At 72.0% G+C, this 57,111-nt stretch carries 50 protein-coding genes and 1 tRNA gene (2 of these 51 running past the window's edge); 32 read left to right on the forward strand and 19 right to left on the reverse strand.

The genetic code is table 11. The features are described from left to right. Positions 1 to 519 carry the 5' portion of an NUDIX domain-containing protein gene (locus tag DEU32_RS04080; RefSeq protein ID WP_114849439.1) on the reverse strand. It extends 429 nt beyond the left edge of the window, so only the first 519 of its 948 coding nucleotides appear in the window; the start codon lies at positions 517 to 519; its stop codon lies off the left edge, out of view. Continuing rightward, the gene (locus DEU32_RS04085; RefSeq protein ID WP_114849440.1) at positions 516 to 2,681 is read right to left on the reverse strand and encodes an RNA degradosome polyphosphate kinase; all 2,166 of its coding nucleotides are present in this window, start codon (positions 2,679 to 2,681) and stop codon (positions 516 to 518) included. Before DEU32_RS04085 ends, DEU32_RS04080 begins: the two co-directional genes overlap by 4 nt. A gap of 263 nt (positions 2,682 to 2,944) precedes the next feature. Here DEU32_RS04085 and DEU32_RS04090 point away from each other — a divergent pair, with 263 nt between their 5' ends. The 8 genes from DEU32_RS04090 to DEU32_RS17070 all read left to right on the forward strand — a co-directional run bounded on the left by DEU32_RS04090 (position 2,945) and on the right by DEU32_RS17070 (position 11,247). Then, on the forward strand, positions 2,945 to 3,226 hold the full coding sequence (locus DEU32_RS04090; protein WP_058740961.1) for a hypothetical protein: 282 nt from the start codon (positions 2,945 to 2,947) through the stop codon (positions 3,224 to 3,226). 129 nt (positions 3,227 to 3,355) lie between these two features. Continuing rightward, positions 3,356 to 8,665 carry a DUF6531 domain-containing protein gene (locus DEU32_RS04095; protein ID WP_114849441.1) on the forward strand — a complete coding sequence of 1,770 codons (5,310 nt, stop codon included), beginning with the start codon at positions 3,356 to 3,358 and terminating at the stop codon, positions 8,663 to 8,665. A gap of 104 nt (positions 8,666 to 8,769) precedes the next feature. Beyond that, a complete protein-coding gene (locus DEU32_RS16870; protein ID WP_147281403.1) occupies positions 8,770 to 9,129 on the forward strand; it encodes a hypothetical protein in 360 nt (119 codons plus the stop codon). After that, on the forward strand, positions 9,126 to 9,587 hold the full coding sequence (locus DEU32_RS04100; RefSeq protein WP_147281404.1) for a hypothetical protein: 462 nt from the start codon (positions 9,126 to 9,128) through the stop codon (positions 9,585 to 9,587). Before DEU32_RS16870 ends, DEU32_RS04100 begins: the two co-directional genes overlap by 4 nt. Continuing rightward, positions 9,584 to 9,874 carry a hypothetical protein gene (locus DEU32_RS16875; protein WP_141863022.1) on the forward strand — a complete coding sequence of 97 codons (291 nt, stop codon included), beginning with the start codon at positions 9,584 to 9,586 and terminating at the stop codon, positions 9,872 to 9,874. The genes DEU32_RS04100 and DEU32_RS16875 overlap by 4 nt, the downstream gene beginning before the upstream one ends. A gap of 23 nt (positions 9,875 to 9,897) precedes the next feature. Beyond that, positions 9,898 to 10,329 carry a hypothetical protein gene (locus DEU32_RS04105; protein WP_141863020.1) on the forward strand — a complete coding sequence of 144 codons (432 nt, stop codon included), beginning with the start codon at positions 9,898 to 9,900 and terminating at the stop codon, positions 10,327 to 10,329. Positions 10,330 to 10,483: 154 nt separating this feature from the next. Next, on the forward strand, positions 10,484 to 10,855 hold the full coding sequence (locus DEU32_RS04110) for a hypothetical protein (RefSeq protein ID WP_147281405.1): 372 nt from the start codon (positions 10,484 to 10,486) through the stop codon (positions 10,853 to 10,855). A 14-nt stretch (positions 10,856 to 10,869) separates the two neighbouring features. Next, positions 10,870 to 11,247 (forward strand): hypothetical protein, encoded by a 378-nt coding sequence (locus DEU32_RS17070; protein WP_181819189.1) that lies wholly within the window; start codon positions 10,870 to 10,872, stop codon positions 11,245 to 11,247. Positions 11,248 to 11,782: 535 nt separating this feature from the next. Here DEU32_RS17070 and DEU32_RS04125 read toward each other — a convergent pair. Continuing rightward, positions 11,783 to 12,733 (reverse strand): hypothetical protein, encoded by a 951-nt coding sequence (locus DEU32_RS04125; RefSeq protein ID WP_114849447.1) that lies wholly within the window; start codon positions 12,731 to 12,733, stop codon positions 11,783 to 11,785. Positions 12,734 to 13,010: 277 nt separating this feature from the next. Here DEU32_RS04125 and DEU32_RS04130 point away from each other — a divergent pair, with 277 nt between their 5' ends. From DEU32_RS04130 to DEU32_RS04140, 3 genes are all read left to right on the forward strand, one after another. Further along, the gene (locus DEU32_RS04130) at positions 13,011 to 15,767 is read left to right on the forward strand and encodes a hypothetical protein (protein WP_147281406.1); all 2,757 of its coding nucleotides are present in this window, start codon (positions 13,011 to 13,013) and stop codon (positions 15,765 to 15,767) included. Then, on the forward strand, positions 15,764 to 17,218 hold the full coding sequence (locus DEU32_RS04135) for a hypothetical protein (RefSeq protein ID WP_114849449.1): 1,455 nt from the start codon (positions 15,764 to 15,766) through the stop codon (positions 17,216 to 17,218). Before DEU32_RS04130 ends, DEU32_RS04135 begins: the two co-directional genes overlap by 4 nt. Before the next feature lie 107 nt (positions 17,219 to 17,325). Continuing rightward, complete coding sequence (locus DEU32_RS04140; protein ID WP_114849450.1) at positions 17,326 to 21,606, forward strand: FtsK/SpoIIIE domain-containing protein; 4,281 nt, start codon at positions 17,326 to 17,328, stop codon at positions 21,604 to 21,606. 154 nt (positions 21,607 to 21,760) lie between these two features. On the opposite strand, the gene DEU32_RS04145 is transcribed toward DEU32_RS04140, so the two are convergent. The 3 genes from DEU32_RS04145 to DEU32_RS04155 are packed head-to-tail and all read right to left on the reverse strand — an operon-like array spanning position 21,761 to position 25,365. Further along, complete coding sequence (locus DEU32_RS04145) at positions 21,761 to 23,767, reverse strand: serine/threonine-protein kinase (RefSeq protein ID WP_114849451.1); 2,007 nt, start codon at positions 23,765 to 23,767, stop codon at positions 21,761 to 21,763. A gap of 45 nt (positions 23,768 to 23,812) precedes the next feature. Further along, positions 23,813 to 24,682, reverse strand: a complete 870-nt coding sequence (gene mshD / locus DEU32_RS04150) for a mycothiol synthase (protein ID WP_114849452.1) — start codon at positions 24,680 to 24,682, stop codon at positions 23,813 to 23,815. Next, a complete protein-coding gene (locus DEU32_RS04155) occupies positions 24,682 to 25,365 on the reverse strand; it encodes a winged helix-turn-helix domain-containing protein (protein WP_058741557.1) in 684 nt (227 codons plus the stop codon). Before DEU32_RS04155 ends, mshD begins: the two co-directional genes overlap by 1 nt. Positions 25,366 to 25,530: 165 nt before the next feature. On the opposite strand from DEU32_RS04155, the gene DEU32_RS04160 reads away from it, so the two are divergent. From DEU32_RS04160 to DEU32_RS04170, 3 genes are all read left to right on the forward strand, one after another. Further along, a complete protein-coding gene (locus tag DEU32_RS04160) occupies positions 25,531 to 25,812 on the forward strand; it encodes a hypothetical protein (protein WP_141863002.1) in 282 nt (93 codons plus the stop codon). 136 nt (positions 25,813 to 25,948) lie between these two features. Continuing rightward, complete coding sequence (locus DEU32_RS04165; protein ID WP_058741555.1) at positions 25,949 to 26,551, forward strand: FABP family protein; 603 nt, start codon at positions 25,949 to 25,951, stop codon at positions 26,549 to 26,551. Continuing rightward, positions 26,551 to 27,615, forward strand: a complete 1,065-nt coding sequence (locus DEU32_RS04170) for a folate-binding protein YgfZ (protein ID WP_114849454.1) — start codon at positions 26,551 to 26,553, stop codon at positions 27,613 to 27,615. The genes DEU32_RS04165 and DEU32_RS04170 overlap by 1 nt, the downstream gene beginning before the upstream one ends. Before the next feature lie 24 nt (positions 27,616 to 27,639). Here DEU32_RS04170 and DEU32_RS04175 read toward each other — a convergent pair whose 3' ends face one another. Next, on the reverse strand, positions 27,640 to 28,413 hold the full coding sequence (locus DEU32_RS04175; protein ID WP_114849455.1) for a class I SAM-dependent methyltransferase: 774 nt from the start codon (positions 28,411 to 28,413) through the stop codon (positions 27,640 to 27,642). Between the two features lie 44 nt (positions 28,414 to 28,457). Between DEU32_RS04175 and DEU32_RS04180 the strand changes: the two genes are divergently transcribed. Further along, positions 28,458 to 29,204 (forward strand): phosphoglyceromutase, encoded by a 747-nt coding sequence (locus tag DEU32_RS04180; RefSeq protein ID WP_058741552.1) that lies wholly within the window; start codon positions 28,458 to 28,460, stop codon positions 29,202 to 29,204. A gap of 68 nt (positions 29,205 to 29,272) precedes the next feature. Here the strand turns inward: DEU32_RS04180 and DEU32_RS04185 are convergent, their stop codons facing one another. Then, positions 29,273 to 29,818, reverse strand: coding sequence for an AAA family ATPase (locus tag DEU32_RS04185; RefSeq protein ID WP_114849456.1), 546 nt, complete (start codon positions 29,816 to 29,818; stop codon positions 29,273 to 29,275). A 127-nt stretch (positions 29,819 to 29,945) separates the two neighbouring features. Next, positions 29,946 to 30,617, reverse strand: coding sequence for a phosphate signaling complex protein PhoU (gene phoU, locus DEU32_RS04190; RefSeq protein WP_058741550.1), 672 nt, complete (start codon positions 30,615 to 30,617; stop codon positions 29,946 to 29,948). A 158-nt stretch (positions 30,618 to 30,775) separates the two neighbouring features. On the opposite strand from phoU, the gene DEU32_RS04195 reads away from it, so the two are divergent. Beyond that, positions 30,776 to 31,942, forward strand: coding sequence for a cell wall metabolism sensor histidine kinase WalK (locus tag DEU32_RS04195; RefSeq protein WP_058741549.1), 1,167 nt, complete (start codon positions 30,776 to 30,778; stop codon positions 31,940 to 31,942). Beyond that, positions 31,939 to 32,619: a response regulator transcription factor gene (locus tag DEU32_RS04200; RefSeq protein ID WP_058741548.1), complete on the forward strand. Its 681-nt coding sequence runs from the start codon at positions 31,939 to 31,941 to the stop codon at positions 32,617 to 32,619. The genes DEU32_RS04195 and DEU32_RS04200 overlap by 4 nt, the downstream gene beginning before the upstream one ends. Before the next feature lie 145 nt (positions 32,620 to 32,764). Here the strand turns inward: DEU32_RS04200 and DEU32_RS04205 are convergent, their stop codons facing one another. Continuing rightward, positions 32,765 to 33,370, reverse strand: coding sequence for a hypothetical protein (locus DEU32_RS04205; RefSeq protein WP_114849457.1), 606 nt, complete (start codon positions 33,368 to 33,370; stop codon positions 32,765 to 32,767). Positions 33,371 to 33,529: 159 nt separating this feature from the next. On the opposite strand from DEU32_RS04205, the gene DEU32_RS04210 reads away from it, so the two are divergent. Genes DEU32_RS04210 through rlmB form a run of 4 tightly spaced genes read left to right on the forward strand, consistent with a single transcriptional unit; the run spans position 33,530 to position 37,706 of the window. Further along, a complete protein-coding gene (locus DEU32_RS04210) occupies positions 33,530 to 34,012 on the forward strand; it encodes a CarD family transcriptional regulator (RefSeq protein ID WP_017888066.1) in 483 nt (160 codons plus the stop codon). A 13-nt stretch (positions 34,013 to 34,025) separates the two neighbouring features. After that, the gene (gene ispD, locus DEU32_RS04215) at positions 34,026 to 35,228 is read left to right on the forward strand and encodes a 2-C-methyl-D-erythritol 4-phosphate cytidylyltransferase (RefSeq protein WP_167510207.1); all 1,203 of its coding nucleotides are present in this window, start codon (positions 34,026 to 34,028) and stop codon (positions 35,226 to 35,228) included. Positions 35,229 to 35,257: 29 nt separating this feature from the next. Then, positions 35,258 to 36,667, forward strand: a complete 1,410-nt coding sequence (cysS, locus tag DEU32_RS04220) for a cysteine--tRNA ligase (protein WP_114849459.1) — start codon at positions 35,258 to 35,260, stop codon at positions 36,665 to 36,667. A 28-nt stretch (positions 36,668 to 36,695) separates the two neighbouring features. Further along, on the forward strand, positions 36,696 to 37,706 hold the full coding sequence (gene rlmB, locus DEU32_RS04225) for a 23S rRNA (guanosine(2251)-2'-O)-methyltransferase RlmB (RefSeq protein ID WP_058740486.1): 1,011 nt from the start codon (positions 36,696 to 36,698) through the stop codon (positions 37,704 to 37,706). Positions 37,707 to 37,964: 258 nt separating this feature from the next. On the opposite strand, the gene DEU32_RS04230 is transcribed toward rlmB, so the two are convergent. Together DEU32_RS04230 and DEU32_RS04235 are read right to left on the reverse strand one after the other, a co-directional pair. Next, on the reverse strand, positions 37,965 to 39,275 hold the full coding sequence (locus DEU32_RS04230) for a DUF4032 domain-containing protein (protein ID WP_114849460.1): 1,311 nt from the start codon (positions 39,273 to 39,275) through the stop codon (positions 37,965 to 37,967). Between the two features lie 104 nt (positions 39,276 to 39,379). Next, complete coding sequence (locus tag DEU32_RS04235) at positions 39,380 to 40,480, reverse strand: ABC transporter ATP-binding protein (protein ID WP_058740485.1); 1,101 nt, start codon at positions 40,478 to 40,480, stop codon at positions 39,380 to 39,382. 248 nt (positions 40,481 to 40,728) lie between these two features. Here DEU32_RS04235 and DEU32_RS04240 point away from each other — a divergent pair, with 248 nt between their 5' ends. Continuing rightward, entirely contained in the window at positions 40,729 to 41,658 is a 930-nt protein-coding gene (locus DEU32_RS04240; RefSeq protein ID WP_167510151.1) for a thioredoxin domain-containing protein, read from the forward strand. A 28-nt stretch (positions 41,659 to 41,686) separates the two neighbouring features. On the opposite strand, the gene DEU32_RS04245 is transcribed toward DEU32_RS04240, so the two are convergent. Then, positions 41,687 to 42,577, reverse strand: coding sequence for a neutral zinc metallopeptidase (locus DEU32_RS04245; RefSeq protein WP_114849462.1), 891 nt, complete (start codon positions 42,575 to 42,577; stop codon positions 41,687 to 41,689). 60 nt (positions 42,578 to 42,637) lie between these two features. Here DEU32_RS04245 and DEU32_RS04250 point away from each other — a divergent pair, with 60 nt between their 5' ends. Then, positions 42,638 to 43,582 (forward strand): 2-deoxy-5-keto-D-gluconate 6-phosphate aldolase domain-containing protein, encoded by a 945-nt coding sequence (locus DEU32_RS04250; RefSeq protein WP_181819190.1) that lies wholly within the window; start codon positions 42,638 to 42,640, stop codon positions 43,580 to 43,582. Positions 43,583 to 43,657: 75 nt separating this feature from the next. On the opposite strand, the gene DEU32_RS04255 is transcribed toward DEU32_RS04250, so the two are convergent. Then, positions 43,658 to 44,464 carry an NAD(P)H-hydrate epimerase gene (locus DEU32_RS04255; RefSeq protein WP_258554777.1) on the reverse strand — a complete coding sequence of 269 codons (807 nt, stop codon included), beginning with the start codon at positions 44,462 to 44,464 and terminating at the stop codon, positions 43,658 to 43,660. On the opposite strand from DEU32_RS04255, the gene DEU32_RS04260 reads away from it, so the two are divergent. After that, entirely contained in the window at positions 44,463 to 45,254 is a 792-nt protein-coding gene (locus DEU32_RS04260; RefSeq protein WP_114849465.1) for an alpha/beta fold hydrolase, read from the forward strand. The genes DEU32_RS04255 and DEU32_RS04260 overlap by 2 nt on opposite strands. A 148-nt stretch (positions 45,255 to 45,402) precedes the next feature. Further along, positions 45,403 to 46,434: an aldo/keto reductase gene (locus DEU32_RS04265; protein ID WP_114849466.1), complete on the forward strand. Its 1,032-nt coding sequence runs from the start codon at positions 45,403 to 45,405 to the stop codon at positions 46,432 to 46,434. Positions 46,435 to 46,698: 264 nt separating this feature from the next. Here the strand turns inward: DEU32_RS04265 and DEU32_RS04270 are convergent, their stop codons facing one another. From DEU32_RS04270 to msrB, 3 genes are all read right to left on the reverse strand, one after another. Beyond that, positions 46,699 to 48,228, reverse strand: coding sequence for a DUF2142 domain-containing protein (locus tag DEU32_RS04270; RefSeq protein ID WP_181819191.1), 1,530 nt, complete (start codon positions 48,226 to 48,228; stop codon positions 46,699 to 46,701). A 49-nt stretch (positions 48,229 to 48,277) separates the two neighbouring features. Further along, positions 48,278 to 48,350, reverse strand: a tRNA-Thr gene (locus DEU32_RS04275). Between the two features lie 33 nt (positions 48,351 to 48,383). Next, a complete protein-coding gene (gene msrB / locus DEU32_RS04280) occupies positions 48,384 to 48,785 on the reverse strand; it encodes a peptide-methionine (R)-S-oxide reductase MsrB (RefSeq protein WP_058740477.1) in 402 nt (133 codons plus the stop codon). Between the two features lie 62 nt (positions 48,786 to 48,847). Here msrB and DEU32_RS04285 point away from each other — a divergent pair, with 62 nt between their 5' ends. From DEU32_RS04285 to DEU32_RS04315, 7 genes are all read left to right on the forward strand, one after another. Further along, positions 48,848 to 49,315 (forward strand): GNAT family N-acetyltransferase, encoded by a 468-nt coding sequence (locus DEU32_RS04285; RefSeq protein ID WP_114849468.1) that lies wholly within the window; start codon positions 48,848 to 48,850, stop codon positions 49,313 to 49,315. Then, positions 49,312 to 50,391, forward strand: coding sequence for a DUF2332 family protein (locus tag DEU32_RS04290; RefSeq protein ID WP_114849469.1), 1,080 nt, complete (start codon positions 49,312 to 49,314; stop codon positions 50,389 to 50,391). The genes DEU32_RS04285 and DEU32_RS04290 overlap by 4 nt, the downstream gene beginning before the upstream one ends. Positions 50,392 to 50,489: 98 nt before the next feature. Continuing rightward, positions 50,490 to 50,789: a DUF3263 domain-containing protein gene (locus DEU32_RS04295; RefSeq protein WP_229666864.1), complete on the forward strand. Its 300-nt coding sequence runs from the start codon at positions 50,490 to 50,492 to the stop codon at positions 50,787 to 50,789. Then, entirely contained in the window at positions 50,786 to 51,382 is a 597-nt protein-coding gene (locus DEU32_RS04300) for a LytR C-terminal domain-containing protein (RefSeq protein ID WP_114849471.1), read from the forward strand. The genes DEU32_RS04295 and DEU32_RS04300 overlap by 4 nt, the downstream gene beginning before the upstream one ends. 192 nt (positions 51,383 to 51,574) lie before the next feature. Continuing rightward, positions 51,575 to 51,778, forward strand: coding sequence for a cold-shock protein (locus DEU32_RS04305; RefSeq protein ID WP_058740472.1), 204 nt, complete (start codon positions 51,575 to 51,577; stop codon positions 51,776 to 51,778). A gap of 265 nt (positions 51,779 to 52,043) precedes the next feature. After that, positions 52,044 to 53,663 (forward strand): chaperonin GroEL, encoded by a 1,620-nt coding sequence (gene groL / locus DEU32_RS04310; RefSeq protein ID WP_114849472.1) that lies wholly within the window; start codon positions 52,044 to 52,046, stop codon positions 53,661 to 53,663. A gap of 266 nt (positions 53,664 to 53,929) precedes the next feature. Further along, positions 53,930 to 54,835 carry a hypothetical protein gene (locus DEU32_RS04315; protein WP_147281407.1) on the forward strand — a complete coding sequence of 302 codons (906 nt, stop codon included), beginning with the start codon at positions 53,930 to 53,932 and terminating at the stop codon, positions 54,833 to 54,835. A 105-nt stretch (positions 54,836 to 54,940) separates the two neighbouring features. On the opposite strand, the gene DEU32_RS04320 is transcribed toward DEU32_RS04315, so the two are convergent. Beyond that, positions 54,941 to 56,629: a cell wall metabolism sensor histidine kinase WalK gene (locus DEU32_RS04320; protein WP_114849474.1), complete on the reverse strand. Its 1,689-nt coding sequence runs from the start codon at positions 56,627 to 56,629 to the stop codon at positions 54,941 to 54,943. Positions 56,630 to 56,690: 61 nt separating this feature from the next. Further along, positions 56,691 to 57,111: the 3' portion of a response regulator transcription factor gene (locus DEU32_RS04325; protein WP_058740468.1), read on the reverse strand. It continues 275 nt past the right edge of the window; only the last 421 of its 696 coding nucleotides appear in the window; the start codon falls outside the window, past its right edge; its stop codon occupies positions 56,691 to 56,693.

Consider the following 57,111-nt stretch of genomic DNA (forward strand, 5'->3'; position numbering starts at 1 on the left):
CCGGGTCGAGTCGGGGCCGTCCCAGTCCGAACCCGGGACGGTCTTGGCGTGCCGGAGGGCGATGAGGGCGAACGTCCGGTGCTCGCCGGCCGCCACGCGGTCGGCGAAGCGGTCGAGGATCGCGACGTCGCGTTCGTAGGTCAGCCGCGAGCGGGCCTGGTCGATCGTGACCCACTCGATCGCGGCGACCTCGTCGTTCGGGCGGAACGTGCCGGCGCGGTCGTACTCCTTGCCGGAGACCCGGGCCGACCAGTAGTGCACGACCTTGTCGCGACCGCTCGGCAGGACGTACTCCGCGGTGCCCAGGGGAGCGCCGAGGTGCACGCGGTAGCCCGTCTCCTCCTCGATCTCGCGGACGGCCGTCGTCGGGACGCTCTCGCCCGGGTCGACCTTGCCCTTGGCGAAGGAGACGTCGTGGTGGTGGTCGCGGTGCACGAGCAGCACGAGCGGGACGCCCCGGTGCTCACGCCAGACGACCGCGCCCGCCGCGACGACGGGCCCCGTGGGGCCGCCGCTCACCGAGCCGAGCGCTTCCGGGCCGAGATCTTCCGCATGAGGACATTCTGCACGTCGTCGAGTGGGCGGCCGTCCTGGTCGGTGGAGTGCCGCGTCCACTCGCCGTCGGACTCCAGGTGCCACGAGCTCGTCGTCTCGGCCATCGCCAGGTCGAACATCTCCTGCACCTCGGCCACGTGCGCCGGGTCGGACAGGCGCACCAGGGCCTCGACACGGCGGTCGAGGTTGCGGTGCATCATGTCGGCCGAGCCGATGAAGACCACCGGGTCGCCGTCGTTGTGGAACGCGAACGCCCGCGAGTGCTCGAGGTACCGCCCCACGACGCTCCGGACGCGGATCGTCTCGCTGACGCCCTCGATGCCGGGCTTGAGCGAGCAGATGCCGCGGACCCAGACGTCGATCGGGACGCCGGCCTGGCTGGCCAGGTAGAGCGCGTCGATGACCTGCTCGTCGACCATCGAGTTGACCTTGATCCGGATGCCGGAGGGCTTGCCGGCCGCGGCGTTCTCAGCCTCGGCCTGGATCCGCTTCACCAGGCCCTTCCGCAGGTGCAGCGGCGCGACGAGGAGCCGCTTGAACTTCTTCTCGATCGCGTAGCCCGACAGCTCGTTGAACAGACGCGTGAGGTCCTTGCCGACGGTGTCGTCCGCGGTGAACAGGCCCATGTCCTCGTAGATGCGCGAGGTCTTCGGGTTGTAGTTGCCCGTCCCGATGTGGCTGTAGTGGCGGAGCGTGCCGCCCTCCTGCCGGATCACGAGCACGAGCTTCGAGTGCGTCTTGAGCCCGACCAGGCCGTACACGACGTGCACGCCGGCCTTCTCGAGCTTCCGCGCCCAGCCGATGTTGTTCTGCTCGTCGAAGCGCGCCTTGATCTCGACGAGGGCGAGGACCTGCTTGCCCGCGGCGGCCGCGTCGATCAGGGCCTCGACGATGGGGCTGTCGCCGGACGTGCGGTAGAGCGTCTGCTTGATGGCGAGGACGTTCGGGTCCGCCGCGGCCTGCTCCAGGAAGGCCTGCACGCTCGTGGCGAAGGACTCGTACGGGTGGTGCACGAGCACGTCGCGGGAGCCGATCGCGCGGAACAGGTCGGGCTTGGTGTTCGGTTCGCCCGGCTGGAACTGCACCGGGGTCGTCGGCACGTGCTTGGGGTAGTGCAGGTCCGGCCGGCTGATCTTCGCGATCTCGAACAGGCCGCCGAGGTCGAGCGGAGACGGCAGTCGGTAGACCTCTTGCTCGGTGATGTCGAGCTCGCGCACGAGCAGGTCGAGGGTCACCGGGTCCATGTCCTCGGTGATCTCGAGACGGATGGGCGGACCGAAGCGGCGGCGGAGGAGCTCGCGCTCGAGTGCCTGGATGAGGTTCTCGGCCTCGTCCTCCTCGATCTCGACGTCCTCGTTCCGGGTCACGCGGAAGACGTGGTGCTCGAGGACCTCCATCCCCGGGAACAGGTCGTCGAGGTGGTTCGCGATGAGGTCCTCGAGCGGGATGAACCGCATCCGACCGCTGCCGTCGTCGGGCAGGGCGATGAAGCGCGAGAAGTTCTGCGGGACCTTGAGGCGCGCGAACTCCTGCCGCTGCGACTTCGGGTTGCGCACGCGCACCGCGAGGTTGAGCGACAGCCCGGAGATGTAGGGGAAGGGGTGCGCCGGGTCGACCGCGAGCGGCATGAGCACCGGGAAGATCTGCTCGTTGAAGTACTCGCGCATGCGGAGCCGGTCGGCCTCGTCGAGGTCGGACCAGTGCTCGACGTGGATGCCCGCGGCGTCCAGGTCCGGCTTGAGCGAGTTGATGAACGCGTCGGCGTGCCGGTCCTGCAGCTCGTGCGCCTTCTTGGCGATGTCCCGCAGCACGTCGCTCGGCGCACGCCCGACGTTCGTCGGTACGGCGATGCCGGTGTCGATGCGACGCTTCAGGCCGGCGACCCGGACCATGAAGAACTCGTCGAGGTTGGACGCGAAGATCGCCAGGAAGTTCGCCCGTTCGAGCAGGGGCTGCGTCCGGTCCTCGCCCAGCTCGAGCACGCGCTGGTTGAACCGGAGCCAGCTGAGCTCGCGATCGAAGTAGCGGTCCGACGGCAGCGACTCGTGCTCGATCTCGACGACCTCGTCGAAGTCGTCGAGGTCGGGAGCGACGGAGTCGCCGTCGAGCTGCGGTTCGGTGTCCATGTCGCCATCCTGCCACCCGGGGTCTCCGCGGGGGAGCGGGGCGGTGGACGCTGGGGAAACCAGGCGTGAACGACGGCCCTGTGGAGGAGCGTCGGGAACGCTCCAGCGAGTGAGCATCGCTCGACCCTCGAACTGGGGGAGGGAACGTCACGAAATACGAACGGTGACATTGTCGGGTGTTCGTGGGTATGGTGGGCCGCGTCAGAGCCTCCGGGGGGATTCCACTGCGCGGGGGTGCAGCTACGAAACGAAAGAGGTTCACCATGTCGCGTGTGCTCTCCACCGAGCAGGCCAAGTCCGCCATCCGCCAGATCCAGTCGATCGTGAACGGTGGGTTCACCGACCAGATCTCGCAGCTCGACGCCCAGGGCCGCATCCTGTCGGACTCGAACGTCTGGGACGGCCCGCTCGCCTCGACGTTCCGCGGTTCGACCTGGCCCGAGACGAAGGCGGCGCTGGACAAGGCCAAGACCGAGCTCGAGCAGCTCCGCACCCAGCTCGACAAGATCTCGCAGGACATCTTCACCGCGGGCGGCGGCGCGTAGCCACCACCCGACGCCCGGTCCGCCACCTCGGCGGACCGGGCGTCCGCGGTCCGGGGTGGGCCGCGGACGGAGCTCGATCTGCTCCACCAGCACAGCACGACCAGCACGATCACCATCGGGGGACGGATCATGGGCGACCTGCACGGCAACGAACCGGTCGAGTTCGACAACGGCACGGCCGACGCGCTGAGTCAGGCGCTGAACGGCGCGGCGGAGTCGATCGAGGGGCAGGCCGGCAGCCGCCAGTCGTACGTCAGCACCGCCGCCCAGGAGTTCCGCGGCCACTTCTCCGAGCTCTTCGCCGCGAACGCCCAGACCGCCAGGAGCGACGGCTCCGCCATCGCCGCGAACCTGCGCACCGTGGCCGGCTGGGTCGGCAAGATGCAGGCCGCCGCCGAGCGCGAGAACGCCCGACGCAAGACCGCCCGCGACTGGTACGAGCACCACGAGAACCGCTGGGTCGGCGAGGTCGTCGCGGACTGGGTCACCGGCAACGACCAGCCGCCGGAGGTCCACCACGAGGACCCGCCCCGGTTCGCCGACGCGACCGGCCCCGCGACCCCGCGACAGACCCCGTCGCCCGGCTCCGGTGGCGGTGGTGGCGGGGGCACGTCCTCCGCCCGACCGGCCGACCTCCGCTCGTTCGCCGACGGCAGCCGGGGACTCGACCAGGCCCTCGAGGGCAAGCCCGCGATGCTCCGCGGCAAGCTCGCCGACTTCGCGGACCGCTGCTCCTGGGGGCGGATCGACGCCACCGGGCTCGTCAGCGCGTTCGACCAGTGGTTGCAGGCGAACGGCCAGGACGTGACGTGGGCCACCACGATCGCCGACGCCTTCGCCGCTGCCGGTGGCGAAGGCGCGGTGTCGAGCGTCGCGGACTCGGCGCTCGCCGCAGCGCTGCAGGCGGCGGGCGTCTCGGCGACCCGGTCCGACGTGCAGTTCGACCCGCCCTCCGCCTACGGCGCCCAGCCGACCACCGGGTACTCGATGGATCCGGTGAACACGACGACCGGGAACTTCGTCGAACCGGAGACCGACCTCGGCTTCACCGGCGCGAGCGCGTCGCTCGCCCTCACCCGCATGTACAACTCGCTCGACGAGCACGTCGGGCTCTTCGGCCCCGGTTGGGCCTCGGTCCTCGAGACCCGACTCGAACTCGACGACGAGGGGGCGTCCTTCGTCGGCGCGGACGGGCGGCAGATCCGGTTCCCGCGGGCCTCCGACGGCTGGGAGCGCGGCGTCGGTGAGAACCGGTGGCTCGTGGCAGAGGGCGACCAGCTCGTGGTCCGCGACAACCGTGGCGGGCGGATCGACTTCACGCCGTCGGGCGTCTGGCTGGGCGAGCGCGGCGGTCCCGGGACCGGCGTCCGGGTCGAGCGGGACGCCGACGGGCTCATCAACCGACTCGTCCACGACCGCGGACGGTCGATCGACGTCGAGTACCTGGCTGGCCGAGTCGCCGTGGCGCGGAGCTCCGACGGGCGCCGGGTCGAGTACTCGTACGACGACCGCGGGCGACTCGTCGCGGTCACCGACGCGGTGGGCACACGCCGCTACGGGTGGGACGACCACGACCTCGTGCTCACCGTCACGAGTGCCGCCGGGGTCGTCGAGGTCGAGAACACCTACGACGAGCGCCGCCGCGTCGTCGAGCAGGTGAGCCCGCACGGTCGCGCCGTCCGCTTCGCCTACCTGCCCGGTCGGGTGACCGTCGTCTCCGACCACGACGGCTCGCGGTCGAACTCCTACATCGCGGACACCAGGGGTCGGCTCGTCGGTGTGGTCGACTCCGACGACCACCGGCAGTCGATGAGCTACGACCGGCACGGGAACCTCGTCTCCGTCACCGAGCGCGACGGGTCGGTCACCGTCCACGCCTACGACGAGCGTGGGCGTCGGACCCGGACGGTCACCCCGACCGGCGGCGACCTCACGTACGGCTACGACGACCAGGACCGGACCACGACCGTCGTCGCCGAGTCCGGCGGCGTCGTCACGTTCGAGTACCGCGGCGACGACCGGGACCCGTCCGTCATCACGGACCCCGTCGGGGGCCGCACCGAGCTGACCTGGTCGGACGGCGTGCTGACGCGGGTGGTCGACCCGACCGGCGTGGTCCTCGTCCTCGAGCGCGACGAGCACGGCGAACTCGTCGCCACCACGAACGCCCTCGGCGACACGGCCCGCATCGACCGCGACGCCGCCGGGCGTCCGGCCGTGGCGACCAGCCCGTCGGGGGCCCGCACCGAGTACCGCCACGACGCCGCCGGCCTGCTGGTCGAGCGCCGTGACCCGGACGGCGCGGTCTGGCGCTTCGAGCACACCACCGGTGGACGCATCTCGGCGATCACCGATCCCCTCGGCGGGCGGACCGCGTTCGGGTACGGCCCCGACGGCGAGCTCCACGCGACCACGGACCCGCTCGGTCGCCGGGTCGTCCGCTCCTTCGACGACCAGGGCAACCTGGCGACGCTCGCCGTGCCGGGTGACGCGGTCTGGACGTTCGCGCACGACGCGTTGTCGCGCCTCCAGGCCGTCACCGACCCGACGGGCGCGACGTGGCGCCACGAGTACGACGCGAACGGCGTCCTGACCGCGACCGTCGACCCGACGGGCGTCCGTCAGGACGTGAGCCGGGACCCCACCGCCGGTGTCGCGACGCTGCGCGACGCGTTCTCGACGACGACCGTGCGCTTCGACGCGTTCGGGCGCCCCGTCGAGTCGACCAGTCCGGGCGCCGGATCCGAACTCGTCACCTACGACGCGGCCGGACGCCCGGTGGAGCTCGTCGACGGAGAAGGTGGGCTGACGCGGATCGAGCGTGACCTCGCTGGCCGCGTCACCGCGGTCATCGCGCCGTCCGGCGCGCGCACGTCGTACGAGTACGACGCCTGCGGGCGGCCGTCGGCCGCCGTGGACGCCACCGGTGCGCGCACCACGCTGACCTACGACGCCGACTCCCGGGTCGTCGCGCGGACACTCCCCACCGGCGAGGTCGCCCGGACCGCGTACGACCCGGTGGGGCGCGTGGTCGAGCAGACGACACCCGGAGCGGGGACGAGCCGGTTCCGTTGGGACACGGCCGGGAGGCTCGTCTCGGCCCACGACGCACGCTTCGGTCGGCGTCGGTTCCGCTACGACGTCGCGGGGCAGGTCACCGAGGTGGTCGACGGGCTCGGCGGGATCACCCGCCACGAGTACGACGAGCGCGGTCGGGTGGTCGCGACGACCGACCCGGCCGGGGGCGTCACCCGGCGCGAGTACGACGAGGCCGACCGCCTCGTCGCGGTCACCGATCCGCTCGGCCGGCGCACCAGCGTCCGTCGTGACGCGGCGGGCCGGCGGGTCGAGCAGACCGACCCGGACGGGCGGACGACCGCCTGGACGTACGACGCAGCGGGGCGTGAGCACCAGGTACTCGTCGACGGTCAAGTGCAGACCGAGGTGGACCGTGATCCGGTCGCCCGGACCGTCGTCGTCACCGACCACACGCGGGGCGCTGGTCGCGCCGTCGACCACGAGCTCGAGTACGACCGACGCGGGCTCCTCGTCCGCCGCAGTCGCGGTGGGGCCGCGATCCGGTGGGAGTACGACGCCGACGGGCACCGGGTCGCCCGTGTCGACCCGTCCGGCCGCCGGACCACGTGGGTCCGCGACGCGGTCGGTCGGACGACCGCGCTCGAGCGCGACGGGCTCGGAGCCGCGACCTTCCGACACGACGCCGCGGGTCGGATCGTCGAGGCGGTCACCGGAGACCTCGTGCAGTCGTGGTCGTACGAGCGCGGCGTCCTCGTCGCGCACACCGCGACCTCGCCCGAGGGCATCACGACGACCCGCACCGAACGGGACGCCGACGGCCGCATCACCGCCGTCGACGGCCCGGACGGGCGGGTGGAGCACCGCTACGACGACGCCGGCCAGCTCGTCGCCGCCGGTGACGCACGCTGGGAGTACGAGGCCGGCCGCCTGGTCCGCCAGGTGATCGGCGGTGTCGAGACGCGCTTCTCGTACGACCTCGCCGGCGAGCTCGTCGCCTCCGAACAGGACGATGCCCGTACCGAGTACCGCTACGACGGGCTCGGTCGACGCATCCGGCGGACCGACCCCGACGGCTCGACGGTGGAGTACGCGTGGTCCGACCTCGGGACGCTCGCCGAGGTCGTCGAGCGCGACCCCGCCTACGCCGAGACCGGTCGGGTCGACGTCTGGACGGACGGCCTCGGCGAGCTGGCCGACGTCGGCGGTGCCGAGGCGTGGTGGGACTCCGCGGCGAGCGTGCCGGGGATCGTCTCGCTCGGCGGCACGAGCGTCCTGGACCTGCCGGGCGGGGTCGTCGCGATCGACGATGTCTGGACGACCGCGGGGTGGCGCAGCGCGCGGGCGACCGCTGCCGACGACCCGTGGGCGGTGCTCGCAGCGATCGGCGGTTCGGGGCTCCCCGCAGGCGTCGGGCTCACCGCGGACGGCGGCGTGTCCATCGCTGGACTCGAGTGGCTCGGAGCGCGGGTGTACGACCCCGTGGCGCGGGGCTTCCTGTCGACCGACCCGCTCGCGCCCGTGCTCGGGGCGGCGTGGGCGGCGAACCCGTACTCCTACGCCGGGAACGACCCTGTGCATGCGGTGGACCCGCTCGGGCTGCGGCCGGCGACGGATGCGGACCTGCAGGCGTACCGGGATGCGAACCAGGGTGCGTGGGCGACTGCGAAGCGATTCTTCGACGAGCACAAGGAAGCGATTGCGGCGACGGCGATGATCGTGGGAGGCGTTGCTCTGATGCTCGTTCCCGGTGTCAACATCGCGGTCACCGTGGCTGCCGCGGCAGGCTCCGGAGCACTTCTTGCGGGGGGATTCTCGATCATCCAGCAGGGGCCGGACAGTGGCAAGGTCGATTGGGGCAAGGTCGGCCTGCAGATGATCGTGGGGGGTGCAGCAGGCGCTGCAGGCGGCGTCGGAGGCGCAGTCGTCGGTAAGTACGGTTCGTCAGTTGCTCAAGCTGCTCTGCCTCGAATTCAGCAAATGACCAATCCCACAGTTCAAAGCGTAGCGAGAGCAGCTGTTGGCTCGGCCGGTCAGCGTGCAGCGACCGCTGGCACCCAGGGTGCAGTGTCGAACACCGTGGATCACGCCTTGAACAGTAAGGACCAGAGCATCGGGAGCTACGCTCAAGCTTTCACGAGTGGGCTCGTTACCGGCGCAGGTGGGAGCGCACTTGCATCGAAACTTGCTGTCGATCTCAGGATCCCGGCAGATCCCAACCTCGGCACAACCCCGGCTATGTCGATCATCAATGAGGCTTCGGCGTTCACCGCCGACCATGTCGTGGGAGCTGGTCAGTCCTTGACGAACGAGTTCTTGCGGCCGGATGGCGACCGTGGCTCTGATCTGGTCACGGACGCTCTGAACGGTCTCGTCGGCGGCGCTCGCGGACCGAGGGAGTAGAAAATCGAGATGGACTCCAGTGAAGCGGAGAGCCGATGAGTGCTCAAGGGGGAAAAGCAAGCCCTCCGTCGAGAGCGAAGTGGCGCTTTTACCGTGCCCTCGCCGTGCTGCTGATCATCGGCCTGGTCGCTCTCGTCTTGCCGGCGTTCCTGAATTGGTACGACGGGCAGCACCAAATCAAAGTCGAATGCTCGGTTGGGGCAGCGAGGCCCCTGAGCGGCGGTAGTGTGACGAGAACCGGGCTCGGCAGCTCGTCGGCTGAAGTCGAGATCACGACGAAGAACTGCGGCAAGCTCCTTCTCAGGGAGGGTGTGACAGATCAAAATGCTGGTTCAACAGCGCGTCAACTCGATGCTGGCGGGACCTATCGCTTCGAGGTGGGCCAAGGCTCGTACTCGGTCCGCGAACTGCTGAGGTTGATCGGAAGAGACGTTACGACTACTGGCTTCCGAAAGATCTCGTGAGCCTGCTGCGGAGTGAAGAACGACAGGCGGGGGACGAAAGCGTTGTGCGGAATCGGCTGGTCGCTGTCGGGCTGCTCGTGCTCGTCGTGCTGCTCCCGGTCCTCTTCCTGTTCGTCGGGCCGGTCACGCTGAAGGCCTATGACGCAGCGCATCAGGAGCAGGTGGCCTGCGATGTGGTCGGGGCCGCAGGTCGGACGGCGTCCTCCTACTCGCCGCGAGGCGTCGGGTCCTCGAATCAGCAGATCTACATCGAGACGACCGACTGCGGGCTCCTCGTGCTGCGGTGGGGGGTCACTCGTGACAACATCGAGCGGCTCACGAGCGATCTTGATCGGGGCGGTCCCACGAGGTTCACCGTCGGCGCGGCGTCCTACGAGTTGCGGGACACCCTGAAACTCGTCAACCAGGCAGTGTTCGTGCGCGATCCGGAACGGCTCAGTCAATCGAGCGCATCATGAACAGGGTGACGGGCGGCAGGAATGCGAACCGGGAAGCCGACCTCGCGTTCGATCGAGAGCTCCTCCTGGCTTACTTATCGGCGCTCGTACTTGCCCTCCTGGTCGAGGCATTCTGGATCTCGGTGATCGCGAGTCGCTCGGATCTCTTGGCTGGTGCAGCTGTTGCGGTTATGGCGGTCCTGGCTGGTGGGCTGAGTCGACGACGTACAGGCGCGATCGGAACGCTCGACACCGGCGCGGCGCACGGCGGCGACGGCCCTGCAGGCGGGGTTCATCGGACATGGTGAGCGCAAGGAGGAACGCTCTCGACATGACCGACGGAACACCAGTGGTGACGCTACGGAAACGCGCCGTCGCTGTCGCCATCCTGTTGCTCGTCATCGTCATCCCGGTGCTGTTGTTCTTCGTCGTCCCGCTCGGTGTGAAGGTCTACGACGACGGTCATCAGTTGTCGGTCTCGTGCGAGATCCGGAGCGCCACCACCGGTTCGGAGTCGAGCGCGTCCCTGAAGGGCGGCGGAGCGTCGGGGTCGCAAGTGGTCGTCGTGACCGATCAAGGCGGCAAGATCCTGCTCCAGGACGGAGTCAATCGATTCAACGCTGACAGGATCGCTGAAGAGCTCTCCGGTGCTGATCGCGTTCGGTTCACCGTCGGCGCCGCGTCGTGGGACTTGCGCGCGGTGACCGCAGTGTTCGGTGTGTCACCGACGGCGTACGCCTATGAGGTCGAGCCACGAGGGTGATCCCGCCGAACAAGGACGTCCCATTGGCCTTCGGCCGCCACGGGCTCGTCGATGTGCTCATCCGACGGCCCTTGACCGGCGGGGGCGAAGCAGTCACAAACTCGCAGAAGAACGGAGGTGGATGATGACCCCGCGTACCCGGCGACCCCGGCCCTTGTTCATCGATGTCCTCGCGGCTCTTTTCTGTCTCGCGATCGCGTGGTGGCGGACCTCGAGCCTGGAACACCAGCCGATGCCGTTCGGACTGGTCCTGGTGTCCGCGGCGGCGGCCCTGTACGGCGTGGGGATCGGCTGGTGGGCGCGGAGCGGTCGCCGACGGTCGTTCTCCGTCGTGGGACTGCTGGTGGTCGTCGTCGTGTTCGTGCTGCTCGTGGGTGCGCCGCCGCAACTCGCTGGCACGCGGTGGGCGTGGCTGCTCACCTCGTTCGCAGGGGTCATCATCGGGTCGGCCATCGGGGAACGGGTGGTTGCGCGAGCTTCCACGGCGGACCCGAAGCGCGGCCGCAGGCGCCCAGGAGGTCGATGATCGTGCGGAGAACCGTGGACAGGAACAGGGCGTATCAGGAACCCGATCGGGCGCTCGACCGGAAGCTCCTCCTGGGGTACTTCTCGGTGCTCATCCTCGCCCTGCTGGTCGCGGCATTCTGGGCGACCGTGATCAAGAGTCGATCGAACGCCCTCGTCGCTACTGGTGTCGCGTCAGTAGCGGTCCTGGTGGGTCTGGCCGGTGGGCGGAGTCGTCGCCGAGGCGCGCGCGGAGTCACGATGCTCGTCCTCCTCGCCGGCCTCATCACGTTCTCCGCACTGGCTGGCCGTGGGCACTCGTACCAGTTCGCCTGGCTCTTCTCGGCATTGACGGGTCTGTTGCTCGCCAGGCCCGAAGGGCCCTGGTGGCGAAGTGACCGCGGAAGAAGCTGAGGCCGCGGAGGGCTTTCGCGGCGCCGGCTGCTGATCCCGGTGGGTTCGTGGGCGGCGCTTCGAAGAACGCGACCCGACTCTCGAGCGAGTCGAGGCCAAGGTCCGAGCTCTCGACGGCCGGGACCGAACGCTCGCGATCATGCATGACGGAGCGCGGGAGCTGGATCTCTGTGGCGACGCTGCGACCGGCATCATCGTGTTCCGAACCGAGGACTCAGGTGACGAATCCCGCTGGGAAGTTCCGCTCGGCGCAGAAGTCGACGACGACGATCGGACCGAGACCGCGATGGGGAACGTCTCCGCACCGGTGGCCCGTGGCCTGCTCGTCGACGCACACCAAGCGTCGTCCATCGCTCGGGAGTTCCACGGCGGGAGGAGTGTCGCCGGGTCGGCCGGAACCTTGCGTGGGCAAGCCGTGATGTCCGTCCGCCCCTCGCTTCCATGAAGCGCGCAGCGTCGTTCGCGCGTCGCAAACGGTGCCCGCGCGGACCGCACCGTGCCTCCAGGCCGGTACTCGCTGGACAGCCTCCGATGGTCAGCGCGGAAGACCGCTGACCCACTTCCGGAACGTGCGGGCATCAGCGTCGCGAAGTACTGCTGTCGGTACCTCCTGCGCATCGCGGAGGAGGACGAGGCTCTCCGGCGGCAGACCAGCCACCTGTCGACCCTTGAGCGACGTCGGGTCGACGAGCGCGGGGCTCGCGAGGAACGCAAGCGGCTGCGAGTCGGACTCGGCCACCGCCTGCCGGCCGTCGACGAGCGCCCGGACGTCCGAGGTGTGCAGCACGACCACGTCCCCACCGATGAACAGTCGGATGACCGGACGCGGACGACCCCCTTGGCTGAGCGGGACGTTCGTCCAGTCGGCGCTGGCCGAGACGCCGCGCCACGGCGGGACCGGGAGGGTGTCCGGCCCGAACGCCGCGGGGGCGGGAGCGCTGTCGCGCACGACCCGCTCCTGCAGGTACGCGTCGAGTTCCGCGTACCCCCGCGCCAGTCCCATCACGTGGAACAGCCGTCGTCCGTCTGCCGAGCGCCCCTGGACCCCGCCGTACCGGTTCGCGAGCGGCGCCAGGGTGGCGATCTCGCGCAGGTCGACCCGGCGCTCCTCGTGCAGTCCCTGCCGGACCAACAGGTGGTCCTCCATCGCCAGGATCCGGGTCCGCCGCATCGAGCTCGCGAGCACGATGCCGCCGGTGCCGGCGAGGACGAAGACCACCGCCACGACGACCATCGAGGGCGGTGCGCCCTCGGCGGCGAGTCCGATCACCACGACGCCCAACAGCCCGCCGACGAAGAGCAGCACGATCGCGAGGACGCGGATCACCAGCCACTGCCAACGGCGCAAGCGCACGGTGACGAGCGCGCCGCCCTCGGTCGGCAGCTTCTCGCCGCGGGCTCGCCGACGCCGGTCGCTCCGACGCGTCGCGCTCGTCACGCCCCACGTGATGCCGATCGCCGCGACGAACGCGATGCCGACGGACACGACTGATATCCACATGTTCGTTCCCCCTGTGATCGGATGACCAGTCAACCGCTCGTGAGGGTGGACTGGTCATCCGATCGTGCAACTCCGAGCGCTTGGAGCACTCGGCGTTCCCCCCATCAACGAAGTGCAGAGTATCAATTCCACGGGATGCGTCAAGCTGGGGTTCGTGGCGCTGTGGCCCGAACGGGGGTGCGGTGACCTGTGGATGGACGAACCCTCACGGTATTTCAGCGACTAGCATCGGACGCGCTGTCGATTCTTGAGGGGGACGATCGTGGAACTGACGCGCGCCGGGGGAACCGGAGCACGACCGGGTGCTCGGCTGGCCGGGGTGGTCGCGGTGTCGGCCGTCGTCGCGCTGACGCTGGCCGGGTGCACCGCCGACCAACGGCAGGTCGACGATCCATCCCGGCTGCTGCAGACCGTCGACACGACGCTCACCCCGAACGGCTCGGTCCGCGCCATCTCCGACACGACGATCGCGGTCGGAGCGGACGGGTCCTCGTCGACGACCACCGACCACGACGTCGCCAAGGCGGCGGGCGACCTGCCCCTCCGCATCACGACGCAGTACACGACGACCAAGCGCTCCGGGACCGACCTGTCGGACCTCGACGGCTACTCCGGCCGGGTCGAGGTCGACCTCACGATCGAGAACCTCACGGTCCGGTCGAAGAACCTGACCTACGACGTCGCGGGGTCGTCCCGCACGACCCCCGCCCTGGTCGGGGCGCCGTTCTCCGTGGCTGCGTCGACCGTCCTGCCGGGTGTCGCGCCGGACCGCATCGTGACCCAGGGGGTCGACGGCGGTGCCGCGACCGACGGCGTGGTCAGCACGAACGCCGACGGTGACGCCGTCGTGCAGTGGGGGCGGCTCCTCGCGCCGCCGACCTCGGGTGCGAGCAGCACGCTCCACCTCGTCGCTGACGTCAAGGACTTCTCGGCCCCCGCGTTCGACGTCGCGGCCCAGCCCGGACTGACCACCGACCTGTCGACCGAGGGCGTGCTGAACGGGGCGTTCGGCTCCCAGACGGACTCGGAACTCGCGCTGCAGCGCCGGACCATCGACCTCATCGCCCAGGTGAACGAGGTCCTGGCCCGAGCCGGCGGGACCATCACCGAGGTGCGGACGAACCTCGAGTCCACCTCCCAGACGCTCGGTGTGCGCACCGCGGAACGGCTGCAGGAGAGCAGCGCGTCCCTCGCGAGCACGATGCAGTCGCTCGCGGGCGAGCTCGGCTCGCTCAACGGGGACCTGGGCGCGACGGTGCAGACGACGCAGTCGACCGTCCTGCAGCAACTCCAGCAGACGACGAGCAGCCTCGATGCGCTGCTCGGCGACACCTCCGGGACGGCGCCCGCACCGGTGCTCGACGGCCAGGGCTGCGCCGCAGCGCCGAAGACCGACGCCGTGGGTGGCAGCGTCTACGGCAACCTGTTGCGCGTCTCCTCCCAGCTCGAGGGCTACGCGCAGGCGAGCGAGCTCTGCAAGCAGCAGGTGAGCACGCAGTTGGCGGCGTCCGTCGGACCGGCCGCGCCGGATGCGATGAGCTGCGCCAGCCAGGAGGATCGTGGTTCGTTGACCTGTGCGCTCTGGGAGTCCTCGGCTGCGGTCAACAGCTCGCTGATCGGGTTGGTCAGCAAGGGGCAGGAGCTGGCGGCGCGGCTGGATCCCGACCTGTCCGACAAGGCGATCGAGCAGTCGACGGCGTTGAACGACCAGCTAGAGACCATCTCCGACAAGCTGAAGGCACTCGGGAGCGACGAGACCGGAGCCGTCGGGCAGGCACTCGACGAGCTCGATGCGCTCGTGGCGACGAGCGACCAGGCCGTGCGCCCCGTCCAGGAGTCGGTGGCGAGCATCAACGGCCGTGCCCGTGCCGCGCGCAGCGCCGTCGGAGACGCCACGGACGGCTTCCCGAGCGGGTCGATGCAGGCGCAGAACAGCGCGCTCGCCGACCGGATCTGCCAGCTCGTCGCCCTGAAGGACCTCGACCAGACCGACGCGGACGCGCTGCGCGGGTACCTGACGGCCACGCCGTGCGACGGAGCGCCCGACGGGACGACGCTCCGCCCTGGCTTCCCGTTCTCGACGCCGATGGACGAGCGGCTCACCGCCCAGTCCGAGGCCTGGGACGCGATCGTCGCCGAGACCGACCCCCGGGCCACGACCGGCCTCGGTGCCGCGGTGACCTCGCTGGCGACGGCCGTCGATGCGATCGCGCCGGGTGTGCAGAAGGTCCGCACGGCGGTCGCGCAGGACGGTGGTTCCGTCGAGGGATCGGTCCGTGAGCTGCAGGGCCTGGTGCGGAGCGCCGCCGGGTCGGGTGCGGTCGTGAACGACCAGCTCAAGCAGGTGAGCGACCAGCAGAGCGACCTCCAGGACGCCGTCCGAAAGGCGTTCAAGAAGGCGTCCGACGACTCCGGCAAGCAGGTCAAGGACCTCATCGACGAGCAGGTCCGGAACGTCAGCGGCACCGCCGGGAAGAGCCAGCAGGCCGTCGAGCAGGCGTTCGACCAGTCGATCGCCGGACTCCGCACGACCTCGAGCGAGGTCACGAGCGACTCGAAGGGCACCATCGACGAGCAGAAGGGTGCACTCGAACAGCAGAGCAGCAGCCTGGCGTCCGCGGTGGACAGCCAGACGGCCGCGAGCCTCCAACGCATCGACGCGAGCACGAGTGCCTCGGTCCGGGACGTCCAGGGCGCCAGCACCCTGCTCACCGGCGACCTCAACCGCGTGATGCTCGACCTCGGCGACCGCAAGGTCAACGGTTCCGGCATCCTCGGCGCCATGGCGACGAGCGCCGCGAAGTCCGACTCCGCCGACTACCAGCTCGCCCTGGCGTCGCAGAACGCGGCCGGCTACGCGAACGTCCGCGCCGAGGACGTCGCCGGCATCCTGCTCCAGCAGCAGCAGTTCCGGTCGTCGCTCGACGCGGCCGCCAAGCTCCCGGCGTTCCGGCTCGACGTGCCGTCGGGCGCGACCGCCACGACGCTCTACGCCTTCCGGATCGGAGCCGACCGATGAGCCGCACGACCGAGCAACCGGCACCGGGACAGCAGCCAGCACCGGAACTGCAGTCTGCCGAACCGTCCGGCGCCGAGCAGTCCGGCGCCGAACAGCCGGTGAACGACCGGACGACGCGACGCCGTCGGCGCACGATCCTCCTCGTCGTGCTCGCGGTCCTCGTCGTCGCCGCCGTGGTGATCGCCGTCGTCGCCGTGCGCTCCGCCGCTGAGACCCCGGCCGAGGCCGTCGCTGCCACCGCGCCCGTACCGGTCCGGGTCGCCCACGTCCCCGACGGCACGAAGATCGGCGTCGTCGTGACCCTCGGCGACGGCGAGGGCTCCGAGTGGGCCGATGCCGCGCAGGGTGCCCTCGTCGCCCAGCGACGGCTGCAGCTCGGTGGCACGACGGTCCAGCTCGTGGCGCAGGACGACGCCGGTTCGACCGACGGCGCACGTGCCGCGGTCGAGACGCTCGCGAAGCAGGGCGTCGCGGGCATCGTCGTCGCGTCGTCCGGTCGCCACGTGGACGGCGCGTTCGCGGCTGCGTCGTCGGCCGGGATCCCGGTCGTCGCCCCGTACGCGACCGGCTCGGACGACGCCTGGTCGACGGCGCCCTCGACGGACTCCACGGCGTCCGCGATGCGCTCGGCACTCGGCTCCGCGAAGTCCCCGCTGCTGGTCGACCTCGGGGGCGGAGCACCCTCCGGCCTGCAGGTCGCGCACGTCGTCGATGCGGTCCGCGACGCCGACACGGCCGCGCTCGCGACCACGATCGCCGAGCGCACGGGTGTCGCCGCGCAGACCGCCGACACCACGACCGGTTCCGGCGCCGACGCCCCGGTCGCCGCGGACTCCGACGCCGTCGTGCTCAGCGGCCCTGCGGCACGACAGGGTGCCCTCGTCGCGGCGCTCCAGTCCGCGGACGTCACCGCCCCGATCATCCTCACCGCGGACGCCACGAGCCCGACCTTCGCGGCCGCGCTGACCCAGGCCGGCGGCAGCCTGAGCGGCGGCTTCCGGACGGTCGGGGTCGAGACGGACGACGCCCGTGCCCTCCACCCGGACGCCACCGGTCGGTCGATGTCCGCCTTCCTCGGCGGTCTCCGGGTCCTCGCGGACGACGCCGACGCGAAGAACCTCACCGGCGACCGGCCGTTCTCGTCCGTCGCTCCCGTCGCGGACGCCCGGAGCCACGACGCCGTCATCGCCCTGGTCCGCGCGGTCGGGACGGCCCGGAGCGACGAGCCGTCCGCGGTCGCCGACGCGCTCGCGACCCTCGACCTCTCCGGCAGTGACGGGCTCGCCGGACCCGATCTGGTGTTCCGCACGCACGAGGCGATGCGCAGCCCGGCCTCGGTGCTCGCGTCGTCCGCGCAGGACCTCGGCCTCCGACCGGCGGCCTCGGACGACTCCGCGGACGCCAGCGGATCGCCGTCCCTCGTCTGGTTCGCCGACGACACGGAGCGCTGACCGCCACCGCGAAGCGCTGACCACCACCGCGAAGCGCTGACCGACCGCACGGACCGCTGACGAACCACACGAAGCGCTGACCGACGACACGAACGGAGAGGCACGGCATGCGGGTGCTCATCGAGCTCGACGACCGACGCGAGACCGTCGAGGTCGACGGATGGACGGGGGTGGCCACCCTCGGCGCGCTCGTCGCCGCGACCACCGGCACCGTCCTCGACCCTGGTACCCCGCTCGCCGTCGACGGCCACCACACCAGCTCGGACACCCCGCTCCGTGACCTCGTCCTGCTCGAGGGCTCCCGGATCGCCCGCACGGCGCAGGAACGCCCGCGCACGATCGACGGCTGGAGCGTGACCCTCGCCGGAGGGCTCGACGCCGGCCTGGTCCTCGCCGTGCCGCGGAACCGGAAGCTCGTGGTGGGACGAGCGCCGCAGGCCGACGTGGTCCTGCCGACCGAGAGCGCATCGTGGGAGCACTGCACCGTCGAGCGCGAGGGCGACGGGGTCCGGGTGCGCGACGCCGGCTCGACGAACGGGACGGTCATCGCCGGCGAACGGATCGACGACGAGGGCGTCGTGCTCACCGGTACCACGAGCGTCATCGTTGGCGGCGCCGTACTGCTGGTCCGCCCGGAGCTGCTGGAGACCACCGTGCCGCCGGCTGGATCGCTGCCGAACCTCACCCCGGCCGCGACGGCACCGTTCAACCGTCCGCCGCGGCCCGGTCGGGTCGGTGACGCCGAGACGGTCGTCCCGCCGACGCGGAAGGACGTCGCTCCCGCGTCGAAGTTCAGCTGGATCACGGTGGCGGCACCGCTCGTCCTCGCGGGCGCGATGGTCCTGCTCCTCGGGGACGCGCGCTTCGCCCTGTTCGCCCTGCTCAGCCCCGTGACGGCGATCGGCATGTGGTTCGAGCAGAAGCACCGCCGTGCCAAGAACCTCAAGGAAGAGGAGACGCGCTTCGCCGCGGCGGTCGAGACGTTCCGCGGCGAGATCACGGCCGGGGCGGCGGTCGAGGCCGCGCGCCGGCAGGAGCTCGTCCCCGATCCGGCCACCGTCGTCCGCCGTGCCGCGCTGCCGACGACCGCGCTCTGGCAGCGCCGCTCGGACGACGACGACTTCCTCAGCCTGCACGCCGGCACGGGTGACGCGCCGTGGCGACCCGAGGTCGACCAGCGCGCCGCGACCACGAAGCTCGAGGACGAGGCCAAGGCCGCGATCGCGGACAGCCGGCTCACCGCGGCGCCCGTGGTGACCGACCTGTCGGACGCCGGGGTCGTCGGGATCGTCGGCGACCGTGACGGCGCCCTCGCCCTCGCGCGCAGCCTGCTCACTCAGGCGACCGTGCACTGCGGGCCCGCGGACCTGACCGTCGGCGTCTTCTGCGACCGCGGCCGCGAGACGGACTGGTCCTGGGCCTCCTGGCTGCCGCACACCCGTGTGGCGGGCAGCAGCACCGGGGCGCGCTGGATGTCGGCGCAGCGCGACCAGAGCGCCGCGGTCCTCCGCGGCCTGCGCGAGTCGCTCGACGAGCTGCCCACGCCGAACCTGCTCGTCGTCGTCGACTCCGAGGTCCTGACCGAGGGCCGTGACGCCCCGGCGCGCAACCTGCTCGGCCAGGGACGGACGGTCCCAGGGGTGTCGCTGCGTCCGGGGGAGCGTCGGCAGCGCGTCAGCGGCATCGTCATCGCGACGAACGAGCAGCAGCTCCCCGCCGCGTGCACCACGATCATCACGGTCGCGGCGGACGCAGCCGCGACCGTGTACCGGCCGGAGGACCGCACCCGCGTCGAGGACGTCGTGCTCGCGGGGCTGTCGACGGAGACCGCCGAACGGACCGCCCGAGCCGTGGCGCACTTCGACGACCCCGAGCTCACCGTGCCCGGCGCCTCGTTGCCCGCGCTCGTCCGCCTGCCCGAGCTCCTCGCCGTGACCCAGCGCCGCGGGGCCGGCGACACCGCGCTCGACCCGTCGAGCCCCGAGGCGATCCGCGCGGCGTGGGACGCGCGGACGGGCGTCTCGACCCCGATCGGCTCGTCCGAGGGTGGCGTGCTCGAGATCGACCTCGTCCGCGACGGCCCGCACGGCCTGGTCGGCGGGACGACGGGCTCGGGCAAGAGCGAGTTCCTCCGGTCGTTCGTCGCCGGGCTCGCCGCCCGGAACGACCCGACCCGCCTGAACTTCCTGCTCGTCGACTTCAAGGGCGGCGCCGCCTTCGCCGCGTGCGAACGGCTCCCGCACACGATCGGCACCATCAGCAACCTCGACGAGCAGCTCGCCGACCGTGCCATCCGTGCGCTCGAGGCCGAGCTCGAACGACGCCAGCGGGTCTTCGCGACCGCGGGGGCCGACATCGACAACCTCGACGCCTACCTCGCTACGGGTCCGACCGAGCCGATGCCGCGGCTGCTCTTCGTGGTCGACGAGTTCGCCATGCTCGCGAAGGAGTTCCCGGACGTCCTCACGTCCCTCGTCGCGATCGCCGCGGTCGGCCGCACGCTCGGTGTGCACATGGTGCTCGCGACGCAGCGTCCCGCCGGTGTCGTGAGCGAGGACATCCTGGCGAACACGAACCTCCGCGTCGCCCTGCGCGTCCAGAGCCGCGAGGACTCGACGAACGTGATCGGCGTCCCGGCCGCATCGGCGATCGGTCGCCAGCAGACCGGTCGCGCCTTCGTGAAGCTCGGGCAGGACGACATCACGCCGGTGCAGACGGCCCTGGTGACCGGCCGCGCCCGCGACCAGCGCGAGGACCAGCCGGTGACCGCGCGCCCGACCGACGTGTTCGGCGTCCCGGCGCCGATGCCCACGCCGGCGCCGAGTGCGTCGGACGAGACCGACCTCGACGTCCTCATCGACGCGATCCGGCGGGCGAACGACGCCGCCGGGTACGCGCCGCCCCGCCCGATCTGGCCGGAGGCACTGGGCGACCGCGTCGACCTCGACACGCTGCCCGTCAGCACCGCGACCACCCCGCCTGACAGGAACGTCGTCATCGCCCTCGCCGACGACCCCGACCACCAGCGCCAGGTCCCCGCCGGCTGGGACCTCGACGAGGGCAACCTCATGCTCATGGGCATCCCCGGCAGCGGCACGAGCACGGCCCTCGCGAGCCTTGCCCTGCGCCTCGCCGCCACCCACGACCCCGCCGACCTCGACCTCCTCGTCCTCGACATGGGCGCCGGCGACCTCGCGCCCCTCGCGCGGCTGCCGCACACCACCGCGTACGTCGGCTCCGGTCCGGGCGCCGGGGAGCTGCAGGCGCGGTTCCTCCGTCACCTCCGCGCGGACCTCGAACGCCGACGGGCCGCCCCGGGTGGTCGGCGAGCGGTCGTGCTCATCGACGGCCTCGCCGCCCTCCGCGACGAGTACCAGGACTTCGAGGGGCAGCTGCTCCTCGACGCACTGCACCGCGTCTACGCCGAAGGCCCCGCGCTCGGCATCTCGTTCGCCGTGTCGACGACCCGCGCCAAGGCGGTGCCGTCGGCGATGGACGAGGTCACCACCCAGAAGTGGCTGTTCCGCCTCGCGGACCCGTACGACTACTCCTCGATCGGCGTCCGCCCGAAGGACGTCCCGCCGCCCGTGCCCGGTCGCTTCATCGACTCGACGATGCGCCTGCAGAGCCACGTCGCGACGCCGACCGTGCCGCTCGACCGGGCCGTCGCCGACGTCGCCGCCGCGTGGCCGGAGGCGCCCACCAAGACCAGCGCCGTCGGACGACTGCCGGACGCCGTCCGTGTGGGTGACCTCGCCGAACCGGCCCGGTTCGACGCCGAGCCCTGGCGCCTCCCCATCGGCATCGCCGAGGACGACCTCGGCACCGCCGTCCTCGAGGTCTACGACGGCGAGCACGTCCTCGTCGCCGGCCCCGCGCGGTCGGGCAAATCGACGGTGCTCCTCGCCCTCGCCGACCTCGCCCGCTCTGCCGAGGGCGTCCGTCCCGCCGTGTGGGGGATCTGCGACCGACGGTCGCCCCTCGCCGAAGCACCGCTCGACCGCGTCGCGGTCGGTGCGGACGAGGTCCCCGCACTCCTCGCCGGAGTCCGCCTCGAACGTGGGCCGGTCCTGCTGCTCGTCGACGACGCCGAACGGTTCGAGGACGCGGACCAGGGCATCGCGACGCTGCTGACGTCGGAACGACCGGGCCTCTGCGTCGTCGCGGCCGGCCGCTCCGTGGACCTCCGCTCGCTCTACAGCCACTGGACACGACAGGTCCGCAAGAGCCGCTGCGGGGTCCTGCTGCAGCCCGACGTCGACTACGACGGCGAGCTCCTCGGCATCACCCTGCCCCGGCGCGCACCCGTCGCGCTCAGCGCCGGTCGCGGCTACGCCGCGTCGGGCGGGTCGGTCCGCCTCGTGCAGACCGCGTCCTCCGGCGCCTGACCGACCCGGCCCACCGCCGGACGGGAGGCACGGTGCGGGCCCGCCGCGCGCCTCCAGTACCGGGGAGCCACCGCCGGACGGGAGGCGCGGCGCCAGCCCGCCACGCACCTCCCGTCCCAGGGGCCAGGCGCGCCGGGCGATCGAACGCGACGGATCAGTCCCGCGTGGTGATCCCGAACGGCGCGCTCTCGAGGTTCGTGAAGTTCCCCACCGTGGCCCGCACCGTGCACGACGGCGCGACCGACAGCGCCGTCACGACCAGTCCGTCCGACGACACCGCGAGCGCCCCCGAGCACCCGTCGGCGAACCGCACACCCGACTCGCCGCCGGCGACGTCGGTCAGCATCTGCGACGGGCTCCCGGTCGCCGGACTGCGGTAGAGCGGGTTGAGGTCGTCGGCGCCGCTCGGCCACACCGGCACCAGCGTCACCGGGAGCGTGGTCTGGCTGACCGTGCGGTCGGGCGTGCGGACCTCGACGCCCTGCAGCCGCTGCACCGGGTACGCGGTCCCCGTGACCCCGCGGTCGGTCACCGCGGCCGTGGTCGCACTGCCGGCGGCGTCGAGCCACTCCTGCAGCGCCGCCTGGTCGCGGACGCCGGCGAGCCGGACGCTCGCCTGCACGGTGAGGTCCTGGCCGGCGGGGACCTCGACGTCGTCGAGCGCCCACGAGCACGCGGTGCCGACGCCGGTCAGCGACGGCTGGTTGCGCGCCGCGGAGACGCCCTCGCCGGTCCACGTCACCGCGGGGCACGATGCCTTCGCGGTGGCGCCGGGCACCACCTCGAGCAGGGGCCCGCGGAGCGCCACGGACTGCGCGGCGTAGGTGATCGACAAGGTGACCGTGCCGCGCTCCGGGTCGATCGTCGCCTTGCGGGTCGTGGTCAGCCCGGTCGGCAGCGGCCGGTCCTGCTGGTACGCGCTGCCCGCCTGCGCGGTGGCGGCGGGCGTCGACGAGCCCCGACCGGCCAGCGCCCCGGGGAGCCACACGACCCCGCCCACGACGAGCGCGGCGACGAGGACCACACCGAGGGCACCGAGCGCCGCCATCCGGTTCGTCAGCCAGTCCGGGCGCTGCCAGCGGCTCCGCGGCGGTGCCTCGGGTTCGCGGACGACGGGCAACGGCTGCCGGGCGAGCGGGCGGATGACGGTCTGGGAGCCGGCCGGGCCGAGCTCCGGCGCGGGGGAGACGTCCTCGACCGCTGAGGCCTCGACTGCCGCCGTGTCCGGCCGGACACCACGGACGACGGTCGCCGGCCGCTCGACCTCGGCGAAGGACTCCGGGTCGGCCGCCGGGGCGAGTGCCGGGGCGTCCACCAGCGAACGCGCGAGCCGGCGGAGGGTCGCGGCGGCGTCGGCCGCGGCCGGACGGGCGCCGGGGTCCTTCGCCAGCAGCGTCGTGAGCGCGGTCCAGAGTGCGTCCGGGACGTCGATGCGGGGCGGGTCCGACGTGACGTGTCGGTAGGCGACGGCGAAGTCGGTGCCGGGGCCGGCGAAGGGCGTGCGGCCGGCGAGGAGCTCGTAGAGCATCACCCCGGCGCCGTACACGTCGGCCGCCGGACCCGCGCGGCCCTGGCTGATCGACTCCGGTGCCATGTACTGTGGCGTGCCGAGGAGCCCGGTGGTCGTGCGTTCGCGGTCCGCCACGACCGAGGCGATGCCGAAGTCCGACACCCGGACGTCGCCCGTCGCACCCGCGGTCCACGCCGTCGCGAGGAGCACGTTGTCGGGCTTCACGTCCCGGTGCGTGACGTCCTGCCCGTGTGCCGCGGCCAGGGCGTCGAGCGTCTCCGCCGTGATGGTCAGCGCGTCGCGGGGCGGCAGCGTGCCGGACGCCCGGAGCAGGTCCCGCGCGGAGCCTCCGTCGACCAGGTCCATGACGATCGCGAGCCGGTCGCCCTCGACCACGAGGTCCCGGACGCGCACGATCGAGGCGTGCTGCAGCCCGAGCAGCACGGTGCGCTCCCGCACGAAGCGTTCGACGATCGCCGGGTCCGCGGCGAGCTCGGCGCGCAGCAGCTTCGCGGCGACGTGCTCGCCCGAGGCGGTGTGCTCGGCACGCCAGACCTCGCCGGTGGCACCCGTGCCGAGCAGGTCGACGAGTCGGTACGAGGCGCCGAGCGGCTCTCCGCGGCCGTACTGTGCCTGGCCCTGCTCCGCCACGATCCCCCCGAGTGCCCCGGTCGACCCCTCGCCGACCGCGCCATGTTACCGGCCGGGACCCGCCGCGTACTGGACGTCGACCGCGTGCTGTGCGAAACCCGACCGGCGGTAGAGCGCGAGTGCCGGCTCGTTGTCGCCCTCGACGTAGAGCGCCGCCGCGGACAGTCCCCGCCCGGTCAGGTGCGAGGCACCGGCGCGCATGAGCACGCCCCCGATCCCGCGACCCTGCTGGTCGGGACGGACGGCCACGGCGTAGAACTCGCCGAGGTCGCCCTCGACCTTGAGCCAGCACGACCCGACGAGCTCGCCGGCGTCGTCGCGCAGGAGCAGCAGGTCGTCGCCGGAGAACCACGGCTCGGCCTCGCGGGCACGGAGGTCGTCGAGCGTCATCCGCCACTGCTCCGGGTGGTGCGCGAACGCGGCGGCGTTCAGGGCGAGCCAGGCGGACTCGTCCTCGGGGTCCCCGGCACGGAACGCCTCGAGTGTCCAGCCCGTCGGGACCCGGGGGTCGACGGGGCCGTCGGCGATCGGCGCCCGCAGCTGCAGGAGCGTCCGGACGGCGGTCCACCCGTGCCGTCGGGCGAGTGCCCGGGCAGCGGGGTGGTCCCCGTGCGCCCACGCGAGCCGCGGGACACCGGCCCCGGACGTGCCGCCGGCCTCGCCGGCGGCACCGGCGTCACCGGCGTCACCGGGCGCGAGCACCTGCGCGACCAGGGCCGACCCGATCCCGCGACCACGGGCCTCCCGTGCGACCACGAGCTCCAGCTCGCCGTCACGGACCACGGCGACCCCGCGCTCGTCCCCCACGACGTGCGCGCGCCCCGCGCGCACGTCGACCAGCGTCTGGTCGGAGAAGGGCGGGGCCTCACCATCGGCGGCGGACGCCGCGGCCAGGAGCTCGACGACCGCGAGCACTACTGACCCGCCAGCCGGTCCGCCTCGTCGTCGTAGACGTTGAAGCGGTAGCCGACGTTCCGGACCGTGCCGATCAGGGACTCGAGGTCCCCGAGCTTCGCGCGGAGTCGGCGGACGTGGACGTCGACCGTGCGGGTGCCGCCGAAGTAGTCGTAGCCCCAGACCTCGCTGAGCAGCTGCTCGCGGGTGAACACGCGGGAGGGGTGCGTGGCGAAGAACCGGAGGAGCTCGAACTCCTTGAAGGTCAGGTCGAGCGGCCGGCCCCGGACCTTGGCGGAGTAGCTCGCCTCGTCGATGACGACGCCGGAGGCCTGGATCTTCGAGCCCGTCTGGGTCTTGGCGGCGCGCCCCGTGGTGAGGCGGATGCGGGCGTCGACCTCGGCCGGTCCCGCGGTCTCGAGCACGACGTCGTCGACGTTCCACTCGTTGTTCACGGCGGTCAGGCCGCCCTCGGTCACGACGAGCACGATCGGCGTCGTCGACCCGCTCGTGGCGAGGATCTTGCACAGGGCCTTCGCGCTGACCAGGTCGGTGCGGGCGTCCACGAACATCAGGTCGCTCTGCGGGGCGTTGACCAGCTGCGCCGCCTCGGCGGGCACGTGGCGGATCCGGTGGCTCAGGAGACCGAGACTCGGCAGGACGTCGCCGGGCGCGGCTGAGGTGAGTACCAGGAGCTGGGCCACAGGACCTCCAGGGCGTGGGGGAGTCGTGCACACATCCTAGTGATGCTCGCGAAGCCGGCCCCCGTCCGGCCGGACGGCGACGCCGCGCCGTGCAACGAAGCCGGCCCCCGTCCGGCCGGACGGCGACCGGACCTCGGACACCGTGCGCCTGCCATGATGGTCCGCGTGAGCGAGACGGACCAGCCCCTCGACCAGCGTCGCCTGCGTCTGACCTCCGTGCTGCCCGTCTGGCTGCTCGCCGTCGTCGGCGCCGTGCTCGTCCTGACGCTCACGCAGAAGGACTCCTTCGCGTGGCTGCTCCTCGTGTTCGTGCTGTGCGTGCTCGTCAGCTTCGTGCTGCAGCTCATCACCGCGACGAAGGACGGCCTGGTCGAGCGGATCAGCATCGCCTCCTCGGGGGCGTTCGTCGTCGTGCTCGTCACCGCCGTGGTGCTCCTGGCGCGCTGAGGTCCACCGCGTAGACTCGCGGCATGGATTCGCTGCTTGCGCTCGAGCTGTTCTACGTGGGGCTCCTCGGCCTCGCGTCGCTCGCGATCGCGTTCATCTCGGTCGTCGTCGTCGTGAAGCTGTTCAAGGGTCAGCGTTGATCGAACTGCCGGAGGGCCTGGCGCCCGAACTCGTCCCGCTGTCGTGGCTCGTGGGCGTCTGGGAGGGCACCGGCGTCGTCGAGTACCCCGTGGGTGACGAGGACGAGCCCCGGAAGTACGAGTTCGGCCAGCGCGTGAGCTTCAGCCACGACGGCCTGCCGTACCTCAACTACTCCTCGACGACGTGGCTGCTCGACGACGAGCACACGCCGCTCGCCGCGGAGATGGGCTACTGGCGGATCGATCGGCCGAACGAACCCGGCGACCGCGGTCCCGCGATGCTCATGGGTGACGGGCCGACCCCGTTCAGCACGGTGGAGAGCGTCGAGACGCTCCGCAACACCACCGACGGCTTCGACGTGGAAGCCGCGATCATCCACCCGACGGGCGTCAACGAGCTCTACGTCGGACGCGTCAAGAAGGGCCGCATCGACCTGGCGACGGACGCCGTGATGCGCTCGCCGAACGCGAAGGACTACTCCGCGGCCACCCGGCTGTACGGCCTGGTCGAGGGCAAGCTGTTCTGGGCTTGGGACATCGCCGCGCTCGGGCAGCAGCTCACGTCGCACGCCTCGGGGCAGCTCGCGAAGGTCGACTGATGGCCGTCTTCGCCGAGCGACCCGGCTTCGTCGCGTCCGACGCCGGTCCCGCCGCGCACTTCGGCAACCCGACGGGCGAGCAGCGTGCGCTGGCCGCGGGCCGTGCCGTCGTCGAGCTCGGCCTCGGCGTCGTCACGGTGACCGGGCCGGACCGGCTGACCTGGCTCAACTCGATCACGTCGCAGCTGATCACCGGGCTCGCGCCCGGCACGTCCACCGAGACGCTCGTGCTCGACCAGTCCGGTCGAGTCGAGCACGCCGCGCGGGTCGTCGACGACGGCGTGACGACGTGGCTCCTCACCGAGCCGGCCGACGCCGCACCGCTGGCCGCCTGGCTCGACAGCATGCGGTTCATGCTCCGCGTCGAGGTCGCGGACCGCTCCGCCGACCTCGTCACGCTCGGGCGCTTCGCCGGGTCGGCGGTCGCCGACCCGGTGGTCGAGTGGGTCGACCCGTGGGCGTCCGTCACGCCCGGTGGGTGGGGCTACGCCGCACTGGAGGCACACCCCGCCTCCGACTGGACCCTCCGCATCGACGTGGTCACCCCCGAGGCCGCTGCCGACACGGCCGCGTCCGACGTCCCCGCCGCGGGGCTCCTCGCGCTCGAGGCCCTGCGCATCGCCGCCTGGCGTCCCTCGCTGTCCGACGTCGACGAGCGGACGATCCCGCACGAGCTCGACTGGCTCCGCTCCGCCGTGCACCTGTCGAAGGGCTGCTACCGCGGGCAGGAGACGGTCGCCAAGGTCCACAACCTCGGGCACCCGCCGCGCCGCGTCGTGATGCTGCACCTCGACGGGTCGGACGGTGTGCTCCCCGCGCCCGGCACCCCCGTGGTGTCCGACGGGAAGGACGTCGGCCGACTCACCGCGGCGGCACTGCACCACGAGCTCGGACCGATCGGGCTCGCGGTCGTCAAGCGCTCCCTGGACCCGACGGCGACGCTCGAGCTCACGGTCGACGACGTGGTCGTGACGGCCGCGCAGGAGATCATCGTCCCGCCGGAGGCCGGCGCGACGGCCAACGTGCCGCGCCTGCCCAGGCTCGGAGCCGTCCGGCGCGGCTGAGCAGCGGCGGCCTGCGGCTCGGGCTCAGGCGGGGGCGACGGCCGACCAGGGGACGCTGAGCTCGCCGAGGCGCCAACGGGTCACCCCGTGCAGCACCGGCCAGCCCCGGTCACGCACGCCCTGCACCGTGGCGATCCACCGCTGGCGGGGACCGTACGTGCCGAGCGGCGCGGCCACCGCCCACGCGCGGTCGAGGTCGAGCAGGAACGCGTGCACCCGCTCCCCGGGGACGTTCCGGTGGATGAGTGCCTTCGGCAGCCGTTCGGCGACGATGCTCGGCACCTCGAGGCCGGCGAGGCGCAACGACACCGTGAAGGTGTGCGGCGCGTGCTCGTCGAGGGTGACCCACGACGCGACCCGCCCGACCTCGTTGCACGTGCCCTCGACGAGCGCCCCGCCCGGCTGCAGGCGGTCCTGCATGATCCGCCACGAGTCCACGACCGCCGACTCGTCGTACTGCCGCAGGACGTTGAACGCGCGGATCACTGCCGGACGGCGGTCTCCCGGCGTCGGGGTCTCGAACCCGCCGAGCCGGAAGGTCACCCCGTCGCGGGTGCCGGCGTTCGCCAGGGCCACGCGTGCGGGCTCGATCTCGATGCCGGTGACCTCGACGTCCGGACGGACCCGGGCCAGTCGGTCGCGGAGCTCGAGCGTCGTGGTCGGCCGGGCGCCGTACCCGACGTCGGCCACGAGCGGGTCGTCCGTCCGCCGCAGCACCGGGAGCGACGCGATCCACCGGTCGACCCGGCGGAGCCGGTTGTGCCCGGTGGTGCCGCGCGTGACGTTCCCGATGGGCATGGGACCAGGCTACGGGGCCGACGCCGCTCGGTAGACTCGGGCGCATGACCTCCACGCTCGTCCTGCTCCGTCACGGCAACAGTGACTGGAACCAGAAGAACCTGTTCACCGGTTGGGTCGACGTCCGGCTCAGCGAGCTGGGCGAGAAGGAGGCGAAGCGCGCCGGCGAGCTCATCGCCGGGTCCGGCATCGTGCCGGACGTCCTGTACACATCGCTCCTGACCCGTGCGATCCAGACCGCCGACATCGCCCTGCTCGAGGCCGACCTCGCGTGGCTGCCGGTCAAGCGCGACTGGCGCCTCAACGAGCGGCACTACGGCGACCTGCAGGGCAAGGACAAGGCGCAGACGCTCGAGCAGTACGGCGAGCAGCAGTTCATGGAGTGGCGCCGCTCGTTCGACGTGCCGCCGCCCCCGATCGCCGACGACGCCGAGTGGTCGCAGGCCGGCGACCGCCGCTACGCCGACCTCGGCGACCAGCTGCCCCGGACCGAGTCGCTCAAGCTCGTGATCGACCGCCTGCTGCCGTACTGGGAGTCCGACATCACGAAGGACCTCGGCGCGGGCAAGACCGTCCTCGTCACGGCCCACGGCAACTCGCTGCGGGCGCTCGTGAAGCACCTCGACGGCATCTCCGACGACGACATCGCCGGCCTGAACATCCCGACGGGCATCCCGCTCGTGTACGAGCTCGACGACGACTTCCGTCCGACGAAGCCCTCGTACTACCTGGACCCCGAGGCCGCCGCAGCCGGCGCCGCCGCGGTCGCCGCCCAGGGCGCCAAGAAGTAGACAGCCGCACGCAGGACGCCCCGCCGGTCACCGGCGGGGCGTTCGTCGTCCGCGACGGACCGAGCGGGTCAGACGAAGTGCGACGCGATCTCCTGCACGAGTGCCCCGACGTCGTACGGGTGCGCGGTGTCCACCCGGACGACGGGCACCCCGGGCAGCGCGACCGGACCGGCGTCGCCGTGCTCGTCCCAGAACGCCAGGACGTCGGCGAGGTCGCCGTGCACCTCGTGGCGCACCGGCAGGGTTCCCGGGTCGTACCGGTCGCGCAGCCGGACCTCGGCGGTGGCCCGGTCGACGTCGCACCACACCTCGACGGCGCGCGGTGACGCGGCGGCGGCGAGTCCCGCCTCCAGGCGGTCCCGGTCACGCGACGGCAGCCAGACGGCGTCGAGGACGACCCCGTTCTCGACGGCCCGCGCCATGGACCACATCGTGTCCATCGCGATCCCGCCGAGCGGACGCGAGGCGATCATCGGGCCGACGATGTCCGCGAGCGGCTCCTTGATCCGGTCCTTCGACAGGAAGGGACAGCCGAGCACCTCGGCGAGGGCCGCCCCCACCGTGCTCTTGCCCGAACCGGGCATCCCGTTGACGACGATCGCGACCTGAGCCATGCCACGATCCTCCCGTCCCCCTGCGCAGAGCGCAAAACGCAACAGGGGCGGTTCCTCGCAGCGGTATGGCGCTGCGAGGAACCGCCGACGTTGCGTCTTGCGGATGCGACGCGACGGGAGCGGTGGGTCAGGCGGGGGAGGCCGTCACCGACGCGGCGCCGGCCCAGTCGCCCGTCGCCAGGTACTCCACCTTCTTCGCGATCGACACCGCGTGGTCCGCGAAGCGCTCGTGGTAGCGCGAGGCGAGCGTGGCGTCCACCGTGTCGATCGGGTTGCCCTTCCAGGTCTCGCCGAGCACGAAGTCGAAGACGCTGGCGTGCAGCTCGTCGACCTGGTCGTCCTCGTCGCGGATCTCGGCGGAGAGCGCGATGTCCTCGGTGGCGAGCAGGCGGGTGAGCTTCTGCGCCATCGCGACGTCGTGCGCGCCCATCTTCTTGAAGGTGGGGCGCAGGCCCTTCGGCACGACCTTCTCCGGGAAGCGCTGGCGGGCGAGCTGGGCGATGTGCTCGGCCATGTCGCCCATGCGCTCGAGCGACGAGCTGACGCGCAGCGCGGTCACGACGACGCGCAGGTCGCGGGCGACGGGGGCCTGGCGGGCGAGGATGTCGATGGCGACCTCGTCGAGGGCGTTCGCGGCGGCGTCGATCTTGGCGTCGTCGGCGATCACCTCCTCCGCGAGGGCGACGTCGGAGTCGCTGAACGCCTGCGTCGCGCGGGTGATCGCGGACTCGACGAGCCCGGCGATCTCGGTCAGACGCTCTTGGACGTCCTGGAGCTCCTGCTGGAAGACTTCGCGCATGGGGGATGTGCCTCTCTGATGCGTACCGGTCGAGTGTCGTCAGGGCAGGTGAACGAACGGTGACCTGCGGCTGAACACCTCGCGCAGCGGACCCGGAAACACCGTCGCCGGGGGTGAACGGCGTCGGAACCGGACGTGTCCGTCCCTACACTGGCGGCATGGACAACGTGTGGCTCGTGCCACTCTCGATGCTCCTCGGTGGGGTGTTCGGCGCGGGGGTCGTGGTGCTCGTCATCACGGCGGAACGCACCGCCCGTGCCGCCGACGTCGCGGAGCGGACCCTGCCGGACGGCGTCGCCGCGGTGATCGCGACGATGCACAACCCGGCGGTCGTGGTCGACCCGTCGAACACCGTCGTCGCGGCCTCGCCGCAGGCGCTCACGGTCGGGCTGGTGGTGCGGCGGAAGCTCGCGCACCGGGAGCTCGTCGAGCTGGTGGACCGGGTGCGTCGGAGCGGCGAGATGGGGTCGGAGGACCTCGAGCTGCCCCGCGGCCGGAGCGGCGAGCTCATCGGCTACCTGAGCTTCCGGGCGGCGCAGCTCGGCAACCGGTACGTCCTCGTCACGGCCGACGACCTCACCGAGAGCCGCCGCATCGACGAGGTCCGACGGGACTTCGTCGCGAACATCTCGCACGAGCTGAAGACCCCGATCGGCGCGATCGGCCTGCTCGCCGAGACCCTGGTCGTCGCCGCGGACGACCCCGAGCACGTGAAGAAGTTCGCCGGGCAGCTGATGACCGAGTCCGAGCGGCTCGGTGCCCTCACGAAGGACATCATCGAGCTCTCGCGCCTGCAGTCCGTGGACACGCTGGAGAACAGCGAGGAGACCTCGATCGACAAGATCGTGCAGGCCGCCGTCGACGCGAACGAGGTCGTCGCGCGCGCCCGGGACATCGACCTGGTCCGTGCGAAGCGCACGAAGCTCCGCGTGATGGGGGACCCGGGGCTGCTGCAGGTCGCGGTGTCGAACCTCATCGCCAACGCCGTGAAGTACTCGCCGGACCACACCCGCGTCGGCGTGGGCGTCCGGTCGGCGAAGGGCTTCGTCGAGATCGCCGTGACCGACCAGGGCGTCGGCATCCCCGAGGCCGACCTCGACCGCGTGTTCGAGCGGTTCTACCGCGTCGATCCGGCGCGCTCCCGGGCGACCGGCGGCACCGGGCTCGGCCTCGCCATCGTCAAGCACGTCGTCGGCAACCACGGCGGCGACGTGCGCGTCTGGTCGCAGCCCGGCAAGGGCTCGACCTTCACGATCCGTCTCCCCGAGGCGGATCCCGACCTCACCACCGCCCTCGAAGAGCAACTGGAAGAGCAGCCATCGTGACCAAGATCCTCATCGTCGACGACGAGCCGGCCCTGAGCGAGCCCCTGGAGTTCCTCCTGCAGCGGGAGGGCTACGAGACCGCCGTCGCGGCGGACGGCGTGACCGCGCTGTCGAAGTTCGACGCGGAGAACCCGGACCTCGTGCTGCTCGACCTCATGCTCCCGGGCCTCAGCGGCACCGAGGTCTGCCGGCAGATCCGCACGCGGTCGAACGTGCCGATCATCATGCTCACCGCGAAGGACTCCGAGGTGGACATCGTCGTCGGGCTCGAGCTCGGCGCGGACGACTACGTGACGAAGCCGTACTCGACGCGGGAGCTGCTCGCCCGGCTCCGGGCGGTGCTGCGGCGTCGGACCGAGGACGACCCGGGCGACAGCGGGATCCTGCAGGTCGGCGGGATCCGGATGGACGTCGAGCGGCACACGGTGTCGGTGGACGGGTCCGAGACGCCGATGCCGCTCAAGGAGTTCGAGCTGCTCGAGCTGCTGCTGCGGAACGCCGGCCGTGTGCTCACCCGCGGGCAGCTCATCGACCGGGTGTGGGGGTCCGACTACTTCGGGGACACCAAGACGCTCGACGTGCACATCAAGCGGATCCGCTCGAAGATCGAGCGCGTGCCGAGCACACCCGAGATCCTCGTCACCGTCCGCGGCCTCGGCTACCGCATCGAGGGCTGAGCCCGACCCGTCGGCCGTTCCTGGTCGCGTCGCCTCGGCGACGCGGCCGGGTCCGGACGGACTGGAGGCCCGGTGCCGGTTCTCGGAACCGGCCCCGGGCCTCCAGTCTGACGCGCCTGGTGCGCGCTCGCTTTGGCGCGCTGCGTCAGTTGCCGGAGCTGGTGGCCTCGCCGGTCGGGGTGGCCCCGTCGGTGGACTCGGTGCCGGCGCCCGGCGTCGCGGTGCCCGTGGGGCTCGGCGACGGTGCGAGGCTCTGGTACTCCTCCATCGCGTTGGTCAGCACGGGGACGCTGGCCGAGACGCCCTCGGCGCCGGAGTACGAGAAGTAGGTCTTGACGAGCGAGCCGGGCCGGGCGTCCGCGCCCTCGAAGACGACCGCCTTCGCGCCGGTCTGCTCGGTGCCCTGCGAGTCGCTGCCCTCCTGGGCGCTCGAGCCCTCGCTGCTCGACACCGTCGGGGTGTTCGTGCCGAGGTCGCGGCGGCTGCCGGCGGGGACGACGACCGTCTGGGTGTCGCCGCCGAGCTCGATCGAGAGCGTGATGTCCTCGGACTCGTCGGTGTTGATGACGGTGCCGATGAAGCGTGCGTCCTCGCCGCGGTCGGAGATGAAGAGCGCGTTGCGGATGTCGAGCTTGCCGGTGGTGACGTTCACGCCGTCGGTGATCTGCTTGATCTCCGTCGTGTGCGCCGGCGACATGAACTCGCAGCCGGTGGCGCCGAGCGCGATGGTTGCCGCAACGGCGACGGACACGAGTACCCGAGCTCGCAAGAGATTCCTCCGGAAGATCACGATGGTGGACCGGACGGTCCGGCACCATCCTAGCGATCACCCGGGTGTGGGTCCGCCCCGGCCCCACTACCCGAAACGCCCTTGTGGTAAACTGGGGGTTCTGGGAACGGAGCCTGATACATGCAATTCGAGGTCGGCGAGACCGTCGTCTACCCCCACCACGGGGCGGCAACCATCTCTGAAGTCAAGACTCGCGTCATCAAGGGCGAGGAGAAGGTCTACCTGAAACTCCGCGTCACGCAGGGTGACCTGACGATCGAGGTCCCGGCGGACAACGTCGACCTGGTCGGCGTCCGCGACGTGATCGGCAAGGAAGGACTCGACAAGGTGTTCGAGGTCCTCCGGGCACCGTTCACCGAGGAACCGACCAACTGGTCGCGCCGCTACAAGGCGAACCTCGAGAAGCTCGCCTCCGGTGACGTCATCAAGGTGTCCGAGGTCGTCCGTGACCTCTGGCGCCGCGACCAGGACCGCGGGCTCTCGGCGGGCGAGAAGCGGATGCTGGCCAAGGCGCGCCAGATCCTGATCTCCGAGCTGGCCCTGGCCGAGAAGACCGACGAGGACAAGGCGTCGACCGTCCTCGACGAGGTCCTCGCCTCCTAGCGCGACCAGCACCCTGGCGCCACAGCACGACGACACGACCGCCCTGCTCCCCGGACCCCGGGTGAGCAGGGCGGTCGTCGTCGTCGCGGCCGGCTCCGGGACGCGCCTGGGCATCGGTGACGCGAAGGCCTTCGTGCCGGTCGCCGGCGAGCGCATGCTGACGCGGGCGGTGCGGACGGTGTTCACCCTGGCCGAGCCGACCTTCGTGGTCGTCGTCGCGCCGACCGCCCGGTTGGACGAGTGCCGGGCGCTCGTCGCGGCCGTCGCGGGTCCCGCCGCTGCCCTGACGAGCGTGGTCGCCGGTGGCGCCGACCGGCACGCGTCCGTGCAGGCCGGGCTCGACGCGCTGCCCGACGGCATCGAGTGGGTGGGCGTGCACGACGCCGCCCGGTGCCTGACCCCGGCGGCGCAGTTCGCCGCCGTGTTCGAGCGCGCGGAGACGACCGGGGACGGGGTCGTCCCGGCGCTGCCCGTGACCGACACCGTCAAGCGGGTCGAGGGCGACCTGGTGGTCGAGACGGTCGACCGGTCCGCGCTCGTCGGTGTCCAGACCCCGCAGGTGTTCCCGCTGCGGGCCCTCCGGGACGCGTACGCGGCGGCGCAGCGGTCCGAGACCGACGACGCCGGGGTGTTCCGTGCGGCGGGCGGCGTGGTCCGCACGGTCCCCGGGCACGCCGACGCGTTCAAGATCACCACCCGCTGGGACCTCGCACGGGCCGAGGCGATCGTCGCGGACTCGGCGCTGCCCACGGTCCGCATCGGGCTCGGCGTCGACGTGCACGCGTTCGACGACGCATCGCCCTGCCGCGTCGGCCTGCTCGACTTCCCCGGACAGCCCGGACTCTCCGGCCACAGCGACGGGGACGCCGTGGCGCACGCCGTCTGCGACGCGCTGCTCTCCGCCGGCGGGCTCGGGGACATCGGCGGTCGGTTCGGCACCTCCGACCCCCGATACGCGGGCGCGTCCGGCGACGTGTTCGTCCGCGGGGCCGTCGAACTGCTCGCGGCGGCGGGTCTCGTGCCGACCTCGGTGACGGTGCAGGTGATCGGCAACCGCCCGCGCATCGGGGCACGGCGGACCGAGATGCAGGACGCCCTCGCCGCGGTCGTCGGGGCACCCGTCGCGGTGTCCGGCACGACGACCGACGGGCTCGGGCTGACCGGACGCGGCGAGGGGCTCGCCGCGATCGCGACCGCCGTGGTGCGCCCCGCCTGACCGCCCGTCCGACGTCCTAGGCTGGACGGGTGACCGTTCGCCTGTACGACTCCCGCGCCGCAGCCGTCGTCGACCTCGTCCCGCTGGTCGACGGACAGGTGAGCATGTACGTCTGCGGTCCGACGGTGCAGTCGTCGCCCCACATCGGGCACCTGCGCTCGGCGCTCGTGTACGACGTCTGGCGCCGGTGGCTGACCTACCGCGGCTACCACGTCACCCTCGTGCGGAACGTCACGGACATCGACGACAAGGTGCTCGACCTGGCTGCGGGCACCGACGAGCCGTGGTTCGCCCGGGCGTACCGCGTCGAGCGGGAGTTCACCGCGGCGTACGACGCCCTCGGCATCCTGCCGCCGACGTACGAACCCCGTGCGACCGCGAGCGTGCCGCAGATGCACGACATCATCCAGCGGCTCATCGAGCGCGGGCACGCCTACGCCGCCGCGGACGGCTCCGGCGACGTCTACTTCGACACCGGCAGCTGGGCCGACTACGGCGCCCTGACCCGGCAGCGCCGCGAGGACATGGTGGACGCCGCCGACGCCGACCCGCGCGGCAAGCGGGACCCGCGGGACTTCGCGCTCTGGAAGGGCGCGAAGCCCGGCGAGCCGGCGACCGCGACGTGGGACTCCCCGTGGGGCCCGGGTCGGCCAGGGTGGCACATCGAGTGCTCCGCGATGTCCCGCCGGTACCTCGGTCCGGCGTTCGACGTGCACGGCGGCGGGCTCGACCTGCGCTTCCCGCACCACGAGAACGAGCTCGCGCAGTCGACCGCTGCCGGTGACGGCTTCGCGTCGTACTGGCTGCACAACGGACTCGTGACCGTCGACGGGCAGAAGATGTCGAAGTCGCTCGGCAACTCGATCTTCGCCGCGGACTTCCTCGGCGCCGCCCGGCCGGCGGTCGTCCGGTACTTCCTCGGCGCCGCGCACTACCGCTCGTCGATCGACCACCACGAGGGCTCCCTGGCCGAGGCCGAGGCGGCGTACGACCGGATCGCCGGGTTCCTCGACCGTGCCGCCGGCCGCCTGACCGGGCAGCACGCGACGACCGCCGCGGGGGTGCCCGACGCCTTCGCCGCGGCCATGGACGACGATCTCTCGGTGCCCCAGGCCCTCGCCGTGCTGCACGACACCGTGCGCGCCGGGAACGCCGCCCTGGACGCCGACGATGCGGAAGCGCTCGGGGTCGCGTACCATCAGGTGGCCGCGATGGTCGAGGTCCTCGGCATCGACCCGCGAGCGGCCCACTGGTCCGGTGGTGGTCAGGACGTCTCGGCCGCACCGCTCGCCGCGCTCGTCGACCGCCTCGTGCAGGAGCGCGCGGACGCCCGTTCCGCACGGGACTTCGCCACGGCGGACCGCGTGCGCGACGACCTCGCAGCCGCGGGGATCACCATCGAGGACACCGCAGCAGGAACACGCTGGAGCATCGCCTGACAACGGCCGTGCCGGACAGGAGAGAGCAATGAAGAACGTCTCGGGGAGCAAGAAGGGCCGGCCCGGCGCCGTCCGCTCCGGCCGCAAGGGCAACAAGCAGGTCGGCTCCGGCGGCCAGGGCGCGCAGGCGCTCGAGGGGCGCAAGCCCACGCCGAAGGCCGAGGACCGGCCGTACCACCCCGCCGGCAAGCGCAAGGCCGCCAAGGAGCGCTTCGAGGCCGCTCGGGGTCGCCACGGCGCCTCGAGCTCGCCGCAGCAGCGCACCGGCCGCCCGCCGCAGCGGAAGACCGACGACTCGGAGCTCGTGACCGGACGCAACTCCGTGCTCGAGGCCCTGCGCACGAAGACGCCCTCGACGACGCTCTACGTCGCCGCCCGCATCGAGGTCGACGACCGCGTCAAGGAGATCCTGGCGCTGGCGAACCACCGAGGTGTCCCGATCATGGAGATCATGCGGCCGGAGCTCGACCGCATCACCGGGCACGACAGCGTGCACCAGGGCGTCGCGCTCAAGGTGCCGGCGTACGAGTACGCGGTCGCCGAGGACCTGGCCGAGCGTGCGTTCTCCCGCGATCAGGTGCCGCTCATGGTGGCGCTCGACGGCATCACCGACCCGCGGAACCTCGGCGCGATCATCCGCTCGACTGCGGCGTTCGGCGGGCACGGCGTCATCGTGCCGCAGCGTCGCTCGGTCGGGGTGACCGCGTCGGCGTGGAAGACCTCCGCCGGTGCCGCCGCCCGCACCCCGGTCGCGATGGCGCCGAACCTGACGCAGACCCTGAAGTCGCTCAAGTCGATGGGCCTCTTCGTGCTCGGCCTCGACGGTGACGGTGACGTGGAGCTCGACGCCCTCGAGCTCGCCGACCGGCCGATCGTGATCGTCGTCGGGTCCGAGGGCAAGGGCCTGTCGCGCCTGGTCACCGAGACCTGCGACGCGATCGTCTCGATCCCGATCTCGAGCGCCACGGAGTCGCTCAACGCCGGCATCGCCGCGAGCGTCACCCTGTGGGAGGTCGCCCGGCGCCGACGCGCCCAGTAAGCGACGAGCGCTGCGCGGACGAGCGCTGCGCACACCAGCGCGACCACCGCAAGGCCCGGTGCCGGTCCACGTGACCGGCACCGGGCCTCCTGTCCGTCCGCCCGCCCGTCTCGCGCCGCGAGCGTTCACGACGTGCCGCGTGCGGTCCGCCGAGCATGCACCAAGTGTCGGCTGCGGGCCGCGAACGTGACAGATCTGGCCCGCTCGCGGAACGCGAGCGGGCCAGGCGCGCCCCGGAAGGCGCGTGACCCGGCAGCGTCAGACGCTCGCGCGCCAGTCCTCGACGTCCTCCTCGTCGGACGCTGCGTCTGCGTCGTCGACGACCGGGATCGGCAGCGTCATGGACGAGGTCGGCGGGTTGATCAGCAGGCGCTCGTCGCGGCGGTGCCGGAGCACGTCGTTGATGTACGCGGTCGTGGCCTCGGGGAGGGAGACCGAACGCTCCTCCTCCTGGGACATGTACCAGCGGTGCTCGAGCAGCTCGTGGAAGACCTCGGCGGGCTCGAGCCGTCCGCGCAGGTCCCGCGGGATCGAGCGCACGACGGGCTCGAACACGCGCGAGACCCACTCGTGCGCCACCATCTCCTCGTCGAGCCGGTCCCGGCCGTTGCGCGCCCGGTACGCATCGAGGTCGTTGAGCAGCCGCCGCGCCTGGTTCTCGCCCGCGTCCAGTCCGGTCAGGCGGAGCAGCCGGCGCTGGTGATGCCCCGCGTCCACGACCTTGGGCTGGATCCGCACCTGCGAGCCGCCCTCTGTCGTGTGGATCGACAGCTCCTCGATGTCGAAGCCGAGCGCGTTGAGCCGCTCGACCCGGTCGTTGATGCGCCAGCGCTCCTTAATGTCGAACTGCTCGGTGCCGGTGAGCTCCTTCCAGAGCGTCCGGTACTGCGCCACGATGCGGTTCGACACGTCCACGGCGTCGGCGTTCTCGTCGAGCCGCCCACCGGCCTCGAGGTCGAGCAGCTCGCCCGCGATGTTGACGCGCGCGACCTCGAGGTCGTTCTCGCGCTGCCCGTTCGACAGTCCGCCGGGGTAGAGCTTGCCGGTCTCGGCGTCGACCAGGTAGGCCGCGAACGCGCCGGCGTCACGGCGGAACAGCGTGTTCGAGAGCGAGACGTCGCCCCAGTAGAAGCCGATCACGTGCAGCCGGACGAGCAGCAGGGCGAGGGCGTCGACGAGTCGCGTCGCCGTCTCCGGGCGGAGGGTCTGCGAGTACAGCGCCCGGTACGGCAGCGAGAAGCGCAGGTGCCGGGTGACGAGCACCGGGTGCAGCGGCTCGCCGTGCTCGTCGACGCGGTTCGTGATGACCGCCACGGGGTCCACACACGGCACGTCCATGCGCTGCAGCGTCTTGAGCATCTCGTACTCCGCACGGGCGACCTCTTCGCCGGTCTCCTTCACGGCGGCCACGTACCCGCTCAGGTGCACGAAGCGGACGAGGTGCCGCGAGATGCCCTTCGGGAGCGCGACGATGACGTCGTCCGGCCAGTCCTCGAGCGGCAGGTCCCACGGCAGGTCGAGGAGACCGGGGTCGACGGTGGCTGCGGTGATGGACATGGAGTCGGGCACGGTTGGCTCCTGTTGGTACGGGTGGCTCCTGCTGGTACGCGCGGCTGGCAGACGGGAGGCGCGGTGCCAGCTGGCACCGCGCCTCCTGTCCGGCTGTTCCAGCGTCAGGCGCTAACGACGGCCTTGTCGTCGAGACGCTCGCCCGACTCGGTGTCGAAGGCGTGGACGTGGCCCTGCTTCGGCGCGATCACGATCGTGTCACCGATCGAGGGGTGCGAGCGACCGTCGACACGGGCGACGATGTCGGCGCGCTGGCCGTTCACGTCGGCGTGACCGTACAGGTAGCCGTCGGCGCCGAGCTCCTCGACGACGTCGACCGTGACCGGCAGGCCCTCGCCCGAGGTCGAGACGATGACGTCCTCGGGACGGATGCCGACGGTGATCTGCCCGGCGCGCGCGTTCGACAGCGTGTCGCGGTCGATCGCGTGGTTCAGCGTGCCGAACTTGATCCCGCCCTCGACGACGTCGGCCGGGAGCAGGTTCATGGCGGGCGAACCGATGAAGCCGGCGACGAACACGTTGTTCGGCTTCTCGTACAGGTCGCGCGGGGTGCCGACCTGCTGCAGGATGCCGTCCTTGAGCACCGCGATGCGGTCGCCCATGGTCAGCGCCTCGGTCTGGTCGTGCGTGACGTAGACCGTGGTGACGCCGAGGCGACGCTGCAGCGAGGCGATCTGCGTGCGGGTCTGGACGCGGAGCTTGGCGTCGAGGTTCGACAGCGGCTCGTCCATGAGGAACACCTGCGGCTGACGGACGATGGCGCGGCCCATCGCGACGCGCTGACGCTGACCTCCGGAGAGCGCCTTCGGCTTGCGGCCGAGGTACTGCTCGAGGTCCAGGAGCTTGGCGGCCTCCTGCACGCGGGTGGCGCGCTCTTCCTTGCCGACACCGGCGATCTTGAGCGCGAAGCCCATGTTCTCGGCGACGGTCATGTGCGGGTACAGCGCGTAGTTCTGGAAGACCATCGCGATGTCGCGGTCCTTCGGCGGGACGTCGGTGACGTCGCGCTCGCCGATGCGGATCGCACCGGAATTGACCTCTTCGAGGCCGGCGAGCATGCGCAGCGAGGTCGACTTGCCGCAGCCGGAGGGGCCGACGAGGACGAGGAACTCGCCGTCGGCGATGTCCAGGTCGAGGGAGTCGACCGCGGGGCGGTTGCCTCCGGGGTAGAGACGGGTTGCCTTGTCGTAGGTGACGGACGCCATGAGCGTTCGATCCTTCCTTCACCGGCAGGTACGTGCCGGACGATCCGTTGTGAAGCGGTTGCCCGATGGGGCCCCGGATGGTCGCCGTCGACCATCGATGCTCATACAACACGAGTTCCCCCCGCAGCGCCAGTGCCCCGGACGACCTGGTTGGCTGGTCCCAGGAAGGACCACTACGATCGGCGGGTCCGTCCGGCGTGCGGGGGAAGCCGTGCGGACACCAGGATCGACGTGAGGACCATCGACGCATGACCAACCGCCCCGAGGGTGACGCACGCGCCGCGCGCAACGAACGACGAGAGGCCGCGCGACAGCGGGCCCAGCGGATCCGGACGCAGCAGAAGCGCCGGCAGCGCGGGACCCGGCTCGGCCTGCAGATCGGCCTGGGCGTCGTGCTCGTCGCGGCGGCGGCCGTCGTCACGCTGGTGCTCGTCGACTCGACGCAGCCCGCCGGCCCCGGACCCGCGAACATGTCGCAGGGCGGCATCACCATCGGGCAGGACCTGAAGGCCGTGGGGTCGGGTTCGTCCGCTTCCTCGGACGCCTCGCCGTCGGCCGACCCGAGCGCGACCGCGGCGCCGAGCGTCCGCATCACGATGTACGTCGACTACCTCTGCCCGACGTGCGGCCAGTTCGAGAAGGCGAACGGCGACTACATCGCGAGCCTCGCCGAGTCCGGTGCCGCCACGGTCGACATCCACCCGATCGCGACCCTGTCGAACCGGTCGCAGGGCACGAAGTACTCGCTCCGGGCCGCGAACGCCGCCGCGTGCGTGGCGGACCGCTCGCCCGACCAGTTCTACGCCGTGAACCAGGCGCTCTTCGCCCGCCAGCCGGAGCAGGGCACCGCGGGGCTCACCGACGCACAGCTGCAGCGCATCGTCACCGGGGTGGACGGGATCCGCGACGCCGGTGCGATCCGGGACTGCATCGCCGACCAGACCTTCGCGAAGTGGGTCGACGAGCGGACGACCGCGGTGACGGCTGGCGACGTCCCGGGTTCGGACCTGCAGGACTTCCCCGGTACGCCGCTCGTGCTCGTGAACGGCAAGCAGTACGAGCTCACCTCCCCGATCACCAACGACGACTTCCGCACGTTCGTTGTGTCCGCCGCGGGGGCGACCGAGGGCACGCCGACGCCGACGCCGAGCGCGTCGGCCACGCCGTCCGCCGAGTAGCCGGCCGCCCGGCAGCGCCGGCCAGCCGTTACAGCGCGGACCCCGGCACGCTGAAGGTGTCGCACCGGGTCACGCCCTGCTCGTACCCGCGCGTGAACCACGCCTGGCGCTGCGCGCTCGACCCGTGCGTGAACGAGTCCGGGTCGACGCTGCCGGTGGCCCGCTCCTGGATGCTGTCGTCGCCGACCGCGCTCGCGGCCGACAGGGCGTCCCGGATCTGGTCGCGCGTGATCGGCTCGAAGAAGGTCTGCCCGTCGGCGTCCTTCGTCGTCGCGGCCGCGCCCACCCAGGCGCCCGCGTAGCAGTCCGCCTGCAGCTCGACGCGGACGCTCCCCGACGACGCTCCGGTGCCGGACCGGTCGGTCGCCGCGAACGTGCCCTGCAGCTGCTGCACGTGGTGGCCCCACTCGTGTGCGACGACGTACATCTGCGCGAGCGGTCCGCCGGACGAGCCGTAGCGGGACTGCAGGTCGTCGTAGAACGCGGTGTCGAGGTAGATCGATCGGTCCGGCGGGCAGTAGAACGGTCCCGTCGCGGCGGACGCCTGCCCGCACCCGGTGCCCGTCGAGCCGTCGAAGAGCACGAAGCCCGGGGTGGCGTAGTCCGTGCCGAGGTCGCGGGACTCCCGGATCCAGTAGGCGTCGAGCGACTCCGCGGCGCCCTCCATCCGGCACTCCACGTCGAGGTTCGCGTCGCGGCCGGTCCGGCACCGGGACGCCGCGTCGACGGTGTCGCCCTGCTGCTGGATCTGGGTGGTCCCGTCCCCGCCGAGGAACGGCGTGAGGTCGACGCCCGTGAACTGCGCGACGAGGAACACCACGATCGCGCCGATGCCCACCGCGCCGCCGCCGATCGCCGCCCCGCGACCGCGACGCTGCACCTTGCCGCCGGACAGCCTGGAGTCGTCGTTGAAGGTCATGCGCCAGAACGTACCCGCTCGCCGGGTCGGCGCGGAGGGACGGCGAGGAACATGGCCGGCATGGCCGACCTCGACGAACAGCACCCCCTCTTCCTCTTCGCGATGGACCAGCGGTCCTCGCTGCTGGAGCACACCTACGGCGACGACTCCGGTGAGCCGGCCGACGAGGCCGACGCCGAGCGGGTCCGCGCCGGCAAGCAGCTCGTCTACCGCGGTGTGCTCGCGGCGCTGGCCGCCGGCGCGTCCCGGGCACGCACGGGCGTCCTCGTCGACGAGCGCTACGGCGCCGACGTCGCACGGCTGGTCAAGGAGGCCGGGCTGGTGCTCGCGATGCCGGTCGAGCGGTCGGGCCGGGAGTGGTTCGAGCTGGAGTACGGCGACGACTGGGTCGCGCACGTCGACGCGTTCGACCCGGACTTCGTGAAGGTGCTCGTCCGCGACAACCCCGGTTTCGACGCCGACGAGCGCGCCGCACAGGCCGAGCGGCTCGCGGCGGTGTCCCGCACCCTGCACGACGCCGGGCGGCCGTTCCTCGTCGAGCTCCTCGTCCCCGCGACGGACGAGCAGCAGCAGGACGGCGGGACGGACTACGACCGCGACGTCCGCCCCGGGCTCGTCGTCGAGGTCGTCGGCTACCTGCAGGAGCACGGAGTCGAGCCGGACGTGTGGAAGCTCGAGGGGCTCGACCGCACCGAGGACGTCCATCGCGTGGTCGAGGCCGTCCGCGCGGGTGGCCGGGACGGCGTGCAGTGCATCGTGCTCGGTCGGGACGCCCCGGAGGAGCAGCTCGACCACTGGCTCCGGACGGCAGCTCCGGTGGACGGGTTCGTCGGGTTCGCGATCGGCCGGAGCAACTGGGAGGACGCGCTCGACGACGTCGTGCACCAGGGCCTCGATCACGAGGGCGCCGAGCGGCTGATCGCGGCGAACTACCGGCACTTCGTCGACACCTGGCTCGAGGCGCGGCCGGACGTCGTCGACGGGGTGGACACCGGCGGGCACTGACCCGGGCGGCGACCCAGGCCGCGGTGATGGTCCGGGGTCCGGAGTCCGGAGTCCGGAGTCCGGGGTCCGGGGCGGTCAGGTCCGGACGAGGGGCTCCACGGCCGCGAGCTCGTCGCCGATCCCGACGTCGACGAGTTCGATGCGCCCGGCGAGGGTGGCACCGGGACCCCGCAGGAGCCCCGCCTTCACCGCACCGAAGGTCACCGTCACGTCGGCGTGCAGCACGTGGTCGTCGGCCACGCCGCCCGTGTCGACGTCGATGCCGCTCGGCACGTCCACGGCGACGACGTACGGCGCGCGCTGGTCGCGGGCGAGCTCCCGGACCGCGTCGACGACCTCGCGGGCGGGGGAGCGCAGCGCGGTGGCGCCCTGCACCCCGATGCCGAGGACGCCGTCGAGCAGCAGGTCGGCCCGCTCCGCGGCCTCCGCGGTCAGCGCCGCGAGCCGCTCGCCGTCCGACACGACCGCCGCCCGCAACACGTCGGCAGCGCCGGCGGCCGCGACCCCGCCACGGGGCGGGGTCGGACCGGCCAGGAGGCGCGCCCCGGCTCCCAGCGCGGCTGCCAGGCCCGCCTCGTGCACACGTCGGCCGACGCGCACGACCGCCACGTGCCTCCCGGCCGACGCCAGCCGCGCCGCCGCGAACAGGGCGTCACCGCCGTTGTCGCCGCTGCCGGCGAGGACCAGCACCGAACCGGGCCCGTCCTGCGGACGGACCGCGGGGTCGTCGAGCAGGTCGCCCACGACCCGGGCGAGGCCGTCGGCCGCCCGCTGCATGAGGGGCTCGCCCGCCTCGAGGTGCGGCCGCTCCGCCGCCCGGACCTGATCGCCGCCGTAGCCGTCCATGTCGACCACCATGCCCCGGTAGCCTGGTCGCGCCATGTCACTCGTCCCCGAAGCGCCCCGACCACGTGCCGTGATGTCCCCGGACGGGCTGAAGCTCGCCACCTACGACTTCGGCGACCCGGACGCCCCCGTCGTCGTCGCGGTGCACGGCTTCGCGTCGAGCGCGGTGCTCAACTGGCACGCCTCCGGTTGGACCCGCGACCTCGTCCGCGCCGGCTACCGGGTCGTCGCGCTCGACCAGCGCGGCCACGGAGCATCGTCGAAGCCGCACGACCCGTCCGCGTACTCGATGGACCTGCTCGTGGCGGACGTCACCGCGGTCATCGACACCTACCTGCTGTCCGACGTCGCCTACCTCGGGTACTCGCTCGGCGCCCGCGTCGGCTGGCACACCGCCGAGCGGATCCCGGACCGCGTTACCCGCGCCGTCTTCGGCGGCATCCCGGACGCCGACCCGATGCGCCGGGTGGCCGTCGACCAGGCGAAGGCGTACATCGCCGACGGGACCCCCATCGAGGACCGCGTGACGAACGGGTACCTGCAGATGGCCTCGGGGGTGGAGGGGAACGACCTGCGGGCCCTCGTCGCGATGGTGGAGGGGATGCGGGACAGCATCGAGCCGACGCCCGAGAACGCACCCGCGCAGCCGATCCTGATGGCCGCGGGCAGCGAGGACGGGATCAAGGACAGCGCGGTGCGGCTCGCGGCGGCGGCGCCGGACGCGGACTTCTTCGAGATCCCGGGGCGCAACCACTTCAACGCGCCGACGGCGCGGGCGTTCCGCGAGCGGGCGATCGCGTTCCTCGGGGGCGCAACCACGCAGTGACCTCGCTCGGCGCCCCGACGTCGCGGGCCTTCCGCGACGCGGCGATCGCGTTCCTCGGCGCTTCCGTGGACGCCGCGGTGTCCGACGGGCGCTGACAGGTACTCGTGGGTCCTCGCTGACGCAGACGCCCGCGCGTAGCGTCCCGGCCATGGACTACAGACTCCTCGGCAACAGCGGGACATCGGTGTCGACGCTTACCCTCGGCACCATGACGTTCGGCAGCGAAGCCGACGAACCCACCTCGCACCAGATCCTCGACACGTTCGTCGCCGCGGGCGGCACGCTCGTCGACACCGCGGACGTGTACTCCGGCAACGAGTCGGAGCGCATCATCGGCCGCTGGCTCGCCGCGCACCCGACCGAGGCGCAGCAGGTCGTCCTCGCCACCAAGGGGCGCTTCCCGCAGGGCGACGGCCCGAACGACCTCGGCCTGTCCCGTCGGCACCTCCGGGTCGCCCTCGACGCCTCGCTCGAGCGACTCGGCGTCGAGCACATCGACCTGTACCAGATGCACGCGTGGGACGCCCTCACCCCGATCGAGGAGACCCTGCGCTTCCTCGACGACGCCGTCTCCGCGGGCAAGATCGGCACGTACGGCTTCTCGAACTACCTCGGCTACCAGGTGACGAAGGCCGTCTACGAGGCGAAGGCGCACGGCTGGGCCCCGCCGGTGACCCTGCAGCCGCAGTACAACCTGCTCGTCCGCGACATCGAGCACGAGGTCGTCCCCGCGTGCCTGGACGCCGGCATCGGCCTGCTCCCGTGGTCGCCCCTGGCCGGCGGCTGGCTCTCCGGCAAGTACCAGCGCGACGAGGCCCCCACCGGCGCGACCCGGCTCGGCGAGAACCCGCAGCGCGGCATGGAGGCGTGGGAGGCCCGGAACGGCGACGAGCGCACGTGGCAGGTCCTCGACGCAGTGTCCGCCGTGGCCGATGCGCACGGGGCCTCGAGGTCGCAGGTCGCCCTCGCGTGGCTGCTCGCCCGTCCGGCGGTGACGAGCGTCATCCTCGGCGCCCGGACGGTGTCACAGCTCGAGGACAACCTCGGTGCCGCCGACCTCGTGCTGACGGACGACGAGCTCCGGACGCTCACCGACGCGAGCGCCCCGCGGATCGACGACTACCCGTACGGCACGGCGGGCGTGGCGCAGCGCGAGCGTCGCATCACCGGCGGCCGCTGACCCGGCTCGGCGACCGGTCGGCACTCGGCAGGCATCCGGCCGGCTCCCTGCGGGAACGCAGTCGAGGCGGCCGGATCCTGCACATCCGTGCGGGAAGCCGCGAAGAGTCGCCGATCTGTGGACACGTCCCCCGTTCTGGTGTCATCCTCGTCACACGGCCGGCTGGTTACCGCGTCGAGCGCCCGGAACGCCCCCTGATCCGCGTTCCACGCGCCGAAGGGCCCGGATGAGTGATCATCCGGGCCCTTCGCCGTGACCGCGGCCTCAGTCGGCTGCGGCGTGGTGGGCCGGTACGGCCGGCTTCCCGCCGGCACGGCGCCCGGCGAAAACCGATCCCATGGACGCCGGCGTCGTCGCCGCGAGCGCGGCGCCGACCATCGCGAGGCCGACGAGCAGCAGGACGAACGCCAGCACCGTGCCGCCCGGCGGGTGCCAGGCCTGGGCACCGAGGACCTCGCTCCACGGCGCGGAGACCCCGACGGCGTAGCGCCGGAGCACCACCGCGAACGCGACGACCTGCCCCACCGCGGCGAGGACCGGCACCACGACGACGAGCGGTCGCAGGGCACGGGTCCGCAGCACGTCCCGGTCGGCGGCGAGCCCGACCACGATCAGCGTCGCGACGAACAGCGGCAGCCCGTACCGCCCCTGCCAGATGATCCCGTAGTCCGCGGCGCCGATGCCCTGCAGCACGGCGGGCACGAGCACCGTCGCGGCGACGAGGAACACGGTGCCGGGCAGCGCGCGACGGCGGACCGCGAGCCCTGCGAACACGACGAGGCCGATCCCCATCGCCCACGCCGTGACGATCCACGCGGGCAGGGTGGTGTCGAACCAGCCGAACACGCCGACCATCTGCTCGCCCCACTTCGGCGTGAGGGCGAGGGTCTTCAGCGTGCCCTCGACGAAGCCGTAGCGCTCCGGCGACGACGGGATGTAGCCAGCGGGGCCGGCGACGAAGGCCGACCAGAGCACGGCCGGCACGAGCAGGACGACCGCGGCGCCCAGGGCGGTGAGCACGGAGCGACGGCGCATGAGCCGGAGCGCGGCGGGGACGTCGGTCAGCAGGACCCCGACCACCACGACGACGACCATGAGGGGCGACGACGTGCGCATCGACCCCGCGACGACCCCGCAGACCACCAGCAGGGCGAGCCACCAGTGCAGCCGCCGTCCCGCACCGTCGTGGAGCACGAGCCAGGTCACCGCGGCGAGGGCGGCGCAGCCGGCGATCTCGACCGAGCTCGGGTTGACGAGCGCCCCGACGTACACGGTCATCGGGGTGACGGCGACGGCCGCCCACGCGGGCAGGGCGTGCCGGTGCCGGAGCGCCGCCCCGACCAGGACCACCACCGCGGCGAGCGCGGAGACGACCAGCGCGGACACGAGCCGCACCGCCAGGTACCCGTGCGCCCCCTCGACCAGGAGCGTGGGCCAGCCGACGAACAGGTAGTAGCCGGGGAAGTAGTCGCCGACCCCCGTCGAGACCTCGACGTCCCCGGACGCGGTCGAGAACGCGGGCATGCACGTGGCCGGCTTCGCGGCGTCCCGCGCGGCGCACGGCACCGCGCCCTGCGGGTCCGTCACGGCCTGCGGCACGCGCACGGTGGTGATCCCCTGCGCGCCGGTGGGCACACCGGTCCACTGTCCGCGGACCGTCGCCGCAGCCTTCGCGAAGTGGTTCGACTCGTCGGGGCCGTTGCCGATCGGTGTCGCGAGCACCCACGCCGCGGTGAGGAGGAAGACACCGACCCAGGCGACCAGGGCGACGAGCAGCAGACGGGGCCGGTTCACCCGACAACTGTACTGAGGCACGGACGACCGAACCGCAGGTGGTGGAGAGGGCCGGCAGCGGGACTCGAACCCGCAACCCCCGTATTACAAGTACGGTGCGCTACCAATTGCGCCATGCCGGCTGACGCGCCCACTCTACCGGGGCGCGTCGGGGGTCACTCCGCGGCCTCGAAGTTGAGCGAGATCGAGTTCATGCAGTAGCGGTCGCCGGTCGGGGTGCCGAAGCCGTCCGGGAAGACGTGCCCCAGGTGGCCCCCGCAGTTCGCGCAGCGGACCTCGGTGCGGACCATGCCGAGGGACTTGTCCTCGATGAGCTGGACGGCCTCGGGGCGCACCGACTCGTAGAACGACGGCCAGCCGCAGCCGGAGTCGAACTTCGTGCCGCTCTTGAACAGCTCCGCTCCGCAGGCCGCACACGTGTAGACGCCGGCGCGCTCCTCGTCGAGCAGCTCACCGGTCCACGGGCGCTCGGTCCCGGCCTGCCGGAGGACGGCGTACTGGTCCGGGGAGAGCTCCTCGCGCCACTGGGCGTCGGACTTGTCGACGTTGTACGTCATGTGTTCCTCCTGCTTCCGGCCGGGTCGACGGGCTGCCCGGCCACCTCAGTAAACTCGCCACGATGTCCGAGCATTCCGTGCGCCACGCCCGCTGGGAACGTCTGACGACGGACGAACTGTACGGCATCGTCGTCCTCCGGAACCGCGTGTTCGCGCTCGAACAGCGGGTCACGGCAGAGGACTTCGACGGCCGCGACCGCCACCCGGACACCGAGCACTGGTGGTTCGGAGCGGACGACGATCCGGTCGGGTACCTCCGGCTCGTCCGACCGGCCGCGGGGGAGCCGCACCCCGACGACGCCGCAGCACCGGCGTGGGTCGTCGGTCGGGTCGCGACGCACCCGGACCACCGCGGGCAGGGGGTCGCCGACCGGCTGGTCGGCGCGGTGCTCGCCGCCCACGGCGACGAGCCGTTCGTGCTGCACGCGCAGGAGTACGTGGCCGGGCTGTACGAGCGGCACGGGTTCGCCCGCTTCGGTACCCCGTACGACGAGGCCGGCATCCGCCACGTCGGCATGTACCGACCGTGACCGGGACGCGGGAGCGGTACGCCGCCTACGCGGAGCGCATCGCCCCGGGCTCACCGTCGTACGCGGCCTGGGCACGCTCGGTGGACGACGACCTGGTCGCGCTCCTGGAGGCGGTGCCGGCGCAGCAGCGGCAGCCCGAGCTGGTCTTCGCGGTCGCCCGGCGGCTGGGTGCGGACCCGGCGGACCCCGGTGCGCTGCGCGCGCTCGGCCGGGAGGCACGCCCCACCCTGGTCGCGGCCCTCGCCGCCGCCACGGTGCAGGCCAACGACCCGCGTCGCCTCGGTCCGGTGGTCCCCGTCCTGCAGGCGCTCGCCGCGGCGACCGACCGGCCGCTGGGGCTCGTCGACGCGGGTGCCGCCGCCGGACTCTGCTCGATCCCGGACCGCGTGACGCTCGACCACGTTCCCGCTGCCGAGCGTGCGTCCGGTCGCACCCCGGTGCCCGCGTCCCACCCCGGTGTGACGGGGTGCGACGTCGGTGGCGGGGTGCGCGACGAGCGGGTGCGGGTGCACACCGCGGTCGCGGAGCCGTCGATCCACCTGACGGTCGCCGTCTCCGGTGCCGTGCCCGCGCCGCGTGCCACGCCGATCCGGATCGGTGCGCGCGTGGCCCTCGACCCGAACCCGATCGACCTGGCCGAGCCCGGCGCGTTCGACCGGCTGGTCGAGGCCGTCCCGCCCGAGGCGACGGACCGCACCGCCCTGATGCGTGCGGCGGCGCGCGCGACGCTCGCCGTGCCTCCCGTCCGGATCCGGGGCACCCTGCCCGGTGACCTGGACCGCGCACTCGACGCCCTGCCGGACGACTGCGAACCGGTGGTCCTGACGACCGGGACGCTCGTCTACGTACCCGGCGCGGACCGGCAGCGGGTCGTCGACCGGCTCCGCGAGCGCGGCGTGCGCTGGGTCGCACTCGAACGGACCGGGATCCTGCGCGGGGTGGCCGCCAGCCTGCCCGGCGACGTCGACCCCGGCGACCCGGACGCGTTCGCGACCCTGTCGCTCGACGGCGTCGCGCTCGCGGTGTCCGACCCGTTCGGCGTCCGCGTGCGGTGGTTCCGCGCGCCCGCAGCCTGAACGCGGGCTTCGCGACAGTCCAGGCGCGTGCCAGGGTCGGCGTGCCCGCCACCCCTACGATGTGCGAGACCCGTTACCCCACCGTGACCGGAAGTGCCGTGACCACCATCCCCGCCGACGAGCTCAGCGAGCTCGACAAGCACGTACTCGCCTTCGAGCACGAGCGGGCGCGGCACGACCGCACGAAGGAAGCGGAGATCCGGGTCGAGTTCGACATGTCGCCGGCGCGCTACTACCAGGTGCTGAACCGCGTGATCGACCTGCCGGCGGCGCTCGCGTACGACCCGCAGCTCGTGACGCGACTGCAGCGGCTCCGGCACGCCCGCACCCGTGCCCGCGCGGCGCGCTCCTTCGTCGCCCCCGGCACGACGACCGATCCCCGTGAAGAGGAACGATGACCCAGAGATTCCCGCGAGACCGGTTCGACGACGTCACCGACGGCCCCCGGGTCGGGGCGCACCGCGGTGCCCGGCGTCGTGGCCGCGGCTGGATCGCGTTCGCCTGGGCAGCGCTCGCCACCGGGGTGCTCGTGCTCATCGGGGTGCTCGTGCTCGCGCTCCTCAACGGCAGCTACTCGTTCCCGGGGACGACGTCCTCGCCGGCTCCGTCGTCGTCCGCGTCCGCCTCGGCCCCGGCGACCGGTGCGCCCTCGGGCGAGGCCACGCCGTCGCCGTCCGAGACCCAGGCCCCGACGGCCGCGACCCCCGCCGAGCAGGGTGCGACGAGCGTCGTCGTCCTGAACGGCACATCGACCACCGGGCTCGCGGCGAAGGGCTCGACCGCGCTGCGGAACGCCGGCTGGCAGGTCCGCTCGACCGGGGACGCCGGGACGACCGGCACCACCGCGACGATCGTGTACTACCAGCAGGAGTCGCAGGCGGCCGTGGCGCAGGGCGTCGCGCAGGCGCTCGGGGTCTCCGCGGTGCAGCAGTCGGCGGCGTTCCCGAACGCCGACGTGACCGTGGTGCTCGGCGCCGACTACGCCGGCTGACGCGCTCCCCGCGCCGGGTTCGTTACGGCGGTGTTTCCGGGACGTTGAATTCTGACGGAATCGGCGTGAAAGGGCGTCACAACCCTTGCCACGCCGCGCTTGTTCGGTCAGAGTCATCGCCAGACGACGGCCTGTCGTCCGCACCAACGACGACCCGTCGTCTGCACCAGCACCACCAGGGAGCAAGAGATCATGGCCAACGGAACCGTGAAGTGGTTCAACGCCGAGAAGGGCTTCGGCTTCATCACCGTCGATGGAGGGGGCCAGGACGTGTTCGTGCACTACTCGGCGATCGACATGTCGGGCTACAAGGTCCTCGAGGAGGGCCAGGCGGTGACGTTCGACGTCGGCACCGGCGCGAAGGGGCCGCAGGCCGAGTCGGTCCGCCCCGCCTGAACCGCGACACCCGGAACGCGCCGTCCCCTCGGGGGCGGCGCGTTCGTCGTGCCGGGTGTTCGTCGTGCCGGGTGTTCCTCGTGCAGGGCGTTCGTCGTGCCGGGCGCGACCGTGCCGTGTCGGTGCGTGTCCTGGGAAGACGACCCGTGCCTCCCGGCTGTGTTGCACTCGACCTCGTCGAGTGCCAGAATCGGCGTTGGCACTCGCTCACGCTGAGTGCCAGCACGACCCCCATGACGACGTCCGGGAGGGACGAGAAACTCACATGGCTAAGATCATTGCTTTCAACGAGGAGGCCCGTCGCGGCCTCGAGCGCGGCCTGAACACCCTGGCCGACGCCGTGAAGGTGACGCTCGGCCCGCGCGGCCGCAACGTCGTCCTCGAGAAGAAGTGGGGCGCCCCCACGATCACGAACGACGGTGTCTCCATCGCCAAGGAGATCGAACTCGACGACCCGTACGAGAAGATCGGTGCGGAGCTCGTCAAGGAGGTCGCGAAGAAGACCGACGACGTCGCCGGTGACGGTACGACGACCGCGACCGTCCTCGCCCAGGCGCTCGTCCGCGAGGGCCTCCGCAACGTCGCCGCCGGTGCCGACCCCGTGTCGCTCAAGCGCGGCATCGAGAAGGCCGTCGCCGCCGTCTCCGACCAGCTCCTCGCCAACGCGAAGGACATCGAGACCAAGGAGCAGATCGCCGCGACCGCGTCGATCTCCGCCGCTGACTCCACCATCGGCGAGCTCATCGCCGAGGCGATCGACAAGGTCGGCAAGGAGGGCGTCGTCACCGTCGAGGAGTCGAACACCTTCGGCACCGAGCTCGAGCTGACCGAGGGCATGCGCTTCGACAAGGGCTACCTGTCGCAGTACTTCGTCACGGACCCGGAGCGCCAGGAAGCCGTCTTCGAGGACCCGTACATCCTCATCGTCAACTCGAAGATCTCCAACATCAAGGACCTGCTCCCGGTCGTCGACAAGGTGATCCAGTCGGGCAAGCAGCTCCTCATCATCGCCGAGGACGTCGACGGCGAAGCCCTCGCGACCCTCGTCGTGAACAAGATCCGCGGCATCTTCAAGTCCGTCGCCGTCAAGGCCCCGGGCTTCGGCGACCGTCGCAAGGCCATGCTGCAGGACATCGCGATCCTCACCGGCGGCCAGGTCATCTCGGAAGAGGTCGGCCTCAAGCTCGAGAACGCGACCCTCGACCTGCTCGGCAAGGCCCGCAAGGTCATCATCACCAAGGACGAGACGACCATCGTCGAGGGTGCTGGCGACGAGGACCAGATCGCCGGCCGCGTCAAGCAGATCCGCGGCGAGATCGAGGCGACCGACTCCGACTACGACCGCGAGAAGCTCCAGGAGCGCCTTGCGAAGCTCGCCGGTGGCGTCGCCGTCATCAAGGCGGGCGCTGCGACCGAGGTCGAGCTCAAGGAGCGCAAGCACCGCATCGAGGACGCCGTCCGCAACGCGAAGGCCGCCGTGGAAGAGGGCATCGTCGCCGGTGGTGGCGTCGCGCTCATCCAGGCGTCCGTCGTGCTCGACTCCCTCAAGCTCGAGGGTGACGAGGCGACCGGCGCGAACATCGTCCGCGTCGCGATCGACGCGCCGCTCAAGCAGATCGCGCTGAACGCCGGTCTCGAGCCGGGCGTCGTCGCCGCGAAGGTCCGCGAGCTCGAGTCGGGTCACGGCCTCAACGCCGCGACCGGTGAGTACGTCGACCTCGTCGCCGCGGGCATCATCGACCCGGCCAAGGTCACGCGCTCGGCGCTGCAGAACGCTGCGTCGATCGCCGGTCTGTTCCTCACGACCGAGGCCGTCGTCGCCGACAAGCCCGAGAAGGCTCCGGCCATGCCGGCCGGCGACCCCACGGGTGGCATGGACTTCTAAGCGGTCCTGACAGAAGGGCCCCGCACGCTGCGCGTGCGGGGCCCTTCTGCGTGCCGGGCGGCGTCGGGTCTCGCCGAGCGTGCCACTTCCGTCGCGCTGGACGTCGCGGGGCGACCGGCTCTGCACGCACCGCGTCCCGCGCGCGGCATGTCCTGCCCGCTCGCGACGGGCGCATGGCATCGCACAGGAGGCCCGTCCTCCGTCGTTCTCCACAGTCACGGCTCCGCGGGGCTGGTTGTGTCAGTGCTCGGCCGATGATCGTCGGCATGTCGAAGCCCCGCGCGCTCCCGGTCCCGTTCGGCCAGACCGTGTTCACCGTCGCGGACGCGCTCCGAGCGGGCATCGGCAAGGAGCGCTTGCGGCGCACCGACCTCGTCGTCCCGGTCCACGGCGTCCGCGCTCCCGCGGGAGCCGAGGTCGGGCAGGTCGAAGCGTTGTCGGTCGTGCTGCGGGACGGCCAACGCTTCAGCCACACCACCGCGGCGGGCATCTGGGGCGCGCCGCTCCCTCGCGGAGCCGGCATCGACGACGTCGTCCACGTCTCGTCCGACGGCACGGTCGCCATGCGCCGCCGCGGGGTGGTCGGCCATCGGCTGCCGACGTCCGAGGTCCGCGACACCCCGCTCGGACGGGCCAGCAGCCCGGCTCGGAGTTGGTTCGAGTGCGCTGACATCCTGTCCGCCGTGGATCTCGTCGTGCTCGGCGACCACATGGTGCGTCGCGACCGAGCCCTGGCGACCCTCGACGACCTCGCCGCGTCGATCGTGCCCGGGGCCCGCGGCGTCCGGACCGCGCGCGCAGCGCTCGAGCGCATCCGCGCCGGTGCCGAGTCGGCGATGGAGACGCGGCTCCGGCTCGGGGTGGTCGATGCCGGCTTCCCGGAGCCGGAGTTGAACGTCGACGTCCTCGACAGCGACGGAACGTTCCTCGGCCGCGTCGACATGGCCTGGCCCGAGTACCGCATCGCGCTGGAGTACGACGGCGACCACCACCGCGATCAGGACACCTGGCGCCGAGACCAGCGTCGCAGCAACGGCTTCACGGTCAACGGGTGGCTCGTCGTCCACGCGACCGCGGTCGACGTCGCACGCCCGGCGGTGCTGTTCGAGCGGCTCCGCGGTGCCTTCGCCGATCGAGCGGGCAGGACACGCCGTGCGCGATCCGTCAGCTGAGCGATTCCGGTCGCGCGACGGCGACGAGCGGCCCAGATGTGGCACGCCCGGCGCGGCGCGGGGCGCGGGGCGGGGCGGCGCGGGCGGGCCGCGCCGGCGGCGGCGTCAGGCGGTGGGCGTCGGGGTGTAGTCGCGGGGGAGCAGGGGGAGCCAGACGCGGAAGGTGGCGCCGCCGCCCTCGGTGTCGAAGACCTCGACCGAGCCGTGGTGCGCCTGCACGATGCCGGAGACGATCGCCAGGCCGAGCCCTGAACCGCCGGTGTCCCGGGCACGCGAGGTGTCCGCACGCCAGAAGCGCTGGAAGATCTTGTCGCGGAGCTGCGGCGGGATGCCCTCGCCGTGGTCGATCACGTCGATGTGGGCCATCCCGCGCTCGTCGTCCACGCCGATGCCGATCTCGATCGGGTCGTCGTGCTCGGTGAAGCGCATCGCGTTGCCCATCAGGTTCGTGACGACCTGGCGGATCTTGTTCTCCTCCGCCAGCACGATCGGTGGGCGGGCCGGCAGCACGATCGTCGGCAGCGGGGTGGTCTCGTCGGTGGGCACGCCGCCTTCGACGCCCATCGCCCGCGTCCGACGGGCACGCAGGCGCGCGATGGTCTGCCGCGAGAACGCGATCGGCCCGGTGGTGTTCGCCGACGGGGGCGAACCGGGGACCTCGCCGGTGTCGCCCTTCGCCAGGGTCGGCCGCACGGGCTGCGCGACGCTCACCCCGGTGACGGAGTCCTCGACGAGCACCTGGATCTCGCGGTCCGGGTTCGACGCCATCGTGTCGAGAGCGGAGTCGCGGGCGATCGCGACGAGGTCGACCGGTCCGAGCTCCAGCGGCTTCGACTCGTCGATGCGCGCGAGCTGCAGCAGGTCCTGCACGAGCAGGCCCATCCGCTGTGCTTCCTTCTCGATGCGCTCCATGGCCTGCGCCACGTCCTCCTCCTTGCGGAGGGCACCCATCCGGTACAGCTCGGCGTAGCCGCGCAGGGACACGAGCGGCGTCCGGAGCTCGTGCGAGGCATCGCCGACGAAGCGGCGCATCTGGTCGATCGTGCGCTCGCGGTCCTCGAACGCCGAGTCGATCCGCTCGAGCATCGCGTTGAGCGAGCGGTTGAGCCGTCCGACCTCGGTGTTCGGGGTGTCGGCCTCGAGGCGCTGGTTGAAGTCGCCGGCGGCGAACCGGGCGGCGGTGTCCTCGACGTCGCGGAGCGGGTCGAAGGTGGCCGTGACGAGGAGCCGGGTGAGCATCGCGCCGAGCAGGATCACCGAGATGCCGAAGCCCAGGAAGATGACCGTGAACCGTGCGATGGTCTGGTCGGTGTCCGCGCTCGACACCGCGACGAGCACGTAACCGGTCTCCGACGTGCCGCTCGACTGGTTCTGCAGCGACGCCGGGATGATCTGCGCACGCCACTCGTGGTTGTGCTGGCTGTCGTACAGCGAGAAGCGCTGCGAGCTCTGCGCGGCTGCCGAGAAGTCGAGCGAGCGGATGTCCGGCCGGCTCGACGCCTTCGTCTGGCAGATCTGGTCGCCCCGGGAGTCGTAGGCCGCGACGTAGGCGCTCTGCGACAGGACGACGGACAGCTTGCAGTACTGCTCGCCGTCGCTGATGTTCTGGCCCTCGAGCTGCTCCGTCGTCTGCTTGACGTTGTTGTCGAGCTGCGACATCAGGTACGTCGACAGCACCGTCATGGTGCCGAGTCCGGCGACGAGGAGCCCGAGCGCGACGAGCAGCACCGTGATCCCGGTGATCTTCGTGCGGAGGGAGATCCCGTCCCACCAGCGGCTCATTCGCGTGTGCATGCTGTCCCGAGGATAAGCGGCGGGCGTCCGGTGGAACCGGACGCCCGCCGAGAGAGCGACCCTAGGACGCCTTCGTCGCCTTCAGCATGTAGCCGAACCCGCGCTTCGTCTGGATGATCGGCTCGCTCGAGTACTGGTCGAGCTTCCGGCGCAGGTACGAGATGTAGGACTCGACGATGCCGGCGTCGCCGTTGAAGTCGTACTCCCACACGTGGTCGAGGATCTGCGCCTTCGACAGCACCCGGTTCGGGTTGAGCATGAGGTAGCGGAGGAGCTTGAACTCGGTCGGGGACAGCTCGATCTGCGCGTCGCCGATCGTGACCTCGTGCGTGTCCTGGTCCATCGTGAGCTCGCCCGCGCGGATGATCGCGTCCTCTTCGTCGTTCATCGTGCGGCGCAGGATGGCCTTGATGCGCGCGACGATCTCGTCGAGTGAGAACGGCTTCGTGACGTAGTCGTCGCCGCCGACGGTGAGGCCGGTG

This window comes from Curtobacterium sp. AG1037 (genome assembly GCF_003349855.1).
In the GTDB taxonomy this organism is placed as follows: Bacteria; Actinomycetota; Actinomycetes; order Actinomycetales; family Microbacteriaceae; genus Curtobacterium; species Curtobacterium citreum.

What these genes read in the sequence shown, in the direction of transcription:
- DEU32_RS04315 (WP_147281407.1), top strand. Translation starts at nt 53,930, where the DNA reads ATGTCGAAGCCCCGCGCGCTCCCGGTCCCGTTCGGCCAGACCGTGTTC.
- DEU32_RS04320 (WP_114849474.1), bottom strand. Translation starts at nt 56,629, where the DNA reads ATGCACACGCGAATGAGCCGCTGGTGGGACGGGATCTCCCTCCGCACG.
- phoU (WP_058741550.1), bottom strand. Translation starts at nt 30,617, where the DNA reads ATGCGCGAAGTCTTCCAGCAGGAGCTCCAGGACGTCCAAGAGCGTCTG.
- DEU32_RS04210 (WP_017888066.1), top strand. Translation starts at nt 33,530, where the DNA reads ATGCAATTCGAGGTCGGCGAGACCGTCGTCTACCCCCACCACGGGGCG.
- DEU32_RS04135 (WP_114849449.1), top strand. Translation starts at nt 15,764, where the DNA reads ATGAGCCGCACGACCGAGCAACCGGCACCGGGACAGCAGCCAGCACCG.
- DEU32_RS04300 (WP_114849471.1), top strand. Translation starts at nt 50,786, where the DNA reads ATGACCCAGAGATTCCCGCGAGACCGGTTCGACGACGTCACCGACGGC.
- DEU32_RS16875 (WP_141863022.1), top strand. Translation starts at nt 9,584, where the DNA reads ATGAACAGGGTGACGGGCGGCAGGAATGCGAACCGGGAAGCCGACCTC.
- DEU32_RS04305 (WP_058740472.1), top strand. Translation starts at nt 51,575, where the DNA reads ATGGCCAACGGAACCGTGAAGTGGTTCAACGCCGAGAAGGGCTTCGGC.
- DEU32_RS04105 (WP_141863020.1), top strand. Translation starts at nt 9,898, where the DNA reads ATGACCGACGGAACACCAGTGGTGACGCTACGGAAACGCGCCGTCGCT.
- DEU32_RS04085 (WP_114849440.1), bottom strand. Translation starts at nt 2,681, where the DNA reads ATGGACACCGAACCGCAGCTCGACGGCGACTCCGTCGCTCCCGACCTC.
- DEU32_RS04285 (WP_114849468.1), top strand. Translation starts at nt 48,848, where the DNA reads ATGTCCGAGCATTCCGTGCGCCACGCCCGCTGGGAACGTCTGACGACG.
- DEU32_RS04185 (WP_114849456.1), bottom strand. Translation starts at nt 29,818, where the DNA reads ATGGCTCAGGTCGCGATCGTCGTCAACGGGATGCCCGGTTCGGGCAAG.
- DEU32_RS04250 (WP_181819190.1), top strand. Translation starts at nt 42,638, where the DNA reads ATGGCCGACCTCGACGAACAGCACCCCCTCTTCCTCTTCGCGATGGAC.
- DEU32_RS04170 (WP_114849454.1), top strand. Translation starts at nt 26,551, where the DNA reads ATGGCCGTCTTCGCCGAGCGACCCGGCTTCGTCGCGTCCGACGCCGGT.
- DEU32_RS04260 (WP_114849465.1), top strand. Translation starts at nt 44,463, where the DNA reads ATGTCACTCGTCCCCGAAGCGCCCCGACCACGTGCCGTGATGTCCCCG.
- DEU32_RS04240 (WP_167510151.1), top strand. Translation starts at nt 40,729, where the DNA reads ATGACCAACCGCCCCGAGGGTGACGCACGCGCCGCGCGCAACGAACGA.
- groL (WP_114849472.1), top strand. Translation starts at nt 52,044, where the DNA reads ATGGCTAAGATCATTGCTTTCAACGAGGAGGCCCGTCGCGGCCTCGAG.
- DEU32_RS04180 (WP_058741552.1), top strand. Translation starts at nt 28,458, where the DNA reads ATGACCTCCACGCTCGTCCTGCTCCGTCACGGCAACAGTGACTGGAAC.
- DEU32_RS04095 (WP_114849441.1), top strand. Translation starts at nt 3,356, where the DNA reads ATGGGCGACCTGCACGGCAACGAACCGGTCGAGTTCGACAACGGCACG.
- DEU32_RS04265 (WP_114849466.1), top strand. Translation starts at nt 45,403, where the DNA reads ATGGACTACAGACTCCTCGGCAACAGCGGGACATCGGTGTCGACGCTT.
- DEU32_RS04245 (WP_114849462.1), bottom strand. Translation starts at nt 42,577, where the DNA reads ATGACCTTCAACGACGACTCCAGGCTGTCCGGCGGCAAGGTGCAGCGT.
- DEU32_RS04140 (WP_114849450.1), top strand. Translation starts at nt 17,326, where the DNA reads ATGCGGGTGCTCATCGAGCTCGACGACCGACGCGAGACCGTCGAGGTC.
- DEU32_RS04090 (WP_058740961.1), top strand. Translation starts at nt 2,945, where the DNA reads ATGTCGCGTGTGCTCTCCACCGAGCAGGCCAAGTCCGCCATCCGCCAG.
- DEU32_RS04235 (WP_058740485.1), bottom strand. Translation starts at nt 40,480, where the DNA reads ATGGCGTCCGTCACCTACGACAAGGCAACCCGTCTCTACCCCGGAGGC.
- DEU32_RS04195 (WP_058741549.1), top strand. Translation starts at nt 30,776, where the DNA reads ATGGACAACGTGTGGCTCGTGCCACTCTCGATGCTCCTCGGTGGGGTG.
- DEU32_RS04175 (WP_114849455.1), bottom strand. Translation starts at nt 28,413, where the DNA reads ATGCCCATCGGGAACGTCACGCGCGGCACCACCGGGCACAACCGGCTC.
- msrB (WP_058740477.1), bottom strand. Translation starts at nt 48,785, where the DNA reads ATGACGTACAACGTCGACAAGTCCGACGCCCAGTGGCGCGAGGAGCTC.
- DEU32_RS04255 (WP_258554777.1), bottom strand. Translation starts at nt 44,464, where the DNA reads ATGGCGCGACCAGGCTACCGGGGCATGGTGGTCGACATGGACGGCTAC.
- rlmB (WP_058740486.1), top strand. Translation starts at nt 36,696, where the DNA reads ATGAAGAACGTCTCGGGGAGCAAGAAGGGCCGGCCCGGCGCCGTCCGC.